Raw genomic sequence first — 57,671 nt, forward strand, 5'->3', positions numbered from 1 at the left:
GAGTTAAAAAGTTGAGATTCGCGTATATTAATTAAAAATTGAAAGGCAAAAATGGGTTGCTTAAACTAAATTCAATTAAGCAGCCTATAAAATAAAATTTTTTAAATCAAAATACTATATACACAAAAACATTAAATCGTTTTTTTTCGATATAAATAGCTGGTGTAATTTTAGCTAAATCTATACAATGTATCATGCTCACCGACACATCTATTTAGACTGATTCAGTACACTTCATACTTTCAGTGCTAGTGAATTTTATTTATCTCTTTTAAATCCAAATCAATCTAAAAAAGTTACGAGGATTCCATGTTGCTACAGTGGTTTGAAAAACGCGTCGATCCCTATCCATCGAAAGGTTTAAATGAACCATTACCAACTAAATTCTTCCCTTTTGTCTGGCAAGCTGCGACTGGGGTCAAACGTTATTTACTGATTTTAATTTTATTTACAGCAGCTACCGCAAGTTTTGAGGCTTTATTTTTCTCACAAATTGGTCATTTAGTGGATTGGCTCACCCAATCAAAACCAGAGAATTTTCTCCAAAACCATCGTGAAAATTTAATCATACTCACCAGTATATTATTCGCCAATATTTTCTTTGCGAGTATGCAATCAATCGTTCGTCATCAGATTTTATACAGTAGTTTCCCAATGCGTCTGCGTTGGAGATTCCACAATTTATTGCTTAGACAAGGCTTAGACTTCTTCCATAATGATTTTGCAGGGCGTTTGTCTGCCAAAGTGATGCAAACAGCACTTGCTGTACGTGAGTTTTGGGTAATACTTGGTGATATTGTTACCTATGTAATCATTTACTTTATTACAATCAGCGTCGTACTTGGTGCGGTATCCCCTATTCTTCTCATCCCACTATTACTCTGGTTTGCACTTTTTATTCTTGCTGCGTGGTACTTTATTCCTAAACTAGGGAAAATCTCGAAGGAGCAAGCAGATGCACGCGCCGTGATGACCGGACGTGTAACCGACGCCTATACCAACATTCAAACCGTAAAACTGTTCGCACATGCAGGTCGTGAAAGCCAGTATGCTAAAGAATCCATGCAAGATTTTATGCGCACGGTGTTTAAGCAGATGCGCTTAGGTACATCTTATGAAATTTGCATTAACTTACTTACTATTGTGCTTTTTGTAGGTGTTTTAGGTACAGCAGTTTATCTATGGCTACAAGGTCAAGCGGCGATTGGTGTGATTGCAGCAACCACAGCAATGATTTTAAAACTCAACAGTATGGCTGAGTTTATGATGTGGCAAACCTCTCAATTATTTGAAAATGTCGGTACAATTCAAGATGGTATGCAAACACTTGGTCGTCCGATTAATATTCAAGACAAAGAAGATGCTAAACCTCTGGTAGTTTCTCAAGGAAACATTCAATTTGATAATGTGACTTTTGCCTATAACAGCAAAAATGTCATTGATCACTTTAATTTAAACATTAAAGCAGGTGAAAAAATCGGGATTGTCGGGCGCTCAGGTGCAGGTAAATCCACGCTCATTCAATTGCTATTGCATTTCTACACCATCAATTCTGGAAAAATCAGCATTGACCAACAGAATATTGAAAATGTCACGCAAGACAGTTTAAGAAAAAGCATTGCCCTCGTGACTCAAGATACGTCTTTGTTGCATCGTACTGTGGCTGAAAATATCAAATACGGTCGTCCGGATGCCACTGATGACGAAATGTTAGAAGCTGTACGCAAAGCCAAAGCAGATGAGTTTATTCCTCAACTGTCTGACTTACGTGGTCGCACTGGCTTTGATGCTTATGTGGGCGAACGTGGTGTTAAACTCTCAGGTGGTCAACGTCAACGTATTGCCATTGCCCGTGTATTTTTAAAAGACGCACCAATTTTAATTTTAGACGAGGCAACCAGTGCACTCGATTCTGAAGTTGAAGCAGCAATTCAATCAAGCTTAGATGAGTTGATGGAAAACAAAACCGTCATTGCGATTGCTCACCGTCTATCAACCATTGCACAAATGGATCGCTTAATTGTGTTAGATCAAGGTCATATTGCTGAACAAGGTACACATGAGGAATTGATCGCACAGAATGGTATTTATGCACAATTATGGCAACGACAAACGGGGGGCTTTTTGGTTGAACCTGAACTTAAAAAAGCTGAATCCGATGAGGAAGATGAAGCACCTATAAAATAACTATCTGAATAACCAAAAAAAGCCATGCTCTATTTCGCATGGCTTTTTTATTGAGTGAAAATATATTGGATAAGAGCTTATAAAATCTATTTTTTATTCGCTTCTAATTTCACAGCTTGCATACCTTTATTTAACTTATTTAAGAAATGCACAAAAGTTACTTTATCATCAAAAGCAAAACCATCCATTGCTTGACGGTAGTACTCATATATTTTTAGCTCAAGTTGATCCCAAAAAATCCGTCCATCTTCTGTCATCATCACTTTCTTGGCACGGCGATCGACTTGATCTGCAAATCTGACGACATGCTGGTCACGTTCTAAACGCTTTAACACACCATCTAAGTTTTGACGACTTACACCTAAATATTCAGTGAGATCAGAAAACGACATTCCCTCACGAACTTGCTCTCTAGACAAAGCGCCCAATACCGCCCAATGCACAGGAGAAACACCAAGTTCTTTACTACTCATACGGTCAAGCGTATTACCCAATTGAAATAATCTAAAGGTTAAACGGTTATTGATGGCATATAAATTAGCATCATGCGTGCTAATCTGTTCATTTGACATTACACAAGATCCAAACTGTCTTTATCATTTATTGTTATTAGAGAAAAATATCCTTATAAGCAATTTCTCTAAAACATATCCAAAAGCTTAATGTTTTTAACATATTTATAGACTGAAAAACACCTTTACCCTGCTTTAAACACAAATTTCTATCAATTCAGATGTTTATGACACCCACAATCCAGTATGAAAATCAGCCATATAAATATTCCAATATATTTAAAAAGCACAATAAAGAATCTCTTCATTCGATATTTAAGCAAAAAACATGAAACTAAAATAACCATACTAATGACAATATATTTACATTAAATTAAAAACTATTACTCACCCAATCTAAATTTAGTTTTTAAATATTTCTTAAATTCGATGATAGTAACCAAATGAAAATTTCATACCTTAGTCGAATTGTTTAATTTTTAATTCATTTTTAAAAACACAAATTAATGATATTTATAGCTTTTATAATTATATATTTAAAATATATATCAATATATTGACATTATTTTATTTTTTTATATATTCGTAGAGTACATTTTACACGCAATCCACGATGACAAAAATATCGAATGACATGAAGTTATTCTCTAAAAAGTGTCAATAGCGTTATAAATTTATACCAATGGTTTGACATAATTAATAAGTATGGAGTACTTATGCAGTACATTGATGTACAGAAAACGGTTGATGAAGCCAAACTCAATAAATTTCATCTGAAAGTATTATTTTGGTGTTTTTTAATTATCGTCATTGATGGTTATGACATTGCTGTGGCTGGGGCTGCAATTCCTTCCATCATGGAACAAATGAACGTTACTGCATCTACTGCAGGCTTTATGGCAAGCTCTGCGCTGTTTGGTATGATGTTTGGTGCGATTTTCTTTGGGGGATTATCGGAAAAAATTGGTCGTCGTTGGACGATTTCAATCTGTGTATTCTTATTCAGTGTTTTCACTGCTGCAGCAGGTTTGTGCAAAGATCCAGTCAGCTTTAGCGTATTGCGCTTTATTGCAGGTCTAGGGATCGGTGGCGTGATGCCCAATATTGTCGCACACATGACAGAATATGCGCCGAAGAAAATTCGTAGCTTAATGACCACCATGATGTTCTCTGGCTATGCAGTTGGCGGTATTTTAGCGGCAGCTTTGGGTAAGCAATTTATTGTCGAATATGGCTGGCAAATTGTATTTTTTGCCGCGGGTGTTCCAGTATTTATCATTCCTTTCATTTTAAAATTTCTTCCTGAGTCCATGACGTATTTAGAGAAGAAAAAAGATATGGCTCAACTCAATGAGATTATTCAAAAAATTGAGCCGAGTTTAGTCATTAACAATTCTACGACGCTTAAATTCCCAGAAGCAGTGAAAGTTGAATCTGTTCCAGTTGCGCAACTGTTTAGTGATGGTCGTTTACTGAGTTCCGTGATGTTTTGGGTTGCCTTCTTCACCGGGTTATTCATGATTTATTCGCTCAGTACTTGGCTCACTAAACTCATGGCACTTTCAGGTTATAGCTTGGGTTCTGCACTGAGCTTTGTGATCGCACTGAACGTCGGCGCTGTGATAGGTTGTGCAGTTGGCGGTTGGTTGGCAGATCGCTTCCATATCAAATGGGTATTGGTCACAATGTACTTCTTAGGTGGCGTGTTCTTATACATGATGACCTTTGATAACTCTCAAACTGCCCTGTACTTTATTATTGCGGCTGTAGGTGCATGTTCTACGGGTGCTCAAATTGTCGCTTATGCCTATTGTGGACAATTCTATCCAAGCAATATTCGTTCGACTGGTATTGGTATGGCGGGTGGTATTGGTCGCTTAGGTGCAATTATGGCACCACTCATCATCGGCTATATCGTTGCGCTTAATTTACCTTTAGAACAAAACTTTATGGTCATTGCGGCAGCAGGTATCATTGGTGCTATTGGTTTAGCATTTATTAATCACGATAAAGCAGCTGCTTAGTTAAAAATTATTTAGAATCAATAAAAAAGCTCCTTTCTAGGAGCTTTTTTATTGTCGGTAAAATCAATTAATACCAATTCATTAACGATACACCGAGCCCCACATAGGTCGCACGGTGATTATAATCAATCAAGCTTTCACCATAACCATCAAACAATTGGAAATGACCACGTAAGTTGCCTTTAATTGGAAATGCCCAATCAAACTGAGCCGCACCATGCGAATCGTCACCGCCTTTTAAAGAATGACGTAGCATTAAAGAAAATTCATTTTCTTTCCAACGATAAAATGCAGTTAAATCACCACGTCCGATATAGTTTTTAATATCAGGGTTATTATCGTCTTTAAAATCTTCTTCAATGCGATACCAAGGGCGTAGCATCAAAGCAAAATTATCTTTCTCAAAACCTAGATTAAAAATCACACGGTTCCAACTACGTGATAATGGATCTGAACGACCATTGGATTGGTGATTCAAAGTCACACCAAATAAGCGACCATTTAAACCCAATACATTATAATTGGTATGGAACATTAAACTGGCTTCAGGCTCATAATTGGTTTCGCGGAATGGTCTTGATTCCTCACTATTGTATACCTGCCAACGAGAAGACTGTGTATAGCCTAACCATACATCACCATTACTTCCAAACAGATTCTCAGCAGCCTTAGTTTTCAAAGATATTTGGAATTTTGCTTCCATCGACTTTAAATTTTGCTGTTCTGTCTCTGTATTGTCTGGATTTGGACTATGTGGTAATTCATTCTTTTCACTCGTCCAAAATGCAGGAAGCAAATAAACAGGTTGATGTGCACGAATATTCCATGTACCCAATTTACTGTCTTGCGCCAACTCCCAACGTCGATCCAATAAAGAACTATTTGGATTAATTTTATCATCATGTACTGCGAAAAGAATTTCTGCTTTTTGGCTAATTTTTTCTTTTAATGTCGTCGGTTCAACTTTGGCGACTTCTATATCTTGTGCTGCACGTTGTTCTGATACAAGTACAGGTGTAGGTGCCGTCGTTGTTTTAAATAGCTTGTCATAACATGCTAAACGATCTGAACTCGACTCTAAAGCAACACATGCTTGCGTACTTGCAGGTGCAACTTGATTGCTATCTTCAGCTTGAGCTGTACCCACTAAACCAAAACTGAGCATCATCGAGATGCTCAGATTTAATGGTGTACGTTCAAAATTTTTGAACGTCATAAATTTCTCCGAAACGAAATTATTGAGAATTGACTTAATTCACTTTTTTTATTTCAAACCCTAATTGTTCCAAAGTTTCTTTTTTCGCTACTGGAGCAACCACAGCTCTTACAGGTTTCTGTTCAAGCAAATAGGTTTGTGTCACACGTTTAAGGTCATCGAGTGTAACGCTAAGTAAGCGCTCACGTAATTGCTTTCTAAACGCAGGTGTCCGTCCATGAAGCAATGAATAACAAGCAGTAATCGCCTCACCCGCTGGCGAACCAGGTTTATCCATACTTGAAACCAAACCTAAAATTGCTTCTTCAAGTTGATAAGCTTGTTGTTCTTTATTCAACAACCAATCCAGACTGGCTTCAAAGTCAGCGAAAGTTTCAGCTAAACGTGGATCGCGGTAACTATAGAAACGGAATGAACATGCATTACCATCGTAGCTTGCGCCACCACCATATGCACCACCTTTTTCACGAATCGCGCTATGTAAGAAACCATTACGCAAATAGCCTGCCAACACCATCAACGGTGCAGCATCAGGATGTGCAACATCCACCGCTTGGTAAGCAGATGCACAGAATTGTACATTGGCTTGGATCAACCATGCTTGATCTAGGTTACCGCTCTCAGGTTCAACTTCTGTTAAATAAACAGGAGACTGATCAACTGCTAATTTATCCCAAACGTTTTGTATTTCTTCAACTAAACGTTCTGAATGATGTTCCTCACAGACCAATAAGAATTGTTTCGGTGCAAGCATCAAGCCACGATGAATCGCTTTTAATTCATCAATCAAGGCATCATAAGCAGCTTCATCTTTCTCGATTTTGCTGACTAAATCACCTAACCAATTTAAAGCACCTAAACCTGTATTATCATAATCACGTTTCGCCAATGCACTCATATTACGAGAAGCAATTTGCATCGCATAGCTATGACCAGAACCTGATAAACGTGAAGCCCAACGCGTTTTACGTTGTTGCAATAACTCAACGATACGGTCTTTTTCATCGAAACGTAATTTTTCAAATGCCAATTTCAGCAATTGAATCGCATCAAATTTATTAGTCAGTGATTTGGTGGTTAAGGTTAACCATGCACTGATTTGACCTTTATCATCGGTTTTAGAGCGCATTGATGCACCCATGCCCAAGCCACCGCTCACCGCGGTTTGCAGTTGTTGGAAAGTTAAATAGTCGTATTCGCCTGCACCGACTTCACCCATTAGGATTGATAATAAATTGAAGTATGGAGATTGAACAATTTGCTGTGGAATTTGAATCAAAACTTGTTGATAGTAAATTCCATTGGTTCCTGCATGATATAAGTTCAACGGCATATCAATACCATTAGAAATCACTTCACGCAGTTGCCCTTGCACAATTGCAAGTTCAGCAGGAATATCTTCCAAGCCAACTTTTGGCAATAAGTTCAAATCATCAGGAGTTTCTTGACGAATTTTTAGGGCTTCAGTTTGTGCATTAATTTCAGCTTTATCTGCCTCTGTTAATGTTGCGCCAATCTTCGCCAAACGTGCTTTTTCGTCTTCGGCTTCTTTGGCAGACTTGGTCGCATCTGGTACCAATGTCATTTGTACACGATGTGGATTATCCAATAAATGCGTTTGAATCAAATTCGACAACCACATTGGATCTTTGAGCTCTTCTTTGACATTGGCAATCGCTGTGTCCACATCCCAAGTTTCAATTGGGTCATTATGATGAATTGCGCTACCCAAACCATTCAGAATCAAAGTTAAGCCGTAAGGTGTACCATCGCCGCCAATCTCGCGTTGATGTAATTCGATTTGATGTAAAATCGCATCCACCATGTCTTGGTCTACAGGTTTAGATGCCACATCTTTGAGAATATTGAGTACGCCATTTTTAAACGTTTCAGCATGTTCAGGGTTTGAACCTTGTACGCCACAATAGAAAGTCATTTCATAATTAGAATCATCTACGCCCATGATTGGACCTGTAGACTGCGCATAACCACATGTTTCTAAATAATGACGTAATGGTGAGGCTGAGTTTTCCAGCAAAATACCTTCAACCAAACGCATGCCTAAACGTAATTTGACATCACTCGTTTTTGGCAATAACCAAGAAAGAATATGATAAGTTTTATCTTTTAGATCTTCCGCATCGACTGCATAAGTTTCTTCAACTTCGATTGGTGCTGTTAAACGTTGCTCTTCTTTAGAATAAATGGTTTCGCCTTTGCCAAACTTAGACAGTGCTAATTTTTCAAACTGTTCTTGCAATTTATATGCAGGCTCATCACCAAAAGTCATAAAAATTGCATTACTTGGATGATAATGTGATTTATAGAAAGCCACTAACTCATCGTAAGTTAAGTCTGGAATATCTTTAGGGTCACCACCTGAATTGTAGTGATAAGTCGTTTTCGGGAATAAATGATGCGCCAACTGATGATAAAGCTGATCTGAAGGAGAGCTCATTGCCCCTTTCATTTCATTGAAAACTACACCTTTATAAACAGGTTCGCCATTTTCAAGCTCAATACGAATGCCTTCTTGGGCAAAATCCAAAGGATTTAAATTGGCTGCAAATGCTGCATCCATATAGACTTCTAGTAGATTTTGAAAATCTTTTTTGTTTTGGGTTGCAAATGGATAGGCTGTCCAATCTGCCGCAGTAAACGCATTCATAAATGTGTTTAACGAACGACGAATCATCAGAAAGAATGGGTCACGGACTGGGAATTTTTCTGAACCACATAGTGCTGTATGTTCAAGAATATGTGCCTCACCTTTGGAATCCATCGGCTGAGTACGGAATGCAACTAAAAAGACATTTTCGTCATGATCAGTTGCTAAATGGTAGTGCATTGCACCAGTCACTTTATGTTTATATTCAGACACTAAAATGTCTAAAGCTTCTACATGGTGTTGACGTACCAGCTGAAACGCAGGATGTACAGTTTGGGCTAAGGTTTCAGTGACATCTACAGTCATGCGATCTCCAAATATTCAATATTTATAACTATCCTCAATTATAACGCAAACTCAGATAAATGCGATTTATTCCTATCATTAATTCAGATCTAAACAGTTGGATTTAGCGATTAATAATGTAGAAAAATTGTTCAAATTTATGTGTTTGAGTCAAATCAAGCTTATCCAAGATCAATCGATTACTTTTCTTGATCAAATTTTGCTGTATGTTCACGAATACATGCTTTTAACTGTTCGACATCCATGTCTTCGATAGCATCTAAGGCATCATACAAAAACTGTGGATCATCATTCACTTTGCCTCTTAGTCGTAGCTCAATCCGAGCTTGAATGCCATATTCAGCAACTTCAAATAATTCATCTTCACTCAAACGCGCTAAAATTTCATCCTGATTTGTCATGTGTAGATTCTTTTATTATGAAAAGTTCATCTTTAGCATGCTCATGGCAATGATAAAACTCAATTTTGTAACTTGAATAACTGCTCAACAAAAATTTGGCAATAAAAAAAGTGATGGTCAAAATTAGTGACCATCACTATCAAACGAGGTTCTTACAGCATGTTAAAATTTAACTCATCTTACTTTCTAAACGTTTTTGCCCATTCATTCGATTGGCAATAAAAATACAGAGCAAAATTGCGACCATCAAAACGGCTGAAGCAGCAAATCGGCTCAATGCTAAACCACCATGATCAATCGGTTTGTCCAAGAAATCGCCTACCACCGCACCCAAAGGCCGTGTCAATACAAAAGCCGTCCAAAACAGTATTACTCTTGATGTTTTAGTAAATAAATACAGTCCAATTACGATCAACAACAGCACCACATACAGCATTATTCCACCCGTATAGCCCAACCCTGCTGTATCCGATGACCAATCTCCCAATGCTGTACCGAGTGTTTGTGAGAATGTAATGGTGATCCAATAAAAGAGCTCTGCACGAGGTTTCTGTATATGTGGAGAAATAGAACCTTCAACTTTATACCAACTATAAAGCGATAAGAGTACAAGACTCAGTAATAAAGTACTGCCTCCTAAGTAACCTATGCCCAAAGAACGATCGACAAAATCTGCCAGTGTTGTCCCCACGGTGGTACTTGCAATAATCGGAACCAATACAAATACGAATGATAGCTTTTGGCACGAATCTGAAAAAAGACAAAAGCAATAAATACAAAGGCAAAAATAAAAGTACTGAGTAGGTAGCCCAAATTCAGTGACATTGATACAGCATCACCGGCTGTTTCACCAAATGTCGTGGCAAATATTTTAGTGATCCAAAACAACAAAGTTACTTGAGGTACTTTAGACATCAATTCACTTAAATCTTCTTGCTTCATGGCTTAAGTCAGCTTTTATTTCAATGAAGCTATATTTAGTAATCAGACTTAAAATAATGTTAAACCGTGAACACATTCACAAATAATTCACAGATATTTTAGAAAAAGAATGCGAATGAAATCTCATCAAAATAAGAGCTACTTAGGCTATTTTACAAAGTGATTGGATAAACTGAAAAATTAGAATTTATATTTTGCTTCTTCCAAAACTGAAGCATGACTTCCGTTTCAGCAAATAAATTCATTGGTAGCTCATCTAAACTGAACCACTTCCAAGATTCAAAGATATGCGGTTCAGTGATTTTTAAATGCTGTTTTATATCATCCGAAGTTAATTGAACAAACAGCCCAGTTGTCATATTCACTCGATGATTCTCATGATTTAACATCACGACAAAAGGCTTTAACTGTGAATGATCAATCTTTAAATTGGTTTCTTCAAATAACTCTCTTGAAGCTGATTCCTCTAAACTTTCATGTGCTTCAATTTTTCCACCTGCGAAACACCATGTCGGTGTTTCACCTGTTTTGATGCGATGACCGAGTAGCACACGATTTTCACAATCAATCACCATCACACCTACGCCCACAATTGGCGTAGATATTTTCAATTCAGACATCCAAGAAAACCCTCTACGTTACGACACTAAACCAAGTATTTAAAATAGTTATAACTCGGGTGATGTTCTACAAAGACATAATTTTGTTTGGTATAAAACTGAACAGCGTGATTAATGTCTGTATGTAAACACAAAGCTGAAAATTGTGGCTTGGCTCTTTTCTCTAACTCTTGTAATAAACGCTTTGCCACTCCTTCACGGCGATATTCAGGTAAAACATAAAAACGACGTACACGTCCAATCTTACGTTGCGTACTTGGGTTTTGATTGGTTTCAGCATCTTCACTAAATTGAATATTTAAACCGCCACAACCGACTAGTTTATTGCCGACATAAGCAGTCAATAGAAATTCACCCTTACGGTCAAAACGATTCGTGCCCTGTTCATATTCATCAACCAAACGCTGAATCATTTCAAAGCCTTCTTTTTTTGAGGCAACCACTAAATCTTGAATATTCTCAGGTAACTGTTCTGCTTGTTGAATTAAAATTTCCATAATACCTAATCTATTTTCCCCAAAATTGTTCTACAACAAATGTAATTGAATTTTTTTCAACAAACTACTGTAAAGCAGAGCATTCGTGTAAACTTTGTGTTTTTAACATTGATGTGAATACAAACATGGCGACAGTTGACCTTTTTGCAATTGGTAATGCACTAATTGACCAAGAATTTAAAGTATCAGATGACTTTTTAGCTGAACAAAATTTGCAAAAAGGCACTATGCAACTGACTGATGGTGAAACTCAAGCGCAACTTTATAATAATTTACAAGCAAGTCAAAATTATAAAGGTCAGGCTTCTGGCGGTTCAGCAGCCAATACTGCGGTTGCATTTGGCGCACTCGGTGCTTCAGCTTTCTATGCATGCCGTGTTGGTAATGATGATTTAGGTAAAATCTATCTAGACGGTTTAAATGAAGCTGGCATTCAAACCTCTGCAAAATCAATCAGTGAAGGTGTGACTGGTACCTGTATGGTTCTTGTCAGTGAAGACTCAGAACGCACCATGCATACCTATCTCGGTATTACAGCTGAGTTGTCTGATGTGCAAATGGATTTTGAACCACTTAAAACTGCAAAATGGCTGTATATCGAAGGTTATTTGTCTACAAGTGATTCAGCACGTTTAGCAGTAAAACAAGCACGTCAAATCGCACGTGAACACAATGTGAAAATCGCATTAACTTTATCTGATCCTGCCATGGTGCAATATGCACGTCAGGGTTTAAATGAATTACTGGATGATGGCGTAGATCTAATTTTCTGTAATGAACAAGAAGCCATGATGTATACAGAAACTGATTCTGTAGAAGCTGCATTGGAAAAATTAAAACAACTGAGCAATGAAGTTGTCATTACTCTGAGTGAAAAAGGTGCTTTAGTTTCTAATCAAAACAACCATTTCCATGTTCAAGGTCGCAAAGTCGTTGCTATCGATGCCAACGGTGCGGGCGATGCTTTTGCAGGCGCTTTCTTATATGCCTTGAATAATGGTGAAAATTTACAAACTGCTGCCCAACTTGCTATTCTTATTTCAAGTGAAGTCGTTTCTCAATTTGGTCCTCGTTTAGATGTCACCGATTATGCCAATCTACTCGAAACTTTCAAAAAGGAATGTGCATAAATGTCTGAAAAAATTGCAATGACAGAAGAAATCGAAGAACGTAAAGCACGTGCCTTCGATACCATGACAGGTGATACGATTTTCATCACTCAACGTGATGGTGCATTCTATGCCTATCAAAATGTCTGCCCGCACTTGCAAACTGAACTTGAGTTTTTAGAAAATCAGTTTCTAGATCAAGATGGCGAATATATTCAATGCTCAACACACGGTGCATTGTTTGATGTTGAAACGGGTGAATGCATTTCTGGGCCATGCTTAGGCGACAAACTCGAAAAAGTAAACATTACCGTTCATTCTGATGGTGGTATTTACATCGAAGGCGAATAATATGCAAACTGCCATGCTGAATTTTTTCTTGGAAGCTGATTTGATGCCATTTCATTTCAGCGTACTGGCATTGATTTTGCTCAGCATGGCAGAAACTTTTGGCAACTACATTGGTTTACGACCAAGCTCATTTTTAAAACGAATCTCCCCAGAATGGTTGATCAACTCCCCTCTATTACAAGTAAAATTTTCCAAAGTCCTCATCTTTGTTTTTTTATTGCTTAATTTTAGTTTTGCAGGTTATTTTTTACAGCTGACTATCTTTGCGAGCAAACAAATGTTTGCCCCCTGGTACTATGTCGTCCTCCCCGCTTTTATTATTGGCATTTTTTTTACTGTGTTTATGATCCATTGTTTGGATCAAGTCATCAAACCCAAAATCACTGAAAATAAAGTTAATTTACTTGGACGTTTAGCAACCGTTTCTAGTGGTAACGCACGCCCTGGATTTTCTGCTCAAGCGCGTGTCCGTGATGAGTTTGGACAATTACACTATGTTCAGGTTGAACCTGAGTTTGGCGAACTAGAGTTCCAATCTCAAATTATTTTAATTCGATTTCGAAAATCACACTATATCGCAAAAAAAATCTCGATTTGCAATGATTTATTTAGTGCTGATCAATTCTAAACAGTTTATTTTGCATCACTGCAAGTTCCTAAACTTAAAAAATATCATAGGCTTATTTTGCTTAGGCTATTTATAATCAATCAACTTTTAAAAGTTTCTTATCTGCATTTCTCATCAATAAACCACAGCAATTATAAATTTAACTTCTATTATATTTAGTATGAATAAAGCCTATATTAAACCAACTATTTAACTTGGTTTATTTTGCAAAACAAATCACACTTAACAACTTAAAAATTAATTCAAACCAATTTAGTTGGTTTAAAAAAACTAAACAATACTATTTTAGTTGGTTTTATTTTTATTAATTCTAACTATTTTAATCAACTTTATAATGATAAATTTTTAGTATATTTTTCAACAAACAACCAATGTAAATAATTGTTTTTACAATACTTAATAATATATTTTTATTTTAATTGTTTTATCTATTTATTTTTTGTTGTGATTTGTTTAATAATATAGAAGTAATTAAATAATAGGCTTAAATCATGAGCTTAAAATCCCTCGATTTAAATCGTCGTCTTGTTAGAGAAATAGCAGTCATTTTAATAATTAAGATTGTTCTTTTAATGACAATCAAACATATCTGGTTTGATGCGCCGACGATTCCCAAAGATTTTGATAACCAAGTTGCTGAGCGTATTGCCGGCAGTCCTTCCCAAATCAAGGAGACACGTTGATGATTTCTGAAAGCGTGGTCGATCTTTCGCGGTTCCAATTTGCAATGACCGCGATGTATCACTTTATATTTGTACCTCTTACTCTCGGTATGGCTTTTCTTCTTGCCATTATGGAAACCACTTATGTGATTTCTGGTAAAGAAATTTATAAAGACATGACCAAGTTCTGGGGCAAGTTGTTTGGTATTAACTTTGCCTTAGGTGTAACCACTGGTTTAACCATGGAATTCCAGTTTGGTACAAACTGGGCGTACTACTCTCACTATGTTGGTGATATTTTCGGTGCGCCACTTGCCATTGAAGGATTAATGGCTTTCTTCCTTGAATCTACTTTTATTGGTTTATTCTTCTTTGGCTGGGATCGCCTTTCTAAAGTTCAACACTTAGGTGTCACTTGGCTCGTAGCACTTGGCTCGAACATGTCCGCTTTGTGGATTTTGGTTGCCAATGGTTGGATGCAAAACCCTGTCGGTGCTGAGTTCAACTATGAAACGATGCGTATGGAGTTGGTTGACTTCGGTGCGTTGATTTTCAACCCAGTTGCCCAGGTTAAATTCGTTCACACTGTTTCAGCGGGTTATGTGACTGGTGCAATCTTCGTATTGGCTATTTCTAGTTACTACATGCTGAAAAAACGTGACTTACCATTTGCACGTCGTTCATTCGCAATTGCTGCAATCTTCGGTTTAGCCTCTACATTATCTGTAATCTTGCTTGGTGATGAATCAGGTTATGAACTTGGTGATGTGCAAAAAACTAAATTGGCTGCAATCGAATCAGAGTGGGAAACTCACCCTGCGCCTGCACCATTCACAGTATTTGGTATTCCAAACCAAGAAGAACAGCGTACTGATTATGCGATCAAAATCCCGTATGCAATGGGTCTGATTGCAACACGTTCAACAGACAAAGAAGTAACTGGTCTTAAAGATTTAATGGTTCAACATGAGATCCGTATCCGTAATGGTATGGTGGCTTATAGTGAACTTGAAAAATTACGTGCTGGCGATCGCTCTCCTGAACTGATGGCTTCTTTCAAAGAAAACCAAAAAGATTTAGGTTATGGCTTACTTCTTAAAAAATATACTGAAAATGTAACTGATGCGTCTGAAGAACACATCAAAGCAGCGACTAAAGATACGATTCCTCACGTAGCGAGCTTGTTCTGGTCATTCCGTGCGATGGTTGCTTCTGGCTTCTTGATGTTACTTCTCTTCATCCTTGCAACTTATGCTGTGGCTAAACGTAATGCAGAATCAAAACCTTGGTTATTGAAGTTTGCACTATTCGCTTTACCGCTTCCGTGGATTGCTGCGCAAACAGGTTGGTATGTGGCTGAAGGTGGTCGTCAACCTTGGACGATCGGTGAGGTATTACCTACACACCTCTCTGCTTCTAGCTTAAGCACTGGCGATGTATGGGGTTCTATCATTGCATTGGCAGCGTTCTATACAGTGTTGTTAATTATCGAAATGTACTTAATGATCAAATTCTCACGTCTTGGTCCAAGTTCTTTACATACTGGTAAATATCACTTCGAGAAACTTGAAGCAGCTCAAAATGCACAAAATTCTCAAGTTGAAGGAGCTCAATCATGATCGAATATGAACTGCTCAAAATTATTTGGTGGGTATTGGTCGGTGTTCTACTGATCGGCTTTGCCCTCACAGATGGCTTCGATATGGGCTCTATGGCGATCATGCCATTTGTAGGTAAAACGGATGATGAACGTCGTGCGGCAATCAATACGATTGCCCCACACTGGGACGGTAACCAAGTTTGGTTTATTACAGCAGGTGGTGCGTTATTTGCTGCTTGGCCAATGGTGTATGCAACAGCATTCTCAGGAATGTACTGGGCACTGTTACTGGTCTTGTTTGCCCTGTTCCTCAGACCTGTAGGCTTTGACTACCGTTCTAAACTTGAGAATACCAAATGGCGTAATTCTTGGGATTGGGGTCTATGTGTAGGTGGCGCTGTTCCTGCACTGGTATTTGGTGTTGCATTCGGTAATATGTTCCTTGGCGTACCATTTACTTTAGATGAGACTGTCCGTTCACATTACACTGGTAGCTTCTTTGCCCTATTGAATCCATTTGCTTTAGTCTGTGGTATCGTGAGTTTATCTATGCTTTGCGCACACGGCGGTGCATGGTTAATGTTACGTACTGATGGTGACTTGCGTGCTCGCTCTGCGAAAGCAACACAAATCATGGGTATCGTATTCCTTGTCTGCTTCCTCGGTGCTGGTGCATGGTTATACTTCGGCGGTATTGAAGGTTATACATTAGTACAACCATTTGATACCAATGCCGCTGCGAATCCATTGGCAAAAGAAGTGTTAACTACGGGCAACCATGGTTGGATGAATAACTATTCTGCTTATCCAATTACAATGCTTGCTCCAATTGTTGCTATTCTCGGTGCGTTGATCGTAATTGCTGGTGCAGGTAAAGCAAAAGCTGGTATTGCATTTACAGGAACTACGTTGATGGTGACTGGTGCGATCCTGACTGCTGGTTTTGCATTATTCCCATTCCTTATGCCTTCAAGCCTCAACCCTGTTGCAAGCTTGACTATGTGGGATGCTGTATCTAGTCAAAAAACACTTTCTGTAATGACTGTTGCTGCGTGTATCTTCGTTCCACTAATCTTGTGCTACACCACTTGGTGTTACTACAAAATGTGGGGCGTTATCACTAATAAACACGTACAAGACAACTCACACAGCCTATACTAAGGCTGTGTCATAGGAATATTGGAGAATAAGCTATGTGGTATTTCGCTTGGATTCTTGGGATTTTGATGGCATGTTTTGCAGGTGTTTTAAGTGCACTTTACATCGAACATCATCAAGATTTGGATGAGGAATAAAAAATGACAGAAATCGCAATGACAACAGAAGAAAAGAAGCCTTATAAATTTGCAATGGCCATTTCGTTTTTGATGGCATTGCCACTTGCAGGTGTATTATTGCTTCACCCTGGCGCTATGCTCGATGCCAACGGTCACTATAATCATAGTGCCTTAATGATGGTTATGATCGGCATTTCAGGTGGGTTTATACACGGTGTAGGATTTCTGCCAAAGTTTTGGGTTTGGAAATGGTTATTCAGCCCTTATGTGGCATGGCCACTCATGTTGTGGGGCTACTACACATGGTTCTTGACCTGATTTAAAGCTTGTAAAAAACCCTGAAATTTCAGGGTTTTTTATGATTAACTTACCGATAAATCAATTCTATCCACAATCCAACTGATATTTTTTCCATCTAAATAACCATAGTCACTTAGTAAAATTTCATCAAATATTTTAAAATCACCAACGGTTACCACTCCATTTTCTAATAAGCCGATCATTTCATAAGAGAATGACTGATCAATTTTTCTAAATTGTGGTTGTAAGTTAGATTCAGCAATTTGATATTCATTAAAAATTTGAAATTCCAACTCTACCTCATAGACTTCAAGTGGTTTAAAAATATAGTTATATTCACTACAAAAAATATTTAAAATCAAACCATTTACTTCAACAAAAAGTGATTCTTCAACATTTTTTTCGTTATAAAGAAATTTGACCCGATATTCCATAGCTTTAAAACTCAACATTTACTTTCTTCTATGATTAAGTAAATAGAAATCATAAATTCGTGAATTGACATAACTTAGTTTGTTTTCTTAGTCGAAAATTAATTTAAATTATATCCTTTATATTTCAATGATTTAAAGAGTTAACATTAGTGTATTTATTCATAAATCAGAATATATGATTTAAAACCTTCCTCATCTCCACTAAATGCAAATCCACTATAGGCTCCCCCACATCTGCATCTATTGGATATTCATCAATGACACCTGATTGTACATAACCACGGCGCTCATAATACGCAATCAGTTCATGCCGTACACTCAACACCCACATGACAAAATCATTTAAATTTGGCAATTTTAAATCAATAACATATTTTTCAGCAAAATCTAATACTTGCTTCCCTATTCCCTGATTTTGATATTCAGGTGCAATACAAAAAGTCCCCACTTCAACATTATCCTGATCAAAAGCCAGTCCAATACATGCCACCAACTTCCCATCTAACTCAGCTACAAATAACTTAAAATTTTTCTGAAATAAAGACTGTTCCAATTGCTGATAATTAATTCGATCACCAGAAACAATATCTGCTTCACTCGTCCAACTATTGCCATCTTTGTGTCGATATGCTGAATTAACCAATTCGACGAGTTTCGGAATATCAGATATTTGCGCGATTCTAAATTCAAGTTTTTGATTCATCAGATTTTCGTTTTGAAATTTTAACCATGAATAACATAAATTTATCCGCAAATAAAATCATCAGGACACATTCATACGACACAATTTTTAAAAATCTAGGTTTTCAAGACTAGGTGGAAAATATTTAGCTTGCTTATTCCACACTTCACTATGTATATGAATATTTGGTGAATATGCAATTTATTTCACATAAAATATCAATAGTGTTTCAAAATTAATAAAATATCGTTCTATAAATAATGCTGTTTGTCATTTATTTTTTCAATATCTTAGTAAACAGAACGAACTAACTTAAGGATGTAAAACATGAACAAGTCTATTTTAGAAGTATTAACACCTGAAAACTCACAGATCATTTTCATTGATCATCAACCACAAATGGCGTTTGGTGTGCAGTCGATTGACCGTCAAACATTGAAAAATAATACTGTGGGTTTAGCGAAAGCAGCAAAAGTTTTTAATATTCCAACCACAATTACGACGGTAGAAACAGACAGCTTCTCAGGACATACCTATCCTGAACTGTTAGATGTTTTTCCAGATCTACCACTCTTAGAGCGTACCTCAATGAACTCTTGGGACGACCAAAAAGTCCGTGATTCATTGGCGAAGAATAACCGTAAAAAAATTATTGTTTCAGGTCTTTGGACTGAAGTGTGTAACCTAACTTTTGCTTTAAGCGCACTACATGACACAGATTATGAAATCTACATGGTTGCAGATGCCTCAGGTGGTACAACCAAAGAAGCGCATGATTATGCAATGCAACGTATGATTCAAGCTGGTGTGATTCCTGTAACTTGGCAGCAAGTTTTACTTGAATGGCAACGTGACTGGGCAAAACGCGATACTTATGATCAAGTGATGGATATTGTCCGCGAATATTCAGGTGCATACGGAATGGGCGTAGACTATGCATATACCATGGTTCATAAAGCACCTGAACGTACTACTTCAAAACATGAAATTATCGCCCCTGTTGCAGCAAAATAAATAGTTTAGCAAAAGCGAATATATAGATGAAAAAAACCGCAATACGATAAATCGTATTGCGGTTTTTATCTAACAAGTGCCTTAAATACCGCCTTGCTTCGTATTAATAACTTACTGCTCAGCGAGCCAAGACATAAACTTTTGACGTTCAGCTTTAGAGGCTTTCTGCCAAATTTGAATCAATTGCTGATCTGCTGAATTTGAACTTGTAACAACATTATTTGTTTTAACAACAGAACTCACAACTGGCGCTGAAACTGCAACAGCAGAAGGTGTCGCATAGACTGCCGCTGGCTGATTTGTTGGCGTTTTTTTACTTGAAGTTAAGTCAATTACCTTACCGAACACGCCAGATCCTAACCAAGGTTTAGCTTCTGTATTCACCCCAGTTTGTTGCACCACTAAACGATTATTATTGTCGTAAATTGCAATCGTTGGTTGTTCAGCATATTTCTTGGCATCTTCAAAGCGTTTTGGAACATTGACTAGAGCGAGTTTATACGCCTGTCCATCTTTCAAATCTGGCGCTGTAATTGTGACGACGCCTGATTTGATAATATCGTGTTCACCACTCAAATGTTCAAAATACTGCTGATAGCGAACACTTACTGCGACTTGTCCTGCATCTACTTTATATTCATTTTTCTTACGTAAAAGACCCGAATTTACTTCCTGATCATTGACCGCTAAAACCACAATTTCTTCTGGCGCAGATATCGTCGCTGCTGCAAAAACTGAACCACTTAACATTAAACCCAAAGCAGCAATTCCGTATTTCAATGCCATGTTGTTTTACTCTTATTTCAAAAATATTAAAAATTTATTGCACTATGCAATGTAGTGATGACAGTTTTATGACAATGCGTTGAGATTTTATTTGAATCAGAAAAATGAGGGAATTTACTCAACCATTTTACATTTATTTGCAAAATCACTGTGTTATTCGTCATCTTGTTATTTTTACCCATTACAAAGCATTTTTTGATTGATTATAAATAGCTCGCAGCATTTGTTTGCGCTTTCAAATAAACGAAAATAATATAAGGTCGTCATCGCAATGAAAACAAAACATAGCTCAACTCTCAAGTCACTATTAGTCGCATGTACGCTTGGTATGTCATCTATATCAGCAATCAGCATTTCAATACCATCGTATGCAGCTAGCAGTAATGTCACACAAGTCAATGCAGCACAATTAGCAAAGATTACCCTCAACTTAAAGACTAATTTGGCACAGCGTAATCTGAACAGTGCTGAAAAGAACCTTTATCAACAATTATATAATATTGCCAATAATCAAACTGCGCTTTATGACCCTACGATTCGTTCTGTTCCACAACAGTATGAAAATATCCGTACCAAGATCCATCAGCAGTTTGCTACAGTCAGACAATTAGCAATCATTACCTACGGTCAACAATCACCACAAAAAGTTTTACTCGCAACCAATGCCTTTATTTTGATGTACTACGATGCCCTCAGTCGCAATAATCCGAAATTCTTTTGGGCAAATCTTGGGGTTTTTGTGGCGAATGATGTTCGCTCAAACTATGCACTGACCTATTCATTATCCAATGCACTTGATCCGCTCAATGTGACAGATGGTAAAAATATCGTGATTGCTGGTATGAGTATTCCAACCTTACAAGCAACAATCAGCCAAGCAAATAATGAGCTAATTCAAGGGCAATCAAGCGTCATGGCAGATATTGGTGGATTAAGTGTTATGCATCAACACTATGATTCAACACGTTTAGCACAAGAGCTCAGTGCATATGGGGCAAACCTAAGCCAAGCCTTTCAACTCCAAAAAATTGCCGATGATGAAGCCTTACGTTCAGGTGTCAATTCCGCTAAGTTTAAAAAATTAGCCACTGATGCTGCGATTAGTTTTGGTATTCATGAACAAGAAAAAATCTTACAACCGATGTGGGATAAACCTTTGATGCGTGATTTTTCCAAAATTAATGATTTTATGCTTACGCTGAGTTTAGAAAATTTAGGTTTACGTGGCGATATCTTCATTGGCGTAAATAAATTTAAACTCATCTTCACACCTTATCTGATTATACGTGCACCGATCAGTGCAACCAATCTTGCAAATTTACAAGACCGTATCGCGATTGCACGTAATGGATTTATCGTATTGAATGAATGGAAACAAAACATACTCTACGCACCATGGATTCCAGTCTACCAATCTCAAATTGGCAAAGGTGATGGCTTATACCAGCCCGTAGGTGCGAGATAATCTAAATCAATCTAGATTGATCAACGTTACATTCGTTTCAAACTGACTACATTTTGCGCACAGTTCTTGCTTGTTTAAATGTGTGTATAACGCACAATAAAAAGACTCAATCACAAATGAGGTGCAACATGATTTTTAAAGACCATATTGTTCGTAGTGAAAATATCAAGACGATGCAAATGCTCCATGATGCAAAATTAGATCACCAAGTCATTGCCATGTTTATGACCTGTGAAGGTATTCCACTCGAAGCTGATGAAGTGAGTGCTATTTTGAAGCAGTTTGATGTACTCGGACAGCACAAAGCATCCCGTAAAAAGGCCAAAGCCTTACTCCAAGCCAAAATGAACCATTTTGAAGATGATGAGTTGCCTTGCCCTGCAAGCTATTAATTTTAAATTGAATACTTACCGAATCAATAACGAGCGATCAAAATGGTCGCTCGTTTTATTTAAATCACTAAATCGTCCAGTCCCCATGAAGATGTGTATAATCAAAACATCCTCTATTTTGTAAATGACTATGCTCCAAATTCTGCAAAAACAGCTTGATGAAAGTACCTTCTGTCCACTGTGTCAGGCGAGTATGTATTTTGTTGAAGCTGAAGAATTTGAAAAAGAAGTGAGTTTTCACCAATGTAGTCATTGTCAGCATCAAGTTTTTGTCAATCAACAACGTAATTGCCACTGTGAAACTTGTCAAAATAAACGCCGTAAACTGATCAAAGAAACGCGTCTACAAGAAACGCGTAAACTGGCAAAAAAAGATGATTTTGAATTGGGTTTAGACCAACTCAGTTTTCTACATAAATTATTTTTATTGAGTATTTTGGACAATCAAGTTCATGAAAATACCAACCATAAAGAATTTATAGATTGGGAAATCATTAAATACCACCCGATTACACCTAACTACTATTTTCAAAGCCAATTGCTTAATCAATTGATCAAAGACAATGTTTTAGTGGCGAAAGAATTTAGTGACAATGCACATCAGTATTATATCAACGTGCGTTTAGATGGTTATTCTGAGCCCAGTTTATTTAGCATTACCACACAGCTTCGTCATTGGTTCTATGAAAACTTAACTCAAGGTGTGCCATTTAAAACCTCAGAAGAAGTAAAAAATACTTTGTATGTGGTGCTGTATCAGGAAATTGTACAATTTGCACAGTATTACTGCCGAACTTGGGGCATTCAAATTTCTGGCAATAAAAATTTCCAAACCTTTTGTTATCGTTTGATGGATTCACTTGCAGTTGGGCAAATCTTCTATCTGATCCAAACAGCACTTGAATATCTGTATCAGAAAAAAGCCTTACAGGTCCGTAATGAAAACTTTATCAATACCAATATTTTAAAGAAAACGGTTCAGCAATATCGTGAACGTGCTATTGCTGAAAAATGGGAAACCTCTACGCTCCCTCGCCCGCCCAATATTCCATTCAGTAAAATGAGTGAAATATTGTTCTATCGCTTTTTAGGTTACGATGAAAGTATCTTCTTCCAACCTGTTTGGAAGTCTTGGAAAAAGATTGAAGCGCGTTTGAATTTTTATTCTCAAAAGCGTTGTATGTATTGTGGTTCAAGTGAATTAACCGTTGAGTATGACGCACAGAATTATGTAACCTTGTTGTGTCGTAGTTGTAAACATCAAGATCACTATTTTACTCAGTAAGGTGCTGTTATGAATCATCCTGAAACGCTTTCGCTCAATGATGCAGATCAGCTGAATAATCAAACTGATGTAATTTTACAAAAAGTGGTTGATGCTTGGACGGAGCTTCAAACTCAACAGCCTTTGGTACATTGCATTACCAACAGTGTTGCTGCCAATTATGCTGCCAATGTGTTACTTGCAGCGGGTGCATCACCAGCGATGATTGATAATCCGTTTGAAGCGGAAAGTTTTGCTTCAATCGCTGCTGCTTTAAGTATTAACCTAGGTACGCCTACAACTGAACAAATGCAAGCCATGCAAATTTCTGCACAAACGGCTTCTACTAAAAATACACCTTGGGTACTTGATCCTGTGGGTTATGGCGCATTTTTAAAATGGCGAAGTGAAATGGTTGATCAGTTGATTTTACTCAATCCGACTGTCATTCGTGGCAATGCGTCTGAAATAAGTACACTAGCAGGCAATCAAGTTGAATCTAAAGGTGTAGATAGCACTGTTTCAAGTAATGAAGTTTATTTGCAGGCTTTGCCACTACTTGCTCATAGTGAATGTGTGGCTATTTCAGGTGAATCTGACTTTATATTGTCTAAAGAGCTCAATGCCGTGATTCAGGTGAATGGCGGTAGCTTTCTGCAACCCAAAGTCACAGCAACAGGTTGTGCGCTCGGTGCTTTAATCGCAGCTTATTGTGCTGTTGCGAATCCAACGATTGCTACGATTGCAGCACATATTCATTTTGCGATTGCCGGAAAATTGGCTTTTGAAAAAGCGCAAACTGTTGGTAGTTTTAATGTGGCTTTTTTGGATGAAATTTATACATTGAATGCGGATAAAATTTGGGAATATGTGGATATAGAAGTATTAACTCTTTGATTTTATATTTCTTAAAAAAAATTGAAAGATTAAGTCGATATTGCATCGACTTAATAATAGATATACGAGTAACATAAAAATATCTTTTACTTCTCGATAACATTAGATACGCGATAACGTCATCCGCAACGTGTTTGAGGCAGGACTACTTTTAATCAGATATGTTTTTGCGATGAAATTAATATTTTGACGGAAGTGGACGAGTTTTGCGGATGACAATGGTTTTGCCTACTTTTGCCGAAACAAAAGTAGGGCCAGCCGCAGGCAAATCCCTAAATTAAAACTTTTGATTTAAGACTCCACCGAGGTGAATTAAAAAATTTTAAAGTGGACATTTTTCTTTCAAATATTTAACAACAAACTTTATATAACAATTATTTCAATAACAAAAAAATATCCGTCATTAACTCATGCTCATCCACTTCTGAAATAAAGTTTAAATACTGAAAATACATTGGAAAATTACCAAGTTCATAAGATTGTTCTGTAAACCATTTTCGGAGTAATAAAACAGAATCATTTAAACGATCATGACTGCCAATATGACGAATCACGGCGTATTTCCCAGCGGGTAATTCTGAATTTTTCACACCAAATTGATTTTCAGGTACTTCTTTTACAACATTCCCAGCAATATCGAAAATAAAATCAGCATCAGGTGTCAGCTGAGGGTCTGAATGCGGAATTCCATACATTTTTGCATCCTGTTGCACCGCTAATCCTTCAGATTTACGCCATTCGATAAACTTTGCTGCACTTTCAAGAATAAGCAAAGGCGATCCTTGATGACGTAAATAAGCAATTTTTTCACATGGTTTTTCAATAATACTCACATTCATAATGTTCTCAATTTTAGGTAATACAAAATTAAATTGTTGATGCCAAATAAACCAATTCGGTTTTACTCTAAAGCAACTTGGCGTCTGACCGAAACAACGTTTGAATGATCTTGAAAAGCTTTCATGACTATCAAATCCAGCTAAATAGGCAATGTCGACAATTTTCAACTGATGCTCAAAAGCCAAATGATAGGATGCTCTTTTTAAACGGCTGAGTTGAATAAACTTAATCAGTGTAATACCTGTATATGCAGAAAAGACTCGATGAAAATGAAACTTGGATAAATGTGCGATTTCACACAGAAGATCCACATTCAAATGATCATCTAAATGTTCTTGAATATAGGCACATACTTTCTTAATTTTATCTTCAGTACTCATCCCTTATCACTCGTTGTTCGATCTCTTTATTTTGCTTTTCCTATCGCAGAGATACTTGATTGAAATTGCTCTATTGCAATCTGTTTTAATTTTAAACATTATTTTTATTTTGACTAATTCAAGTCATTCAAAAAAAATAAATGACCTGAATTCTACACCCTTAAAAAACGATTATTTTTTAAGGAGTACTTTCTTATAAATTTCCTTTGGCATTTCTGCAAATTCAACACAAAGTTGAACTTCTAAACCATTCGCAGAATAGCCATTAAAAGCTTGTAAATATTGAACTAAATTTTCAGTCATTAAATCTTTTTGTGCTTCAGTACGTCCACTCAAACCTTGTAAACGCACAAAGATAAATGCGTGTTCATTATTTTCAAAACCAATTAAATAATCTGAAACTTCCTGAATACGCGTTTTTATATCATGCGGTTCAGCAACTAAACCTGTATCAAACAACGCATGATTTAAACCCAACATTAATTCTTTCTTGTTTAAATCCTGAATATTGTCAGAATAATCAATAAACATTTGTGGCATACAATCACCGAATTCCTTTTTAAACTTGGCTTGAATACATTATTCAATAAATAACAATGCTAAACGAACTTGATCATAACCCATTTTCGGACTAGTCAAATCAACGATTGGACGTAACTTAATCGCTCCATCATCATTGAAATGACTTGGGTCTTGGCGTTTCATCAATTTCTTATAAATCACACGGACTTTTTCAACGACTTCTTCACCAGGATTAGCAACTGAAATATCCAAACCTTGCTCACGATGTAAACGAGCCAAATGATTGATAATCGTTGCAGGCGTTAAACCACGCTCCACTGCAATATCTTGAATTTCATAACCACTTTCAAACAGCTCACGAGTTTCATCCAAAGTTGCCGATGCATAATTGGTTTTACCACCACTGCGCGCAAGTTTCTTCTCATTACGCTCAATTTCTGTCGGATTCAACGTGCCACCACAGTGACGAATAAAGGCATTGTGTTGTGTTGTTAAATCAGCATCGAGGTAATGTTCAACCGCTTCATCTGACAATTCCTGAAAGCGACGATCCGCTTTGATCGCTAAACTATCTAACTCCAAAGCTTGATCATTAAAACCAAGTAGACGTAAACCATTGATTGACTTTAAACGTGATAAAGCCACATAACCTTGCCCCTTTTCAAAAGTATGACTCAAGTTAATTTCAGCAGCTTCCAAAGTCATACCTTGGGATTTGTGAATGGTGATCGCCCAAGCCAAACGCAATGGAACTTGCTGCAAACTGGCGATAGTTTTACCACCTTCATTATCCACTGACCACGTTTCAGGTGCGACTAAAAGTGTTGTACCATCCGTCATTATGACTTTAGGCAACATGCCCATTTCATCATCTTCTTCAAAACCAATGACTTCACCCAAACTTCCGTTGATATAGCCCATATCAAAGTTGTTCTTCACAAACATCACTTTGGCATGTTTCTTCAACGTTAATTCTTCAGGTGCGCGAACAGATGATTTCAATGTTTCAATCAACTTTTCATTACCATCGGTCACCGCAACAAATTGATGATCAGTACCTTCAATCGCATTGAGATGTTGAAAATTGATGCTGTCTACATCCATATTATGGGTATATAAACGTGTAAAGGTTTCACCAATATCTTGATTTCGCGTATTTTGTAAAGCTTGAATATGTTGTTGCTGAATGCTTTGCGAACGAATAGCATTTAGAATATCGTTCAGCGCAGAATCATCCTGACGGTGTTGTTCTGTTAAATAGCAAACACGAAATTTGGCTTCGACCCAAGCATCTGACATAAAACAAAATTTATCACGATTCTTTTCACCATTTCGTCCTACAGGTGGTAACTGAAAGAAGTCACCCGCAGCGATGACTTGGATGCCACCAAAAGCTTCATCAGATTCTTTAAAATATTTTAAAACTTGATTGACCAAATTCAGTTGTTTGGCGTGCAACATGGATATTTCATCAATAATCAACACTTGGGCATTTTCCAAATGCTCTTTTAAATATTTACGCTCTTTCATCCGTTTTAGATCATCATCGGAAAGCGTATCTTTAATCCCAATCCCTGCCCATGTGTGAATGGTCATGCCATTCATATGCGTCGCAGCAATCCCAGTTGAAGCGGTAATCGCCACAGGCACTTTACGTACTTTTAAATAATTGATGTATTGATTTAGCGTATATGTTTTACCTGCACCTGCCGAGCCAGTCAAAAAGACATTTTCACCCGCTTTCATGAGTTTGAGTGCAGTTTCTTGTTTCATAACAGCCTTGAATTACCAGTTGGGAATGTGACGGCTATAGCCTAACGATTTTTGGCAGAAAAGTTAAGCCAAATGAACAAAGCTGATTGAATTAAGTCATCATGAAATTACAATCTTTGGAAAATAGAATTATAAATTCCCCAATTCCTCATTGGGTTGAATACTACTTTTCCACTTTAAATGTTGATTCACATCTTGAATAAATGCCATCGCCTTAACATGAAATTGCTGTTCTGGAATTTGATTATTCGGCAAACGTAATTGATCAAACTCCAAGCGACCTAATTTATAAAAACAACCTAAAGTCATTTCCTGTGTAGGATCATCGATATGGGTCATATGAAAAGCCACATATTCTCGTTCTGCGATTCGTTGACTATAAGACATTGCCAAACAATGCTTAAACACCACAGACTCTTGGATAATGCGCTTTAAACTATTGAGTTCTTCATAACACCAATCTTCAAAATAAATCTTTTGCATCGGTGCAACACGATCCCACGACTCTGCGGGGATTTTTTCTTTTAATTTAGATAAGGTATCAACAAAGTGATTATGCGCATGCCAATGTCTGGCTTGCTGATATAGACTCGCCCAAGTCACGTTTCGGTGAATTTCATCATGCTGATTAAACAAATGCACAACATAATCAGAAACATAACTATCAAAAATACTATGATTCGATCGTTGATCATGACTGATATGTTTGAATGTTTTTCTAAAGTCTTCAACCTTGATATTGTGCTTTTGCAGATCAATAAAAAATTGTGGATATTGCTGTAAATGCAGATCCATATATTGCACTAAATCTGCTGGCAAAACAGTCACAATGTTTTGTAGAAAGTGCATATATGCCTGTAACACACGATTAATTTTAATGAATAATTTTTTATACTGCTGAGGTTGATCACCCAACATCAAAGCTGAAAAATCTAACCATTCTTCAATATATAAAAAAGAATGTGAAATCATTTTCCGATTTGAATTAGGGCTTAAATTATTATTTAAAAATGAATAGCGTGTATTTTTAACATCATTTTGCCATTCATTTGTAATTGCATATTCATAACATTTAATTAAAAACAATCGTGCAGCGACGTTTTTAAAATATTTAAGCACGGCGAGTAATACAACCGAATTAATTTTTGAAGTATCAATAAAGCTCAGAGCAGTGACAGTAATTCTAACATTGACATCTTCTAGGTGCTTTGCCACCCAATCATTGAGCAATGCATCTTGCTTAAATAACCAATTCACACTACGTTTGAGTGTAAAAATGGGTAAACGAATAGCATCATCCAATTCCCAATATTCGTCCTGATTATTTAAAAAATGTTGCTTATTCAGCAAATCCTGATATTGCCAAAAACCACGTTTCATACGCCCCGCGTATGCAATTAAATGTGGTTGCTCTTGAGCATGCGTTGACAATAGTTTGATACTTTCAAAATCACGAATAACATCCTGTAGTTGTACTGAGTTTGGATAGAGCAATTGAAAAATTCTAAATAAATGTTGTGGAATACATTGCTCGAAACAAAATAAGAATTGATAAAACTTCTGTACCAATTCATTTACAGGGAGAAACTCTTGTCCCAGTACAGAATTAATCAATACCAAATGTTTGATATTAATTTCGGCACTTAACGGAATCGCCTTGCCGTATTTTGCAAAATCTGACACATAAGGATGATCAAAATATTCATATTTTATCAAGAGTTGATCGATTTTATCGGCTTCATCCTCTTGAATATTATAAAGATACTGCTCTACTCTATTCTCACCATCAACCCACTCAAACACCTGTTCAATCAAAGTTTGGCGAATAATTTGCGCTTTTGTTTTTAAATCTGTGGGATGAATTTCATGATATTTATGCAGATAAAAATAAACATCTTCAATGACGTATTTAATCAAACGATCAATATTCAGTGGTTTTACAATCGTTGTATGTAAATGTTGCACTTGCGATTCAAAAATCACACCAACTTCTTTATCGATATGAATTTTTAGGAAATCATTTGCCACACTAAAACTATGGTTTTGAACATCAAATTGAAAAAAATTATCGACAGTTACACTGACCAAGTAATCTAGCTGATCAAGATAAATTTTTTGTAAAGTTTCAGAAATTGGAAGCAATTCTTGGGCAGCAAACTGGTGTCTATTGGGCAGTTGATTTTGCACTGTCTGCACCATAAGCTCCTCAAACAGATTTTATCGTTATTGAATATTTTATTTTAAGCGAAGTGTTATTAATTACCAATGAATTTAATCGCTGTTTTGCAAAACTTTGTTTAAAGTTGTTTTTACTTGTAAACACAGAAAATTCATCGAAAAATCAACATAAAAAAGCCAATACACTTAATATGCATTGGCTAAAATTTTACGTATTTTTATGAATTTAAGTATGTAATGGTTTAATTCCCATACGATCTTCAACCAAGTCATAACACCATTGGAAAATAAAGGTATAAACGAGAATACAACTGGTCATTCCCAAGTCTAATAAAATCGCTTGTAAAATCGTCATATCCATCGCATACGCCACCATTGGAATGGTCGCTAACATCAAACCACCTTCAAAACCAATGGCATGCAGGATACGTACACGGATCGTACGTTGTAATTTTTTACGTTGTTCATATTTTTCAAAAAAATGATTGAAAATCATATTCCAAACCACTGAAGTTACCGCCATGGCAATACCCAAAGTGCCTGTAACTTCCATTGGAACTTCAAAAATAAAACTTAATGCAATCGCTATGATCACCAATAGGATGATCTCATAGCTCAACGCATGAACAATCCTTCTTTTGGAAATCACCATTTTTAAAACACTCTTAATTAATTCGACAAATGCATCATACTTTTATAAAATTGATCAATCGAGTTAGATTCTTTCAATATTTTTGAAAGATTGTTTTAAATGTGCTTCTGCAAATACAGATTTGAGCGATGAAAATCATGAACATTAACCAAGAACAACTCACTATATTTAAAACCGTGATAGAAACAGGTTCATTTTCTGCGGCTGCACGACAACTCGGTAAAGTTCCTTCCGCAGTCAGCATGTCCATCGCCAATTTAGAAATTGATTTAAACTTAAAACTCTTTAATCGTGTAGGACGTGAACCTGTCCCTACACCACAAGCACAGCGCTTATATGAAAAAACAGAACAACTTTTAATTGAAATGAATCAATGGAAGCAACAAGCCATTGCGCTCAGTGAAGGCTTGGAGTCAAATTTGAATATTGTGGTGGTTTCAGAGCTATTACACACCGATTGGACAGAATACATCGCAATCCTTGCCGAACATTTTCCAAGCTTACAAATCAATATCTTCTCAGCGCCACAAGAAGATGCTTTGAAAGTGTTAATGAATCAAACTGCGCAATTGGCACTTATGTTTGAACGTGAAATTCTCGAAAGCCGTGAACAGTTTGTTGAATTTAAAAAAGAAGTCCTTGTACCTGTCGCTGCAATCAAGCATCCCTTATCTGTTCATTCACAAGTGACATTTGAACAAATTTTACAAGCACGTCAAATTGTCGTTGCCAGCCGTGACCGAACCATTAAGCCCGAACTGCTCTATTCTAAAAATTATTGGCGGACTGATAACCACCACTCTGCTTGTTCACTCATTCAGAAAGAACTTGGCTGGGGTGTACTTCCCTTACAGATGTTCAATGAAAATCCTCAACTTAAACATAATTTGAAAATTTTAGACCTGCTCGATTTCACACCAAAATTTGAGTATTACGTCGATTTAGTCTGGAGTCGCGAAAGTAATTTAGGTTCAGCTGCTCGTTTTTTGATTAATCACATCAGAAATCAACGAATTCATACAAAATAATGTGTGTTTCAGCACATTTTACTCTTTTGCTGAAATGGCATTGTGTTATAAATAAAATCACAAATATTTTAACTAAGAAATAACCGGCAATGACACAATCTGCATTAGATCAATTAAAACGCTTAACCACTATTGTTGCTGATACAGGTGATTTAACCGCAATTCAACAATTCCGTCCTTTGGATGCAACAACAAATCCATCTTTAATTACTGCTGCAGCACAACAGCCTGAAAGCCGTACGTTAATTGAAGACGCTTATAGCCAAGCTAAACAAGAAGGTTATCAAACCGATGCGCTTGTAGAACGTACTATTGACATTCTTACTGTTAAGTTAGGCGTAGAAATATTAAATTTGATTGAAGGTCGTGTTTCAACCGAAGTCGATGCGGCACTGTCTTACAATACCGAAGAAACCATTGCTAAAGCCAAAGAGCTTTTAGCCTTATATAAAAATTATGGTATCAATCAAGATCGTATCTTAATTAAAATCGCCTCTACTTGGGAAGGGATTCAAGCCGCAAAAGCACTTGAAGCTGAAGGTATTCATTGTAATTTGACCTTGCTATTCGGTCTGCACCAAGCCAATGCGTGTGCAGATGCAAAAGTCACTTTAATTTCACCATTTGTGGGTCGTATTTTAGATTGGTATAAAAAAGCTGAGAATGTAGACAGCTATGCAATCGACAAAGATCCTGGTGTACTTTCGGTAAAACAAATTTATCATTACTACAAGCAACATGACATCAAAACTGAAGTGATGGGTGCAAGCTTCCGTAGCGTAGATCAAGTCCTCGGTTTAGCGGGTTGTGACTTATTAACAGTTGCACCAAATTTACTTGAAAAATTAGGTGAAGATCAACGTGTTGTTGAATCTCAATTGAGTGCTAATCATGCGCATGCACACCAAGAACATCCACATCAAAAAATCTCTGAAGCTGAATTTAAACAGCAATTAGAAGCCGATTTAATGGCATTCCAATTACTACAAAGTGGTATTGATGGATTTATTAAAGCACGTGAACAACTTGCGCTATTATTGCGTCAGTCGTTTGGTTTAGAAGCAGATTTTGTTGATTAAGCAATAGAGCAGATTGCTCAAAACTTTGAACAATCATTAAATAATGCACCACAATTGCTCACAAAAATGAAGCCGAGTTTGTTATTATAATAGCTCGGCTTTTTGTTTCGCTTTCTTAAACAGTGAGAATCTCGTGTTTGGTATTACTGACATAGTGACATATATCTTAGGGACTATTTTTATTGTCATTTTGCCAGGTCCAAACTCGCTTTATGTGATGTCTATCGCCTCACGTTTTGGCATCAAAACAGGCTATATCGGTGCTTTAGGCGTTTTTACAGGCGATCTAATTCTCATCCTGTGTACCGTATTAGGTGCAGCATCACTGCTACATGCTTTCCCATGGCTATTTGTGGTTCTTAAAATTGTTGGTGCAAGTTACTTATCGTATTTAGGCATACGTTTACTGATTGCGAGTTTCAAAACATGGTTTAGCAAACCACAAAACATTCAAGCCAACAGTGATACATCTACTACAGAGCAATTCCATCCATTTCGTACTGCTCTGACCATTAGCTTGCTCAATCCAAAAGCGATCTTATTTTACCTTTCTTTCTTCGTTCAATTTGTAGATCCAGACTACCCTTACCCTGCCTTAAGCTTCGCAGCACTTTCAGTAATCTTGCAAATTATTAGTATGAGCTATTTGACTATATTGATTTTTTCAGGGGTTAAACTCGCTTCATTCTTTAATGCACGTTACCGAGTAGCGGCCAGTTGTGTTGCCGCAGTTGGACTTTTATTTTGTGGCTTTGGTTTAAAACTTGCCTTGTCTACGATGTAACTACATCTATTTTTTGAAAAAATAGGCTATACGACTTCGCTCACAACCTTAAAAATATATCAGCATCTTATTCTCTCTGCCTGAGAATTTGTTTAATTATTTTTATAATCATTCACTGATTTAATATTAAATTCCGATCAAATCTATATGCACCAAACTGATTCAGGTATGATACTTGCATTTTCAACCGAACAGTAAATTACATAGCAAAGGATTATGCAAAAGTTTCTCCAAGATTTTTCGATACCCGCAGTATTTGCAGGCTTTATCACCTTTCTTATTGGCATCAGTGTTTCCGCAGTGCTTGTGATCCAGGCAGCGCAACTGCTCGGTGCAAACCCTGAACAAATTACCTCTTGGTTTTGGGCACTTGGTTTAGGCATTGGACTATCAGGTCTGTTGCTCTCTTGGAAATTTAAATATCCTGTAGCGACCTCATGGTCGACTGCGGCACTTGCGCTGATCATTGCAACAGCAAGTGGATATACATTATACGAAGCAATTGGTGCTTTTCTTATCTGTGGCTTACTCACTGCAATACTTGGCTTTTTAGGTATCTTTGAAAAAATCCTTGCCTACATTCCGCAAAGTTTAACCAGTGCCATGCTTGCAGGTGTCCTACTTAAATTTGGTATTGCCCTGTTTGCCAGTATGCAAAATGATTGGGGTTTTATTTTAAGCTTATTGGCTGTTTATATTATCACCAAGCGCCTTTGGGCACGTTATTGCATTGTCATTACTGTGATTGCTGGAATATTAATTTGTCCATTATTTATGGAATTTCATGTTCCAACATTGCATTGGGGGCTTGCACATCCTGTATGGATGAAACCTGAATTTACATGGTCTGCAATCCTTGGTTTAGCATTGCCTTTATTTGTCATTAACATGGCATCACAATACTTACCAGGTATCGCCATGATCAAAAGCTATGGTTATCAACCGCACGTTAATCATTTGATTGGTTGGACTGGAACAGCACAAACCTTACTTGCGCCATTCGGTTGCTATACTGTGAATATTGCTGCAATTAGTGCAGCCGTTAGTCTAGATGATCAAGTCCATCCTGATCCGAGTAAACGCTATATCGCAGGCATGAGCTGTGGTTTTTTCTATATTTTAATGGGCTTATTTGCAGCCACACTTACTAGCTTACTCATGTCTTTCCCACATTTATTCATTGTTGCCTTAGCTGGGATTGCATTGTTTGGAACAATTAGTCATAACATCGCAATTGCATTTCATGAAGTGAAAGACCGTGAAGCTGCTTTATTGACCTTCTTATTCTGCGCTTCTGGCGTACAATTTTTTGGAATCGGTTCTGCTTTCTGGGGATTGCTGTTTGGATTTGTTGTCTCAATTATTTTAAATTTCAGAGCAAAGAAGTGACCTATTAAACACGAAGATAAGTCATGAGAAATATACCGTTCAATTGCACTTATCTTCTTCTTTATTTGTATATAAATAAATGAAGAAACTACTGAAAATCTATAGAAACATATTAAATACGTAGTAAAGGAATCAGAAGCACTAAATTTTAGACAAAAAAAAGCTTACCCTAGGATGGGTAAGCTTGAAAACTTAAAACAACATAAATAGAAACTACAGCTATAGAATCTGTCTATTATAATAATCGTTGATTAACATATAAACAAATACTAAAAAACGATAATTTAATACTTTAAAACTATTAATAATGAAATATTTATCTACAAAAACAACAAAATAGTGACAAATTCATCAGAATTAAAATACAAAAAACAAATTAATACTGAATTACACCCAAATATCTAGACTTTAGTCTTAAGCTAAATCTCAGGATAAATACCGGTGCCCTCTGGCCACGGTGTTAACAACTCAAAACCAGTTTCAGTGACAGCAACCATATGCTCCCATTGCGCAGATAAAGATTTATCAGTAGTCACGACAGTCCAACCATCTTTTAACTCTTTAACGCTGGCTTTCCCTGCATTCACCATAGGTTCGATAGTAAACACCATGCCTTTTTTCAGGACTAAACCCTGCCCCGCTTGACCATAATGCAACACATTAGGTTGCTCATGATAGACCTTACCAATCCCATGACCACAGTATTCACGTACGATTGTATAACCTTCACGCTGTGCCACTTTTTGAATCGCATGTCCAATATCACCCAATGTCGCCCCAGGTTTTACAGTATGAATCCCTGCAACCATTGCTTCATAGGTAGTTTCAACCAGCCTTTTCGCTTCAGGTTTGATTTGACCAACATAGTACATACGACTGGTATCACCAAAATAACCATCTTTGATAATCGCAACATCGATATTGATAATATCACCATCATTTATAATAATTTTATTCGACGGAATACCATGACAAACCACTTCATTTGGAGAAATACATGTGGTTTTGGTATAACCATAATAACCAACATTCGCAGGAATGACTTTAAGTGTATTTACAATAAAATCATTACAAATATCATCTAAATATTCTGTCGTCACACCTGGCTTCACATATTCACCGATCATTTCTAAAACCTGAGCCGCTAAACGCCCTGACACTCTTAATTTCTCAATGTCTTGTTCAGTTTTAATGGTGACTGTTGAAGCTTTCATAATATCTGTCCGCAAATGTGAATCGGTATTATATGCCTTTTTAAAATTTTTAGGACTTTTTCTTATTCACTTATCGAAATCTAAAGGGTTTCTCTTTTACAAAACATTAAAACATGTGGGTTTTACGAAAACTATTTATCAGCATCTAAATTTTTTACTGAGCTATAGAATTATCAATCATTGAAAATTAATAGGTATATCACCTACATAAATTTAACAAATAAGCCTAATTGGTTAAAATTTATAAAATCTAGGAATGCTATCTATAAAATAAAATACAAAATACTCCCTATTTCAACTAAAATTACTTTTTTGTGTGTTTAACCTTTCTCTTTTTATGACTAATCTCCGTACAAAGGATATTATTGCTTTAGGGTTCATGACCTTTGCCTTATTTGTAGGCGCTGGCAATATTATCTTTCCACCCATTGTTGCTCAACAAGCTGGTGAAAATGTATGGCTTGCAGCAATCGGCTTCTTAATCACTGCTGTTGGTCTTCCAGTACTCACCATTATGGCACTTTCTAAAACTGAAGGTTCCATTGCAATTTTAAGTTCACCCCTCGGTAAAGTTGCAAGTTTAATCCTCACCATCGTATGTTACCTTTCAGTCGGACCGCTCTTTGCGACACCGCGTACAGCGACTGTTTCTTATGAAATTGGTTTCTCATCATACTTTGGTAATGGCGGAACATCACTTTTTATCTATAGTGTTATTTATTTTGCATTTGTGACGCTAGTTTCACTCTATCCAAATAAATTATTGGACAGTGTTGGTCATATTCTCGCACCTTTAAAAATCATTGCATTGGCAATTTTAGGGATCGCGGCATTTATTATTCCAACAGGTTCAATTTCACCTGCTGTGAAAAACTATGTCTCAAGCCCTGTATCTGAAGGCTTTGTCAGTGGTTATTTAACCATGGACACTTTAGGCGCATTGGTTTTCGGTATTGTCATCATTCATGCGATTCATTCTCGTGGTGTGACTGATAAAAAACTTGTGACCAAATATGCTGTGATTGCTAGTCTGATTTCAGGTGTTTTACTCAGCCTCGTCTATATCAGCCTATTTAAACTCGGATTAGGTAGCCACGATGCTGCACCGAATGCTGAGAATGGTGCTGTAATTTTACATGCTTATGTACAACATGCTTTCGGTGACTTAGGTTCTTTATTTCTTACCGTTTTGATCTCACTTGCATGTATGGTCACTGCAATCGGACTAACATGTGCATGTGCTGAATACTTCTCAGAGTTGACTAAAATCCCATATAAAATTTTAGTGGTGATCTTGGTTTTATTCTCATTAGTAATTTCAAACTTAGGATTAACAAAGCTTATTGCTTTCTCAGTACCTGTTTTAAGCGCAATTTACCCACCTGCAATCGTGGTGATTATTCTCAGTTTCTTCTGGAAGAAGTTTAACAATCCATCTGTTGTGATTGCACCTGTGACTGCGGTTGCCTTCCTATTTGGTATTATTGAAGGAATCAAAGTAACAAGTTTTAATGATAGCTTGCCTTTATTTATTCAAAATTTACCTTTAAATGAACAAAATTTGGCATGGTTCATTCCATCAATAATCGTTCTAATCATTTGTGTCGTAATTGATAAAGTTAAAAAATAACCATTTTTAACCATCGTCCTTAAAATTTGATTTTACCCAAATCTCATTTTGACTGTGATCAATAATTGTCATGTTTACCCAACAGGCTGTTATTGTTTACGACACAATTAATTTACAACAAAGCTGTCATGCCATCTATTGGCTACACTTTTGCTCGATGATTTACCCGTTTGATATCAGCCTTTCATTTGTCCATACGCCGAATGCACAACCTAAGTCTCGTTTACTATCTGATTTAACCAAATTTTCAGTTTTTCTTGAAAATATGACATGAATTAATATTCATTTCCCCATCAAAGTTTCCCAAACAGCATCATTAGTAAAAATAAATTGACCAAAAAACAAGCAAACGATCAAAATTTAAATTTTTTATTAAAAGCAGTATTAAGCAAATTCTATCTGGCAATAAATTTGCATATTTTTCATAAACTTTAGTCGAAAAAACTTTTCATTGGCTTTAAGTTATTGTATTTTATTATGATAAATACATCACACTAAATTCAAATAAAAGTAATATTTCACCAAAAAATTAATAGTATTTCTATTTTTTATAAAAATAATTATCATTTGTCATAAATATGTCATAATTATTTAACAATATAGAAGTATTTAGGCTTGAAATATTCATAGGATATGGTACAACTATTACTCAAATCTGACTAAAACAATTAGGTTTTGTCGAGCAGACAGGAGGGATGGAGATGTTATCATTACATTTCAACAAGCAAGTCTTCATTAATTCGTTGAAGGCAAATACAAAGTTGGTCACATATCTGAGCACAACAATTGCGCTATTAGTGACATTATTAATTCATGGGTTGATTCAAGGCAATTTAAAGCCAGAATTCTTTGCGTATGCCCTCGTGGTATCTGCAGCCTTCTATGTCTGGGATGTTGTTGATCATAAATCTCGCAAACTTGCGAAAATAACAGAATAAAAGATGGGTGCTAAGCATCCATCTTTAAAGAAAAATAAGAATTCATTTAGAACTAAGTATATAAAGCTTAATCAAAATAACCCCATATACATTCCAAGCAATAGACCAGCCGTTGCACCAATTTCACCGATCACCAATAAAATCATTGCGATTCGTAAAATAATTTTGGGTAATTGTATTTTTCCCAATTGATGCGGTTGCTTGAATTGATTACTTGTATCCTTCAACCAACCATGCAATACATAACTCGCGATTGAAAAACTAAAGAAAATTAAGTTCGTGATGATAAAAAATAAGTTTACTTTCTCAGACCAACTTGAAAAATATGCCATTACAGCAAGAATCAAAGTGGCTGGTGCATAAAGCAGACTACTTCTATGTGCAATATCAACATAATAATGTGCCCGTGCCGATTCTGATCGACTGATTTGAACGTATTTCCATACCCCTGTGAGCATCCCCACAAATAAATATATACCACTGAATAGCAATGCTAATTTAACTGCGAGTGTTAAGCTCATTAAATCCATTTCATTGATCCTTTTCTAAATAGAAACCTATCTCTTTGCCTCTTTGACTTATAAGTCACTTTTTAATCAAGTTTCTTTTTGGAACTCGTGTAAAGTAAACTTGTAAACATAACGATAGAATCATGATGAGTACTTTTGAGAATGTAACGATTACTTGCACTGATGGCTATAGCTTAAGTGGTCGTTTTTATCAGTCAAAACAATCAATTGAACAACTGCCTATTTTAATTTGCCCCGCTACAGGGATTACCCAAGGTTTTTACCATAACTTTAGTGAATGGTTATCCGAACAAGGTTTCAACGTAATGGTGTTCGATTTCCGTGGAATTGGTCAGTCACTGCATGGTCCTCTTCGAGAATCGAATGCCAGTATCCAAGACTGGGGGCAATTAGACATTCCTGCAGCAATTGATTTGCTTTTAAATAAGACACAACAAGAAAAAGTCACACTTCTTGGTCATAGTGCTGGTGGACAGTTACTTGGTATTGTTCCGAACTATGACAAAGTTGCACAAGTGATTTCCATTTCAGGCTCTACTGGGCATGTTAAAGGGCTAAAAGGTCGTACTAAACGTATGGCACCAGTGATGTTTAACCTCATCTTCCCTGTATCCAGTTTAATTAAAGGCTATGGCGCGACGAATTTTTTAGGCATGGGGGAAAACTTACCTAAAAATGTTGCAAAACAATGGGCACAATTCTGTAGCAAACCTGGCTATGTAATCAATGCCATTGGTAAAACCATTTTTGATGATTATCATAGTGAAATTCAATGTCCAATTACTGTGTATTGGTCATCTGATGATGAGATTGCAACTGAAGCCAATGTCAAAGATTTGCTTCGCCTTTACCCAAATGCACAAACCGATATGATTGAGCTAAGTCCTCAAGAACATGGTCATAAAGCCATCGGTCATATGCTGATGTTTAAAAAGTCTCATCAAAATTTATGGTCTAAAATCACACAAACAATTCAATAATTTTAAAGTTTACTTTTAGCATTTAAATAAGTAATCCTATTTAAATGCTCTTTTTATTCAAAAAAATGCCTCTATTCATAGAGGCATTTTTAATGATACTGTTAAAGTTCAACTAGATCGTAGATTAACTCAAATATTCGGGTCGAGTAATTTTCACCGTTTTAATGCGGTTTCCATCCATTTCAAGCACTTCAAACCAAATTCCGACTTGCTCAATTTGTGTACCCACTTTAACTTCACCTTGAGTTTTATCCAAAATTAATCCTGCTACACTGAAGTATTCTGAATCATCTTGAATTAAATCTAACATACCAAGTTCAAGTTCCAACTGATACAAATCCAGCATACCCGAAGCTTTCCATGTCAGCTCATCCAATTTCACCAAGTCTAATTGTTCATCAGCATCTGGGAATTCCCCAGCAATTGCTTCAAACACATCATGTGGCGAAATCAAACCCTGAATATTACCAAACTCATTGCTTACTAGAACCAAAGAACCTTTTGAATTCCGCAAGGTCTGAATCGCATCAATTACTTTCATCTTTTCAAAAATGAAAATTGGACGATTACGCTTCAATAAAGTCTGTAAAAGCTCTGGCTCATCTAGTGCATCAATCAACTCTTTTGCACGAATGATAGTTACAACCTTGTCTAACTGACCACGACAAACAGGAAACAAACTATGAGGTACTGCCAAAATCTGTTGACGAATACTTTCAGGATCATCATCCAAATTGACCCATGAAATCTGACTTCTAGGGGTCATGATCGAAGCAACTGAACGTTCAGCAAGCGTTAAAACACCGCCAATCATATAGCGCTCTTCATCAGCAAAAGCTTCTTGTGCTGCAATCGACTGAGAATCGGCGGTTTCTATTTTTCCACCCATCAATCTTAAAATAGAATCCGCTGTACGATGACGTAATGGAATTTTCGACTCATGTTTTGCTGCATTACGCTGACCAAACTGATTGAATGCCTCAATTGCAATCGCAACACCAATACCAGAATAGATATAGCCTTTAGGGATATGAAACTGAAAACCTTCTGCAATTAAGCTGATACCGATTAACAATAAGAAGCTTAAGCACAAAATCACAACAGTTGGGTGTCGGTTTACAAATGCGGTTAACGGCTTTGATGCAATCAGCATGACCACCATCGCCACAATCATTGCAACCATCATCACATAGATGTTGTCTACCATACCAATCGCAGTAATGACCGAATCTAAAGAGAAAACTGCATCGAGAATGACGATTTGCGCTACAACAGCGGTAAAACCTGCATACACCACATTACTAGTGACCTTGACTTCAGGCTTACCTTCCATCTTTTCATGTAGTTCTGTTACAGCCTTATAGACCAAGAACAGACCACCGAATAAGAGAATGAGATCTCGCCCTGAAAAAGTCCAGTCAAATATACTGATTAGCGGTTTTGTAAGTGTGACTAACCAAGAAATAGCGAACAATAAGCCTAAACGCATTACCAAAGCTAAAGATAAGCCAATAACACGTGCTTTATCACGTTGTTCTGGAGGAAGTTTATCTGCAAGAATAGCAATGAAAACTAGGTTATCGATACCCAGTACAATTTCTAAAACAATTAAGGTTAAAAGACCAACCCAAATTCCAGGGTCTAATAAAAATTCCATTATTAGATCTCCTGCTTATTATTATAAAAATATAAACGAGAAAAATGAAAACTAAACCTACACGGCGACGGGTCCATGAATAATGATACCTTTTCAACTAAATTAATTTAATTATGCACAATATTGTCCTTTTGTAATTATTTTTTCTAAAAAAATTACATTTTTTTCATATTTTTGCTTTAAAGTATTGAAACGAATATTTGAATCAATTTAATCTACACTGAAAGCTTAACCATTCAACTTACACAAATTCAATAAACTTTAATAAAATTTCTACATTTAATTAGTTTAGGAAAAATACACCAATAGTTTAAATAAACTTACTACATCTTGTGAAATCAAAAACATAAACAACATGAGGCAACTTTTTTTTTGAATATAACATTTATCACTTTTTAACAAAAAATAGTGTGTCTTTAAAAAATTAGCTTTCAACAGCGTGGATCTATAATATACACATTAAAAGCTTGTTTACTCGATCTTTTTAATCATATAACATATAGACAATACAGGACTAACAAACAAGAACTTATTTACCCCATAGTTCTTGAGCATACAACCGTTCGAACAACTTTTGGATGTTTAAAGCGACCTATTGCCTTTCATATCAAGTGGCAAATTTTACGCTTTGTTTAGCCATACTTATCGAAACTTTTGGCTTTGTATAATTTTTAATAATTGAACTCAGCTAATTTCATGGAAAATTATACCCCATCGATTTTCCTTGGTTATTTTCATTAAGTGATACATCACATATTGATTCATGTAATAAAAATAAAATATTATTAGAATTAATATTTGGCCATAATTACAAAAATTCAGGGACTCCCGAATGACTAAGAAATATTCAAAATTTTTACCGAACGCTGAAAATTTTAATATCGAAGAATTTCCTTATTATTGGATTACACAAGTTCATGCACAATATGTTCTAAACCTTGATCATGTACTGAAAAAATATGGTGTAGATAATTCTCGTCGTCGCCTATTGGTATCTTTAGAAGCTAAACCCAATGCGAGTGTATCCGAACTTTCTGATATGATTGTTTCAAAAATGTCGACGACAACTAAAATTGTTTATCGCTTAAAAGAAGAAGGTTTTGTTGATACCTATTCTTGTGAAAATGACGCACGTATCACACGTGTACATTTAACAGAAAAAGGTGTCCAAATGACTCAAAAAATTAATGACTTAATGGGTGTTATACTTGAACAATCGTTTGAAGGGCTAACACCACTTCAAATCGAGAAAATGATGGAAAGCCTAAAAATCATTTTCAAAAACTTATCTCATTAATTATAGTTTCACATTGATTTGATTGAAATTTTGATTTCAATCAAACATATCCATCTGTGGGGAGTTTTTATCGTGACGTTGTTTCGGGCAATATAGAGATTCAAACTCATCCACAGGAAAACCTTCAATAAAGCTTGAAATATCAACCTGCTTTAAGCTTAACCATTCATCTAAACGATGATGTGGTATGACAACAACTGATCGCTTATCAGTTCGCGGTTCATGAAATTCTTTCATCATCTCATGCTGATGAGCATCCATAGAAATCATCGTTGCCGAACGAACAATCTCGCCATCTTTTAAACGCGTAACTTCATATAGAGCTGCAATATAGAAAGCCTGACCATCTTTACGTCGAACCGCCCAACGTTGTGGTTTACCATTGATATATTTAGACTCATAAAACTCAAACACAGGGATCACGCCAAATTGGCACTTAGTAAAAGCTTCTGCAAAACTTCGCTTTTCTAAAAGCGTCTCATTTCTAGCATTATATGTATGTTTTGCAATTTCCATATCTTCAGACCATTTCGGTACTAAACCAAAATTGACTGAACGCCATTCAAGCCCTTTTTGAGACTTAAATAGCAAAGGAGTTTGAAAACTGGGAAAAATTTCATCGTCATATTCAAAGACAATATTTGGCAAGCCTAGTTGTAGCGCTTGTTGATGTGTAATTGCTTTGAAATTGGCACACATGATTTAATACCATCGTTATAAAATTTTGTGTTTAAAAAAAGCAAGTCGAAACTTGCTTTGTTTTTGCTATTGAATCTATTTTAAAAATTAGATTAACCAAAAATTTTCTTTACTTTAGCACTTAAACCATGGAAAAACTTATGTTTTGCATTGGCTTTTTCACTAGTCAAAAAGTTAATTTGAATCGACTGGCGTTGCCCTTCATAAGGAATATAACCATGCCAACCATTATCTGTCACTTTGAATGCAACCAGTGAACCTGGTCCCGCATTGATTTCAGCGACATAATTATTGATGTCTTGATTATCATTCAAAATACGTAAACGACCTGTTTCAGCATCCCATGATTCATTTAAATAAATCAAAATAGTGAGTAATTTACTTTTTGAGTCACTGTGAATACGACCATCTTTTTGACGTGAAAAACCACGCAAAGTGATCATCATCGGATGTTCCATGACATTTACACCAAACTTATCGGTTAAGATTTGGCGAAACTCAGGTGTATCTACAGATTTCAATAAACGATCGAAATTAGGCTTAATTTCAACATCTTCCAAGTTGTAACTTCCCCCTTGGGTCAGCTTAGGAAAATCTGCGACGACGGCTTGTACTTCACTTTCTACGATTGAATTTTCTACAATAAAATATGGATATGGTGTATTACTAACTACCGAATTCTTTAATGCATCTAACTTAATTACCGATGACATTTTAATTCAACTAAATTATTAACTTTTTTGATTCTAACAAAGAATTCTCACCTATTGAGTATTAGCTCCGTTACTCGTTTACACTATTCCAACGTTTACTGAGTTTTATTGCAGTTTCAATCATCGCCAGTGACCAATCCTGATGATTAAAGTATTTGAACGTCATTACTTGTAAATCTTGTGGAGTTTTTACTTGCATCAATGCATTCGCCAATAAGTACTGTTCCTCAAATAAAGTTTCTCTATTGTTAGACAACTCATCTTGCGTGGGTAATGAACGGTTTTCCACATGTAATAGCTTATTAGGTTGCTCAAGTGCTTCTACAGAAAATTGATCACGAATATACATTAACTGATCATAGTCAGAGATAAATTGTTGTTGCGCTTGAATAGTTTTCAAACTTTCTGGCAATTGCTCAAAAATAATATATTGGCAATATTCAAAACGTGGTAGCCAATCTTGTAATACCTTAAATAATGCTTTGGGAATTGCACCATCATGCGTATCACGGCGAACCTGTTTATCAGCTACGTCACTATAACTAAAACTCCCCCCAGAAATATGAATCTCTCGAATATATTCAATAGGATAAAGTGCGATTAAAGCATCGATCTCAAGATTAAAATTGAATGCTTGACAATAAAGGTTATGCAAATCCAAAACGATAAAAGTATTAAATTTTTGGCACAATCCTGTAACAAACTTTGCTTGCTCAACAACTTGCTGATAACTCAAAGACAAAGCCAAAATTTCAAAGCCTAAAGGTATTTTTGAAGCAGATTGAAGAGCCACCACCTGTTGTTCAAAGTCTTGAACATCGACCAAGTGATAATCTAAAGGTAATGGAAATCCTGAGTTCTGTTTAAGTTGTGATTTATAACCAATATGTTCTGAAACGTGTACATATTTAAGCTGTTGTTGTTCCTGTTCCCACAATGCTAACCACTCATCATGTAATTCATTCATCTGTGCAATAAATGCCGAATAATGCACACCATGTGCAAGCAAACGCCCTGCTTCGCTATAATCTTTGAGCAATAAATTAAACCACTCAGGTCTATTCTCATAATGGCAATGATCGAATGACCACTCCAAAACCTCAACTTTCTCTTGTTCAAATAATGATAAACATGTGTTCAAAAAACTCAATTGGGGAAAAATAGACAAACCGAGTAACGGTTTCATTACTTATTTACCCCATACCACACGCAGGACAATCTTTTGGATCAAAAGGATGCTCTACTTGTGACTTTTGCTCATTCGCTTCCAAAATTTTTGTCTGTGTTTGTTGCTTTGGAGGTGGTGCATATTTACTTTGACTGCTCTGCTGCGGTTCAGTTGAACTGCATGCGATCGCAGACAAGCTCAATATCGACATCGTCGAAATTTTGATTAAGCTTAAGTTTTTAACTTTCATATTTAAATTCTTATTTTCTTAAATTAACCATAATTATAAATGAAATTTTGCCATTACACTGTTTAATCATAAAATCCCAACAAAAAAACCAGCTATCGAAATAACTGGTTTTTTAAATATTATTCAGTTGAATAAATCATTCTAAAGAATGAAGTTAGTCACCTGTATAACCTTTTAATTTTAAACGATAAGCGTGTAGCAATGGCTCAGTATAACCTGATGGCTGTTCACCACCTTTAAATACTAAGTCATACGCTGCTTGGTAAGCATAGCCATCAAAACCTGGCGCCATAGCTGTATATTCTGGATCATTCGCATTTTGCTCATCCACAATTTTCGCCATGCGTTGCATCACTTCTTCAACTTGCTCTTTAGTCACAATACCGTGACGTAACCAGTTCGCAACGTGTTGTGAAGAAATACGTAAAGTTGCACGGTCTTCCATCAAACCAACGTTGTTGATGTCTGGAACTTTAGAACAACCTACGCCCAAGTCAACCCAACGAACCACATAACCCAAGATACCTTGTAAGTTATTTTCAAGTTCTTTGGTTTTCTCTTCCGCAGTCCAATTCGTATCTGTTGCCAAAGGAGGAGTTAATAAGTCATCTAATGGCAATGCATCAGTTTTTAACAACTCAAGCTGACGTGCAGATACGTTGCATTGGTGGTAATGAATCGCGTGAATTACAGCACCTGACGGAGATGGAACCCATGCACAGCTTGCGCCTGCTTCTGGATGTTCAATCTTGGTTTTGTACATGTCTAACAGCATGTCTGGTTTAGGCCACATACCTTTACCAATTTGTGCTTTACCACGTAAACCAGACTGTAAACCAACCATCACGTTACGGTTTTCGTACGCTGGGAACCAAATTTGAGCTTTTACTTCGCCTTTACGAACGAATGGACCAGCTTCCATAAATGTATGAATTTCATCACCTGTACGATCCATGAAACCTGTATTGATGAAGATCGTACGATCTTTCGCTTGTGCGATACAGTTTTTCAAGTTCACAGAAGTACGACGCTCTTCATCCATGATCCCGATTTTTAAAGTTTTTGCAGGTAAGCCTAATGCTTTTTCTGAACGTTCAAACAATTCAACTGCAAATGCAACTTCTTCAGGACCATGCATTTTTGGCTTCACGATGTACATAGAACCTTTACGTGAGTTCTTGTTCTCGTTTTCGCCTTTAATGTCTGCAAATGTAAGCAACGGAGTGATCAACGCATCCATGATGCCTTCGTAGATTTCAGCACCATCTACAAGGATCGCAGGGTTTGTCATCAAGTGACCTACGTTACGAAGCAACATCAATGAACGACCGTGAAGTTTCGTTTCACCACCGATCAGGTTTTTGTGTGTACGGTCTTTATTCAGTGTACGAGTAATGGTTTTACCATTTTTCTCGATAGACTCTTCAAGCGTACCTTTCATTAAGCCTAACCAGTTACGGTAGCCTTCAACTTTTTCTTCTGCATCAACAGCAGCGATCGAGTCTTCCAAATCTTGAATCGTGGTTACAGCAGCTTCAAGCACAAGGTCTTTTACACCAGCTGCATCAGCTTTACCGATTGGGCTTGTAGCATCAACTTCGATGATTACGTGTAAACCATTATTTAAAAGTACGATTTCTACTGGAGCAGCTTCGTCGCCATTAAAGCCAACAAACTGAGCTTCTTTAGCAAGTGTCGTTGTTGAACCATCTTTTAGGCTAACAACTAATTTTTTGCCTTCAACAGCATATTTAGTTGCATCAGCATGCGAACCATTTGCCAATGGGAAAGTTTCATTTAAGAAATTCTTAGCAAATGCGATTACTTTGTCGCCACGAACTGGGTTATAGCCCTTACCTTTTTCCGCGCCACCATCTTCAGGGATGACGTCAAAACCGTAAAGTGCATCGTATAAAGAACCCCAACGCGCGTTCGCAGCGTTTAAGCAGTAACGTGCATTACGCACAGGTACTACCAACTGCGCACCAGCCAATAATGCGATCTCTTCATCTACATTTTCTGTGCTGATTTGGAAATCTTCTACTTCTGGTAATAAGTAGCCAATTTCGGTAAGGAAAGCTTTATAAGCTTCGAGTTCAAATTTGTTGTTGCGGTGCCATTCATCAATTTTAGCCTGAAGGTCGTCACGCTTTGCAAGAAGCGCTTTGTTCTTAGGGCTAAGATCAACAACGACTTGCTCAAAGTTTTTCCAGTAAGTTTCACTGTCTAAACCAGAACCTGGTAGTGCTTCATTTTCGATGAAATCGTAAAGTTCTTTAGCAATCGCTAACTTGCCTTTTTGAATACGTGCAGTCATTGTCTTTCCTGATATTGCTACTTTTTATAACAAGAGTTTCTAGTATACCGATTTAAACCATGCTGAATAGTATTATCACATTCCTAAATAGTGATCATTTTCATTAAAATAAATATACACATTATCTTAAAAAATAATGATCAAAAATGCGACAATATCATCAACTTGGACAGCTTTTTACAGTGTATAAAAATTTCAAAATGCCGAAATTAGACTAAAGTGCCGAATTCGTATTTTTATCCTATCTATTTTTAATACACCTTATTTCCTTGAACAAAGATTAAGCCATGAATATGAGCAAATGTCGATAAAACAACGTAACTATTCTGTTTAAATATTTGTTTTTCTAATGTCCATAAATTTGAGTGTAGCTGTACCCCATTTAGATCACAAATGAATCTCGTCATACAAGGCTTTACAGCATATCTATTGCTTGAAAATCACCATTGAGAAATTGATACATTAAAACTATTCTTTCAATATTACAGCCTTTCTTGCTCTTTTATTTTCATACATTTTCAAATCTGCGAACTCAATTAACTGATTCAATTCTATGGCATTTTCTGGGAACAGTGCCAAACCAACACTCGCGCCCATATTCAGCTTAATATTTTCAAAAACAAAAGGTAATCCACATGCCTCAACAATTCTATTCATCGCATTTTTAGCAAGCTCTTGATCTGCAACAGAAGTTAAAATCACAGCAAACTCATCACCCCCTAAACGAGCCACTAAATCTTCTTTACGTGTCGAACCATCAATTCGTTTGGCAATTTCTTTTAAAGCTTCATCCCCTAGACGGTGTCCATAATGATCATTAATCGGCTTTAAACCATCCATATCAATCATCAAAATACCCAGATTTTTTCCAGAACGTTTGGCTTTTTCTACGCCTTGTCTTAAACAATCAAGGAATAATGCTCGATTTGCCAATCCTGTTAAATGATCTTGTGTTGCTAATTTATACAGTTCTTGCGCACCAAATTTAGTTGCATGATACATTGCGGCAGCGATCAGTTCAGACATCAAGCCCAATAAATGAATATCACTTTCTTTAAATGCATTGACTTGTTCAGAATAAATTTTCAAAACACCAATCGGTTCATCCAAATGAATCAGTGGCACGACTGCCATAGAACGCAACCCAACTCGGCGACAAGCCTCACGGTCAACGCGCTCATCATTTTCACTGTCTTTGCAATACAAGGTTTTATTTTGAGCAATACATAAGCCCGAAAGGCTGCTATGCATTTTTAAACGTAAGCCTAAAAACTCATTCGCACCATTCGAAACAGCGCGATAGACCATATCACCATCTTCAGCCAGTTCAACAATTGCCCCTTTAGCTTGGGTAATCAATTGCACTTGTTCAGCGACCAAAGTCATGACTGCGTTAATGTCTAAGCCCAATTTTGCAATCGCGGTTTGCGTTTGAATGACAGACAACAATTGCTTAGAAGTCGGTTGTTTCGTTTTAGGCATAGGTCATCCTAGACGAGTTTTAGAGAAATGTTTCAAGAATTTTAATACTACAATCAAATCGTTGTATGGAAGTAAATACTATACAAAAGCCCCTACCCACACAATTTCCATCAATTTATAGCGGTATATTTGTATATTAAAATGCTTTACATTTAAAGTATATGACGCTGCATATAGAAGCCTAAAACTCAATTTAAATGTGTAGATTTAGACCCTTTTTGTTTATATCGAACATATTGAGTCCGAAATAGACAAAATACGATCAACTGATCATCTTCAATATGTGAATGGATAAAAATTCATGGGATGATGTTCTTCTACCCATGAATATAAAATCAATTTGTTAATGAATTAATAGTATCGATTGCGCTGTTGTGAAAACTTCGCCAACTGCTTTAAAAAGCCTTCGAAGTAACTTTTTTCTTTTTCATCAGTACGATAACCTGCATATAAAGTACGGCGTAAACCATTTTCCGCCACACAATCTAAACGTTTAGAAGTTACCCAACCCTTTTGTTCGTACTCATTTACCACCCAATCTGGAAGTGCAGCTATACCACGTCCACTTGCTACAAGCTGAATAAGCATCTGAGTTAAATCCGTTGTACGAATTTGTTTAGGCAAAATATTCGCAGGAATAAAGAGCTTCGCCATAATATCCAAACGATGCTTATCGACAGGATAAGTAATCAAAGTTTCTTCCGCCAATGCTTGTACAGTAATCTTTTCAACACGTACCAATGGATGAGTATTGGACAAAACTAAACGTGATTCGTATTCAAAGATTGGGAAATATTCAATCCCTTTTAATGCGATTGGATCCGCAGTAATAAGCAAATCGAATTCAGCATTTTGTAAAAGCTCATGCGGATTTGCCTCAAAACCTGAAGCAAAATCAAGATCAACATCTGGGTATTGTTGACGATATTGATTCAACAAAGGCATCAGCCAATCGAAACAACTGTGACACTCTGAAGAGAAAATAATTCGTCCAGTTTGCCCATGCACAATACGGGTAATATCGGTTTGTGCAATTTGTATTTGCGGCAAAACATCGTCCGCAAGTTTCAACAATCGTTGTCCCACATTGGAAAATGTCACAGGGCGACTACGACGATTCACCACTTCTACACCATACCAATGATCTAACTCTTTGAGTTGATGAGAAATTGCAGATGGTGTTAGACATAGATCATTTGCAGCAGCAACCAATGAACCATGCTCACGCAATGCAGTTAATGTTTTTAAATGACGAATCTCAAGCATGAGCGAGGTCCTAGTAAAGCAACGCTTTACCCGAGCGCAAGGCGAGAAGCTATGCTTCGAGCAAAGAGGTCCAGCAAAGCAACGCTTTGCCTGAGCGCAAGACGAGAAGCTATACTTCGAGTGGCGAGGCTTAAGCAAAACATAAATTAAAAAAATTACATAAAGGATTTAAACAACAATCCTTTCATTAAAAGCAACGCTTTGCCTGAGCGCAAGACGAGAAGCTATGCTTCGAGTGGCGAGGCTTAAGCAAAACATAAATTAAAAAATTACATAAAGGATTTAAACAACAATCCTTTCATTAAAAGCAACGCTTTACCCGAGCACAAGACGAGAAGCTATGCTTTGAGGGCGAGGCTCAAACAAAATATAAAATGAATAAAATTCATTATATCAAAACATGAGTGAATTTCATTATAGTTGAATATTAATATGCTAAATTAAAAAATAAATGAATTTAATTCACCATAACGATCACAACTTGTTAACATCTGATATCTAGACAGCATAAAGCCTCTATCGAATAGAGGCTTTACTGATAAAGCTAAAATGATGAACTAGACACAAAGAATTGATGGTCTAGTGAAATTCAATCTTCACACATCAAAAAAACTTAATAATCGTTTGGATTACCACTGCATTGATGATGTCAATGAAGAATGCACCACATAAAGGAATGATTAAAAAGGCTTTATGTGATGGACCATAAGTATTGGTCACAGCCTGAATATTCGCAATTGCTGTTGGCGTTGCGCCCATTCCGAAACCGCAATGTCCAGCTGCCAAAACTGCTGCATCATAATTACTTCCCATCACTTTAAAAGTCACGATACTGGTATACAGTGCCAAGGTCACCATTTGAAGCAATAGAATAATCACCAATGGTCCTGCCAAATCAGCTAATAACCAAAGCTGTAGAGATAACAACGCCATTGCCAAATAGAGGGACAATGCAGCATTTCCAAAAACATCGATTGCTCGATCAAAGATTTTCACTTTTACAACGTGTTCTAAGAAGTTTCTAAGTAATACACCACATGCCAATGCCCAAACAAATGTTGGTAATTCAAACCACTGCCCTTTACTGACTGTTGTCATCCAATTGGCAATAAAGATACACAGTGAAAACATCCCTAACGTTGTAATGGCATTACTTGAGGTGATCAAACGTGTTTTATGTGGATATTCAAATGCCGCACTTCCTTCTGCCGCAGGTGTATCATCATGATCTACATCACCAATCTCAGTCGCAAGCTTATGTCTTTTAATTAGAAATTTAGCAACTGGACCACCAATCACACCACCAATAATCAAACCAAAGGTCGCACTCGCCATGCCTAAGACGACAGCACCATGAATACCATGCTCATTTTCAAGGATAGTACCCCAAGCACCTGCGGTTCCATGCCCGCCCGTCAAAGTAATAGAACCAACAATGAGACCGATTAAGGGATCTAGTCCCAGCACTTTTGCTAAACTCATACCTACAGCATTTTGTACCAAGACAAAACCTGCCACACAAAATAGGAAAATCACCAAAGACTTTCCACCTTCTTTGAGTTTGATAAAGCTTGCACTCAAACCAATTGAAGTGAAGAACATTAACATCAGTGCTTTTTGAATATCAGCATTAAAAGTCGCACTAATATTCAGAAATTTATATGCTAAATAGGAGCAAAGTGCAGCGATCAAACCGCCTACAACAGGCTCAGGAATATTATAATTGCGTAAAAAGGGAATATTTTGAACTAAAAAGCGCCCGATAAATAAAACAAAAACAGCAATTACAATTGTACCGAATGCATCTATTTCAAATGTCATGATTTATCCATTTATTCGAATTTATGCATATATTTAATTCAAAATTGAATAATTTTTCAGCTAGATAAGTGTAATTTTATCAGATTTATTCAGTACCACTTGAATACAACAATTCCATAAAATAAATAAAATCAACTTATAAAACCTGATTGAAAACTGTATTCATTTAGCCTATTTCTATCTGAAATTTATGTTTTTTATAATGAATTAATTGCTTATACATCACTTCATCATAGATTCAAAATTCACATTCTCCCAATTGCGGATCATACTTTGCAAACTCACCTGTATCAGTAAAATCAGAGGCTGTCATTGAGATTTCAAAACTGTCTTCTTGATTAAAACTTGCGGAAAAATAAATCGCATATCGTGTTAGATATGCCACCACAGAACTTTCATCATCAGACTTTTTAAAATGCAATGCATCATCATCGGTGCGTATAACCTCATAATCATAGTTCAGTAAACTTGCTTTTAAAACGTCAAATTGATCCTGCGAAAATGCTGTAAAATTTTCCACATGCTCAAAAAATTCTTCATCATTCGAGTTTTCATAGTTGTGCATCGTCTGGATATGAAATAACTGTATATCGTAACTCATCTTATTTTCCTTTTAGCCTTATCATAATGATTTAATTACGATCATTCTGGCAATTTATGCCCACAGTGCGGACAAAAACAATACTTATTCTTTTCCCTTTCCAAAGCGTCTTCTTTACGTTCTCGAATCAACTGCAAAACAATATCTTGAGTCTGTTCAGTGGATAAACCGACCTCTTTACGAATGTTTTCTATTTTTTCTTCATCATCAATAATGTCAATTTCACAACTTTCTAATAAATCTCTAAATTTTAATTCAAGCTGTTGTTTTCTAAGTTCAAGCTCATTGGCTAAACCATTAGCCAAAATACCTGCGGGTAATGCGGCCAGACCGACACCTAATATCGTAATTAAAGCACCTAAAAAGCGCCCTAAAGGTGTAATTGGCGTGACATCTCCATAACCGACAGTCGTCAATGTCACCACTGCCCACCACATCGAGGCAGGAATTGAACTAAATATCTCAGGTTGTACTCGACTTTCTACCACATATATTCCTGCAGCAGCCATCACAATCATGATCAGTAAAATAAAAATGACCGCTTGAAATGAACCTTTTTCGCGTTCAATGACCCGCAGAAGAATTTGTAATGAGACAAAATAGCGGGTTAATTTTAATAGACGTAATAATCTTAAGATTCGTAGGAACCGTAAATCGATATGAACAAAGAAATTGATATATGCAGGTAAAATTGCCAATAAATCAATGATTGCTGCGCCACTGATCACATATTTCCAACGTTGTTTCCATTCAGTTTCAAAAGGATCTTTTTCAACGACACTCCAAAAGCGCAAGATATATTCCAGAGTAAAAACCACAATTGAAATATTTTCAAAGGCATCAAAATAAATTTTATATACCTTATAAACGTCATTGATCGACTCTAAAAGTACTGCAATCACATTGCCAATAATGAGAAAAATTAATAAGAAATTGATCGAACGGCTAAATTGAGTTTCGTAATCATCATTATGTAAATTGTTATAAACAAACTTTCTAAGGCTGTACCAAGCGCTAATTCTCATGTCTTGTACTTATATTGGAGTGTAGTTCATGTTAATACGCAAGAATCCAACTTGACAATTTTTAGTGAAATTATTTTAAGCATATTCTCATTAAATGAGCGCAAGTTGCTTAATAACTCATCAATTATAAATTAAATTTTATTTATGTATAAATTTTTATTATAGTAAGCCCCTTACATTTTCTCTATCGCTGAACTACTCAGCGACTATCACATAAATGGATCATTTATGTCTGCACAAAATTCGAGCCAACTCAAACATGGTTTGAGTAACCGCCATATACAATTGATTGCATTGGGTGGCTCTATCGGAACTGGGCTATTTTTAGGTATTTCACAAACCATTAAACTTGCTGGCCCATCAGTTATTTTAGGCTATGCCATTGCAGGTTTAATTGCATTTTTTATGATGCGTCAACTCGGTGAAATGGTGGTTGAAGAACCTGTCAGTGGCTCTTTTAGTTATTTTGCTTATAAATACTGGAATCCGTTTGCAGGCTTTATGTCAGGTTGGAACTATTGGGTACTCAACGTTTTGGTCTGTATGGCTGAACTCAGTGCAATCGGCTTATATGTACAATACTGGTGGCCAGAAATTCCGACTTGGGTGTCCGCACTTGGCTTTTTTATTTTGATCAATGTGATTAATTTACTCCACGTCAAAGTTTTTGGTGAAATGGAGTTCTTATTTTCGATCATCAAAATTGCTGCAATCATTGGCATGATTGGCTTTGGCGCATGGTTATTGGCAAGTGGTCATGCAGGTGAAACTGCATCGCTTTCAAATTTATGGGCTTTGGGTGGATTTTTCCCAAATGGCTTGACGGGTTTGATCATGGCAATGGCGATCATCATGTTCTCTTTTGGAGGAATTGAATTGGTCGGCATCGCTGCAGCAGAAACCAAAGATCCAACTCAAACTATTCCCAAAGCAGTGAACCAGATTGTTTATCGTGTTTTGTTGTTCTATGTACTCACCATTGTGGTCTTATTATCATTATATCCTTGGAACCAAATTGCAGAAGGTGGTAGCCCTTTTGTATTGATTTTTGATTCACTGGGTAGTCAAGGCGTTGCCACCATTTTAAACTTTGTGGTATTGACTGCGGCGATTTCGGTTTATAACGGCACCAGTTATGGTACTAGTCGTATGTTGCTTGGGCTTGCGGAACAAGGCAATGCTCCCAAATTCTTACGCAAGATTAATCAACGTGGTATTCCTTATGCAGCGATTTTAACTTCTGCTTTGGTGACTTTGATTTGTGTGGTTTTGAATTACGTATTTCCTGAAAAAGCGTTTAAATTATTGATGAGTTTGGTTGTATCTGCGATCGTAATCAATTGGATGATGTTGGCACTGACGCATTTAAAATTTAAACAACGGATGCAAGACGTAAAGAAAGTGACGTTATTTCCTGCGATTGCTTATCCAACCACCAATTATATTTGTGTTATTTTTATGTTGTGCATTTTAATGGTGATGTGGATGACACCTGATATGCGAATCGCAGTGATTTTAATCCCTTTTTGGTTGCTGTGTTTAACTTTTGCTTATTGGTTAAAATCAAAACAGGTGAATCAAAATACTTAATTTCATGTTTAAGTTTGCTGTAAATCTTCAGTAAAAAGTTTGATGAATAAAGTTTGAGTTCTAAAATAGGTATACAGTGTGTATCGTTAAAGGCACCCTTCCCTTAAAGATACACACTGCAAAATCAAAGCCAGTCTCCCAAATGTCTTTGATTTAATATGTTTATTTTAGCGTGTCTCTGACTAGAATGTTTCCCGTATTTCACCTAATTCTTGATTCTTTTCGGAATGATTTTTCTTTTTTAGAATCATTCACGAAAATATTTTCTGTGGTATAGCTCATGAATGATAGTCAGTACACTTTAGATCGCATTGATCGAAAAATTTTATCGGCACTTCGTCAGGATGGTCGTTTAACGGTCGCTCAACTTGCAGAGATTGTTGGGCTGTCGTCTTCACCATGTTGGACACGTGTGAAGCGCCTTGAGTCGATGAATGTCATTGAAGGCTATACAGCAAATATTAATGCCAAAGCCATTGGGATCAATGAGTTATTCTTTATTGAAATCACGCTTGAACGGCATGATGACGAAATTTTAGAACAATTTAGTGATGCATTGAGTCAGATGCCTGAAGTAGTCGAGGCGCATTTGGTGACAGGTGATTATGATTATTTAGTCAAAGTCGCCGTGAAGAATGCTGAACATTATGAACGTTTTCTGCGTAAAAATTTATATTCAATGAAAGGCATACGTCATACTCGTTCGATTTTTGCTTTGCGCCCTTTAAAGCTTGAGAATAAATCCGATTTGATGATGATTGAATGATTTATATTTTTGCTGAAATGTTGATGTAATTATGTTTTAATACACTCAGTATGAGATGAGCCTTATATGAGTATCACGCGAGTGATACGACTAGCCCCTGAAATATGGGGCTTTTTAATGGCTAAAATTTGCTTTTACAATTCAATATTTCGCTTTAACAAGCAAAATTATTCGATGTCAAAAACCCATTTTTTAGCGTCTAAATCACTGGTCGTTTCGCAGACATAGTAATCATGATCCCAAGCATCCTGATTGAAAATTTCTTTTTTGAAATAAGTGATTTGTTTGCCATTTTCAATACAGACAAAGCTGTCACCTTGGTCTTTGACTTGTGTTCCGTTGAGGAAGCCCCCTATACAGAGGAATCGGGATTGTGAAGGCATGTAGAAGCTCAACTATCAGCACTTAGTTTAAGCGTATTACTTTATCATAATGTTGCGGATTCAACCTGATCATCAATACACCCACTACAATCACCATAGAGAAATGCCAAACCCAACCCATCACATACGTACCCGTTAAACTATGGAAAACTGCAAGCAACCAAGGTGCCATCGCAGCCAGAATAAAACCACCACCTTGCATTAAAGCAGATAATTGACCTGCATGTGTAGGGTCAGGCAAATGATCTAAAACCACTACCATCAACAATGCAAAGCAACCACCTAAACCTGCACCAACTGTCACTGCCCATAAATACGGCATCCATTCAGGTCGCAATGCCAAACCAGCAAAACCAACCAATTGTAAAACCAAAGTCAAAGCAAGCCAGCTACGACGGTCTTTGTTGTCACGAGATAAATAAGGCAAAAGTAATGCTGCCACAGCTTGGCTTAAGGTAAGCACTGCCATTAAATGCCCACTGGCT

54 protein-coding genes and 1 pseudogene (1 of these 55 running past the window's edge) are annotated in these 57,671 nt (G+C 36.6%); 25 read left to right on the forward strand and 30 right to left on the reverse strand.

Annotated features, from left to right (window positions below; all coding sequences use genetic code 11):
* The first annotated feature begins 312 nt into the window (after positions 1-312).
* The gene (locus tag EXE10_RS04105; protein WP_165382982.1) at positions 313-2,187 is read left to right on the forward strand and encodes an ABC transporter ATP-binding protein; all 1,875 of its coding nucleotides are present in this window, start codon (positions 313-315) and stop codon (positions 2,185-2,187) included.
* Between the two features lie 86 nt (positions 2,188-2,273).
* Here EXE10_RS04105 and EXE10_RS04110 read toward each other — a convergent pair whose 3' ends face one another.
* Positions 2,274-2,759: a MarR family winged helix-turn-helix transcriptional regulator gene (locus EXE10_RS04110; RefSeq protein WP_130112454.1), complete on the reverse strand. Its 486-nt coding sequence runs from the start codon at positions 2,757-2,759 to the stop codon at positions 2,274-2,276.
* 656 nt (positions 2,760-3,415) lie between these two features.
* Between EXE10_RS04110 and EXE10_RS04115 the strand changes: the two genes are divergently transcribed.
* Complete coding sequence (locus EXE10_RS04115; RefSeq protein WP_130112455.1) at positions 3,416-4,723, forward strand: MFS transporter; 1,308 nt, start codon at positions 3,416-3,418, stop codon at positions 4,721-4,723.
* A gap of 67 nt (positions 4,724-4,790) precedes the next feature.
* On the opposite strand, the gene EXE10_RS04120 is transcribed toward EXE10_RS04115, so the two are convergent.
* From EXE10_RS04120 to EXE10_RS04145, 6 genes and pseudogenes are all read right to left on the reverse strand, one after another.
* Positions 4,791-5,939 carry a phospholipase A gene (locus EXE10_RS04120; RefSeq protein WP_130112456.1) on the reverse strand — a complete coding sequence of 383 codons (1,149 nt, stop codon included), beginning with the start codon at positions 5,937-5,939 and terminating at the stop codon, positions 4,791-4,793.
* A gap of 34 nt (positions 5,940-5,973) precedes the next feature.
* Entirely contained in the window at positions 5,974-8,913 is a 2,940-nt protein-coding gene (locus EXE10_RS04125; RefSeq protein WP_130112457.1) for an insulinase family protein, read from the reverse strand.
* 179 nt (positions 8,914-9,092) lie between these two features.
* Positions 9,093-9,314, reverse strand: coding sequence for a hypothetical protein (locus EXE10_RS04130; protein WP_130112458.1), 222 nt, complete (start codon positions 9,312-9,314; stop codon positions 9,093-9,095).
* A 169-nt stretch (positions 9,315-9,483) separates the two neighbouring features.
* A pseudogene (locus tag EXE10_RS04135) lies at positions 9,484-10,256 on the reverse strand (hypothetical protein).
* A 152-nt stretch (positions 10,257-10,408) separates the two neighbouring features.
* Positions 10,409-10,876 (reverse strand): nucleotide triphosphate diphosphatase NUDT15, encoded by a 468-nt coding sequence (locus tag EXE10_RS04140; RefSeq protein ID WP_130112459.1) that lies wholly within the window; start codon positions 10,874-10,876, stop codon positions 10,409-10,411.
* A 26-nt stretch (positions 10,877-10,902) separates the two neighbouring features.
* Positions 10,903-11,373, reverse strand: coding sequence for a GNAT family N-acetyltransferase (locus tag EXE10_RS04145; RefSeq protein WP_087551768.1), 471 nt, complete (start codon positions 11,371-11,373; stop codon positions 10,903-10,905).
* 125 nt (positions 11,374-11,498) lie between these two features.
* Between EXE10_RS04145 and EXE10_RS04150 the strand changes: the two genes are divergently transcribed.
* The 8 genes from EXE10_RS04150 (at position 11,499) to EXE10_RS04185 (ending at position 17,318) form a co-directional block, all read left to right on the forward strand.
* The gene (locus EXE10_RS04150) at positions 11,499-12,503 is read left to right on the forward strand and encodes an adenosine kinase (protein WP_130112460.1); all 1,005 of its coding nucleotides are present in this window, start codon (positions 11,499-11,501) and stop codon (positions 12,501-12,503) included.
* Between the two features lie 18 nt (positions 12,504-12,521).
* Complete coding sequence (locus EXE10_RS04155; protein ID WP_165382298.1) at positions 12,522-12,833, forward strand: Rieske (2Fe-2S) protein; 312 nt, start codon at positions 12,522-12,524, stop codon at positions 12,831-12,833.
* 13 nt (positions 12,834-12,846) lie between these two features.
* Complete coding sequence (locus tag EXE10_RS04160; protein ID WP_087551841.1) at positions 12,847-13,461, forward strand: OB-fold-containig protein; 615 nt, start codon at positions 12,847-12,849, stop codon at positions 13,459-13,461.
* Between the two features lie 491 nt (positions 13,462-13,952).
* Positions 13,953-14,144 (forward strand): cytochrome oxidase putative small subunit CydP, encoded by a 192-nt coding sequence (cydP, locus tag EXE10_RS04165; RefSeq protein ID WP_068974587.1) that lies wholly within the window; start codon positions 13,953-13,955, stop codon positions 14,142-14,144.
* Positions 14,144-15,742, forward strand: a complete 1,599-nt coding sequence (locus tag EXE10_RS04170) for a cytochrome ubiquinol oxidase subunit I (RefSeq protein WP_130112461.1) — start codon at positions 14,144-14,146, stop codon at positions 15,740-15,742. Before cydP ends, EXE10_RS04170 begins: the two co-directional genes overlap by 1 nt.
* Entirely contained in the window at positions 15,739-16,884 is a 1,146-nt protein-coding gene (gene cydB / locus EXE10_RS04175) for a cytochrome d ubiquinol oxidase subunit II (protein WP_068974585.1), read from the forward strand. Before EXE10_RS04170 ends, cydB begins: the two co-directional genes overlap by 4 nt.
* Before the next feature lie 32 nt (positions 16,885-16,916).
* Positions 16,917-17,018: a cytochrome bd-I oxidase subunit CydX gene (cydX, locus tag EXE10_RS04180; RefSeq protein ID WP_002120988.1), complete on the forward strand. Its 102-nt coding sequence runs from the start codon at positions 16,917-16,919 to the stop codon at positions 17,016-17,018.
* A 3-nt stretch (positions 17,019-17,021) separates the two neighbouring features.
* On the forward strand, positions 17,022-17,318 hold the full coding sequence (locus EXE10_RS04185; RefSeq protein WP_068974584.1) for a cyd operon YbgE family protein: 297 nt from the start codon (positions 17,022-17,024) through the stop codon (positions 17,316-17,318).
* A gap of 44 nt (positions 17,319-17,362) precedes the next feature.
* Here the strand turns inward: EXE10_RS04185 and EXE10_RS04190 are convergent, their stop codons facing one another.
* Positions 17,363-17,752 carry a hypothetical protein gene (locus EXE10_RS04190; RefSeq protein ID WP_087551764.1) on the reverse strand — a complete coding sequence of 130 codons (390 nt, stop codon included), beginning with the start codon at positions 17,750-17,752 and terminating at the stop codon, positions 17,363-17,365.
* Between the two features lie 148 nt (positions 17,753-17,900).
* Positions 17,901-18,437 carry a GNAT family N-acetyltransferase gene (locus EXE10_RS04195; protein WP_087551763.1) on the reverse strand — a complete coding sequence of 179 codons (537 nt, stop codon included), beginning with the start codon at positions 18,435-18,437 and terminating at the stop codon, positions 17,901-17,903.
* A gap of 306 nt (positions 18,438-18,743) precedes the next feature.
* On the opposite strand from EXE10_RS04195, the gene EXE10_RS04200 reads away from it, so the two are divergent.
* On the forward strand, positions 18,744-19,430 hold the full coding sequence (locus tag EXE10_RS04200) for a hydrolase (protein ID WP_130112462.1): 687 nt from the start codon (positions 18,744-18,746) through the stop codon (positions 19,428-19,430).
* 111 nt (positions 19,431-19,541) lie between these two features.
* Here the strand turns inward: EXE10_RS04200 and EXE10_RS04205 are convergent, their stop codons facing one another.
* Complete coding sequence (locus tag EXE10_RS04205; RefSeq protein WP_130112463.1) at positions 19,542-20,216, reverse strand: DUF2057 domain-containing protein; 675 nt, start codon at positions 20,214-20,216, stop codon at positions 19,542-19,544.
* 271 nt (positions 20,217-20,487) lie between these two features.
* On the opposite strand from EXE10_RS04205, the gene EXE10_RS04210 reads away from it, so the two are divergent.
* The 4 genes from EXE10_RS04210 to thiM all read left to right on the forward strand — a co-directional run bounded on the left by EXE10_RS04210 (position 20,488) and on the right by thiM (position 24,234).
* On the forward strand, positions 20,488-21,681 hold the full coding sequence (locus EXE10_RS04210) for a hypothetical protein (RefSeq protein WP_087551760.1): 1,194 nt from the start codon (positions 20,488-20,490) through the stop codon (positions 21,679-21,681).
* Between the two features lie 128 nt (positions 21,682-21,809).
* Positions 21,810-22,073 carry a hypothetical protein gene (locus EXE10_RS04215; RefSeq protein WP_087551759.1) on the forward strand — a complete coding sequence of 88 codons (264 nt, stop codon included), beginning with the start codon at positions 21,810-21,812 and terminating at the stop codon, positions 22,071-22,073.
* A 130-nt stretch (positions 22,074-22,203) separates the two neighbouring features.
* Positions 22,204-23,358 carry a hypothetical protein gene (locus tag EXE10_RS04220; protein WP_068974577.1) on the forward strand — a complete coding sequence of 385 codons (1,155 nt, stop codon included), beginning with the start codon at positions 22,204-22,206 and terminating at the stop codon, positions 23,356-23,358.
* Between the two features lie 9 nt (positions 23,359-23,367).
* Positions 23,368-24,234 (forward strand): hydroxyethylthiazole kinase, encoded by an 867-nt coding sequence (gene thiM, locus EXE10_RS04225; RefSeq protein ID WP_130112464.1) that lies wholly within the window; start codon positions 23,368-23,370, stop codon positions 24,232-24,234.
* 374 nt (positions 24,235-24,608) lie between these two features.
* Here the strand turns inward: thiM and EXE10_RS04235 are convergent, their stop codons facing one another.
* From EXE10_RS04235 to aceI, 5 genes are all read right to left on the reverse strand, one after another.
* Positions 24,609-25,454, reverse strand: coding sequence for an AraC family transcriptional regulator (locus EXE10_RS04235; protein ID WP_130112465.1), 846 nt, complete (start codon positions 25,452-25,454; stop codon positions 24,609-24,611).
* 171 nt (positions 25,455-25,625) lie between these two features.
* On the reverse strand, positions 25,626-25,994 hold the full coding sequence (locus EXE10_RS04240; protein ID WP_130112466.1) for a 5-carboxymethyl-2-hydroxymuconate Delta-isomerase: 369 nt from the start codon (positions 25,992-25,994) through the stop codon (positions 25,626-25,628).
* A gap of 39 nt (positions 25,995-26,033) precedes the next feature.
* Positions 26,034-27,749, reverse strand: coding sequence for an AAA family ATPase (locus EXE10_RS04245; RefSeq protein WP_130112467.1), 1,716 nt, complete (start codon positions 27,747-27,749; stop codon positions 26,034-26,036).
* A 129-nt stretch (positions 27,750-27,878) separates the two neighbouring features.
* Positions 27,879-29,948 (reverse strand): hypothetical protein, encoded by a 2,070-nt coding sequence (locus EXE10_RS04250; protein WP_130112468.1) that lies wholly within the window; start codon positions 29,946-29,948, stop codon positions 27,879-27,881.
* Positions 29,949-30,153: 205 nt separating this feature from the next.
* Positions 30,154-30,579: a chlorhexidine efflux PACE transporter AceI gene (gene aceI / locus EXE10_RS04255; RefSeq protein WP_130112469.1), complete on the reverse strand. Its 426-nt coding sequence runs from the start codon at positions 30,577-30,579 to the stop codon at positions 30,154-30,156.
* Between the two features lie 137 nt (positions 30,580-30,716).
* Here aceI and EXE10_RS04260 point away from each other — a divergent pair, with 137 nt between their 5' ends.
* The 4 genes from EXE10_RS04260 (at position 30,717) to EXE10_RS04275 (ending at position 34,859) form a co-directional block, all read left to right on the forward strand.
* Positions 30,717-31,607, forward strand: coding sequence for a LysR family transcriptional regulator (locus EXE10_RS04260; RefSeq protein ID WP_130112470.1), 891 nt, complete (start codon positions 30,717-30,719; stop codon positions 31,605-31,607).
* 89 nt (positions 31,608-31,696) lie between these two features.
* Complete coding sequence (gene tal, locus EXE10_RS04265; RefSeq protein ID WP_130112471.1) at positions 31,697-32,686, forward strand: transaldolase; 990 nt, start codon at positions 31,697-31,699, stop codon at positions 32,684-32,686.
* Positions 32,687-32,819: 133 nt separating this feature from the next.
* Entirely contained in the window at positions 32,820-33,470 is a 651-nt protein-coding gene (gene leuE / locus EXE10_RS04270) for a leucine efflux protein LeuE (RefSeq protein WP_130112472.1), read from the forward strand.
* Between the two features lie 216 nt (positions 33,471-33,686).
* Positions 33,687-34,859: a benzoate/H(+) symporter BenE family transporter gene (locus EXE10_RS04275; protein WP_130112473.1), complete on the forward strand. Its 1,173-nt coding sequence runs from the start codon at positions 33,687-33,689 to the stop codon at positions 34,857-34,859.
* A 419-nt stretch (positions 34,860-35,278) separates the two neighbouring features.
* On the opposite strand, the gene map is transcribed toward EXE10_RS04275, so the two are convergent.
* A complete protein-coding gene (gene map / locus EXE10_RS04280; protein WP_068974567.1) occupies positions 35,279-36,073 on the reverse strand; it encodes a type I methionyl aminopeptidase in 795 nt (264 codons plus the stop codon).
* A 337-nt stretch (positions 36,074-36,410) separates the two neighbouring features.
* Between map and brnQ the strand changes: the two genes are divergently transcribed.
* Both brnQ and EXE10_RS04290 read left to right on the forward strand, forming a co-directional pair.
* Positions 36,411-37,703 (forward strand): branched-chain amino acid transport system II carrier protein, encoded by a 1,293-nt coding sequence (gene brnQ / locus EXE10_RS04285; protein ID WP_068974566.1) that lies wholly within the window; start codon positions 36,411-36,413, stop codon positions 37,701-37,703.
* Between the two features lie 701 nt (positions 37,704-38,404).
* Positions 38,405-38,641, forward strand: coding sequence for a hypothetical protein (locus tag EXE10_RS04290; protein WP_068974565.1), 237 nt, complete (start codon positions 38,405-38,407; stop codon positions 38,639-38,641).
* Between the two features lie 71 nt (positions 38,642-38,712).
* Here the strand turns inward: EXE10_RS04290 and EXE10_RS04295 are convergent, their stop codons facing one another.
* Positions 38,713-39,171: a hypothetical protein gene (locus EXE10_RS04295; RefSeq protein WP_130112474.1), complete on the reverse strand. Its 459-nt coding sequence runs from the start codon at positions 39,169-39,171 to the stop codon at positions 38,713-38,715.
* A 125-nt stretch (positions 39,172-39,296) separates the two neighbouring features.
* Between EXE10_RS04295 and EXE10_RS04300 the strand changes: the two genes are divergently transcribed.
* Positions 39,297-40,151: an alpha/beta fold hydrolase gene (locus EXE10_RS04300; protein WP_130112524.1), complete on the forward strand. Its 855-nt coding sequence runs from the start codon at positions 39,297-39,299 to the stop codon at positions 40,149-40,151.
* A 124-nt stretch (positions 40,152-40,275) separates the two neighbouring features.
* Here the strand turns inward: EXE10_RS04300 and EXE10_RS04305 are convergent, their stop codons facing one another.
* Complete coding sequence (locus EXE10_RS04305; RefSeq protein ID WP_130112475.1) at positions 40,276-41,808, reverse strand: TerC family protein; 1,533 nt, start codon at positions 41,806-41,808, stop codon at positions 40,276-40,278.
* Positions 41,809-42,640: 832 nt separating this feature from the next.
* Here EXE10_RS04305 and EXE10_RS04310 point away from each other — a divergent pair.
* Positions 42,641-43,105, forward strand: a complete 465-nt coding sequence (locus tag EXE10_RS04310) for a MarR family winged helix-turn-helix transcriptional regulator (protein WP_068974561.1) — start codon at positions 42,641-42,643, stop codon at positions 43,103-43,105.
* A 36-nt stretch (positions 43,106-43,141) separates the two neighbouring features.
* Here EXE10_RS04310 and EXE10_RS04315 read toward each other — a convergent pair whose 3' ends face one another.
* The 10 genes from EXE10_RS04315 to EXE10_RS04360 form a co-directional block, all read right to left on the reverse strand.
* Positions 43,142-43,804 (reverse strand): SOS response-associated peptidase, encoded by a 663-nt coding sequence (locus tag EXE10_RS04315; protein ID WP_130112476.1) that lies wholly within the window; start codon positions 43,802-43,804, stop codon positions 43,142-43,144.
* Positions 43,805-43,896: 92 nt separating this feature from the next.
* A complete protein-coding gene (locus tag EXE10_RS04320) occupies positions 43,897-44,517 on the reverse strand; it encodes a 2OG-Fe(II) oxygenase (RefSeq protein ID WP_130112477.1) in 621 nt (206 codons plus the stop codon).
* Positions 44,518-44,587: 70 nt separating this feature from the next.
* Positions 44,588-45,703 (reverse strand): DUF692 family multinuclear iron-containing protein, encoded by a 1,116-nt coding sequence (locus tag EXE10_RS04325; RefSeq protein WP_130112478.1) that lies wholly within the window; start codon positions 45,701-45,703, stop codon positions 44,588-44,590.
* A 7-nt stretch (positions 45,704-45,710) separates the two neighbouring features.
* Complete coding sequence (locus EXE10_RS04330) at positions 45,711-45,935, reverse strand: hypothetical protein (protein ID WP_130112479.1); 225 nt, start codon at positions 45,933-45,935, stop codon at positions 45,711-45,713.
* Between the two features lie 154 nt (positions 45,936-46,089).
* A complete protein-coding gene (locus EXE10_RS04335; protein WP_087551742.1) occupies positions 46,090-48,252 on the reverse strand; it encodes a malate synthase G in 2,163 nt (720 codons plus the stop codon).
* A gap of 468 nt (positions 48,253-48,720) precedes the next feature.
* Positions 48,721-49,734: a sensor domain-containing diguanylate cyclase gene (locus EXE10_RS04340; RefSeq protein WP_130112480.1), complete on the reverse strand. Its 1,014-nt coding sequence runs from the start codon at positions 49,732-49,734 to the stop codon at positions 48,721-48,723.
* A 351-nt stretch (positions 49,735-50,085) separates the two neighbouring features.
* Positions 50,086-51,000, reverse strand: a complete 915-nt coding sequence (locus EXE10_RS04345) for a LysR family transcriptional regulator (protein ID WP_068974555.1) — start codon at positions 50,998-51,000, stop codon at positions 50,086-50,088.
* A gap of 603 nt (positions 51,001-51,603) precedes the next feature.
* Positions 51,604-52,821: a sodium/glutamate symporter gene (gene gltS / locus EXE10_RS04350; RefSeq protein ID WP_130112481.1), complete on the reverse strand. Its 1,218-nt coding sequence runs from the start codon at positions 52,819-52,821 to the stop codon at positions 51,604-51,606.
* A gap of 238 nt (positions 52,822-53,059) precedes the next feature.
* Positions 53,060-53,422 carry a hypothetical protein gene (locus tag EXE10_RS04355; protein ID WP_130112482.1) on the reverse strand — a complete coding sequence of 121 codons (363 nt, stop codon included), beginning with the start codon at positions 53,420-53,422 and terminating at the stop codon, positions 53,060-53,062.
* Positions 53,423-53,463: 41 nt separating this feature from the next.
* Positions 53,464-54,447 (reverse strand): ion transporter, encoded by a 984-nt coding sequence (locus EXE10_RS04360; RefSeq protein WP_130112483.1) that lies wholly within the window; start codon positions 54,445-54,447, stop codon positions 53,464-53,466.
* Positions 54,448-54,675: 228 nt separating this feature from the next.
* Here EXE10_RS04360 and EXE10_RS04365 point away from each other — a divergent pair, with 228 nt between their 5' ends.
* Positions 54,676-56,037 carry an amino acid permease gene (locus EXE10_RS04365; protein WP_130112484.1) on the forward strand — a complete coding sequence of 454 codons (1,362 nt, stop codon included), beginning with the start codon at positions 54,676-54,678 and terminating at the stop codon, positions 56,035-56,037.
* A 280-nt stretch (positions 56,038-56,317) separates the two neighbouring features.
* Positions 56,318-56,803: an Lrp/AsnC family transcriptional regulator gene (locus EXE10_RS04370; RefSeq protein WP_068974550.1), complete on the forward strand. Its 486-nt coding sequence runs from the start codon at positions 56,318-56,320 to the stop codon at positions 56,801-56,803.
* Positions 56,804-56,970: 167 nt separating this feature from the next.
* On the opposite strand, the gene EXE10_RS04375 is transcribed toward EXE10_RS04370, so the two are convergent.
* Both EXE10_RS04375 and EXE10_RS04380 read right to left on the reverse strand, forming a co-directional pair.
* Entirely contained in the window at positions 56,971-57,186 is a 216-nt protein-coding gene (locus EXE10_RS04375) for a hypothetical protein (protein ID WP_068974547.1), read from the reverse strand.
* Positions 57,187-57,208: 22 nt separating this feature from the next.
* Positions 57,209-57,671, reverse strand: the end of a protein-coding gene (locus EXE10_RS04380) for a cyanate transporter (RefSeq protein WP_130112485.1). Its footprint extends 716 nt past the window's final position; only the last 463 of its 1,179 coding nucleotides appear in the window; the start codon falls outside the window, past its right edge; the stop codon is at positions 57,209-57,211.

This window comes from Acinetobacter sp. WCHAc060033, from assembly GCF_004209125.1.
Taxonomy (GTDB): domain Bacteria; phylum Pseudomonadota; class Gammaproteobacteria; order Pseudomonadales; family Moraxellaceae; genus Acinetobacter; species Acinetobacter wuhouensis.

Bases quoted from the DNA above. Each gene is read 5' to 3' on its own strand.
- EXE10_RS04110 (WP_130112454.1), bottom strand. From the start codon at position 2,759: ATGTCAAATGAACAGATTAGCACGCATGATGCTAATTTATATGCCATC.
- EXE10_RS04115 (WP_130112455.1), top strand. From the start codon at position 3,416: ATGCAGTACATTGATGTACAGAAAACGGTTGATGAAGCCAAACTCAAT.
- EXE10_RS04120 (WP_130112456.1), bottom strand. From the start codon at position 5,939: ATGACGTTCAAAAATTTTGAACGTACACCATTAAATCTGAGCATCTCG.
- EXE10_RS04125 (WP_130112457.1), bottom strand. From the start codon at position 8,913: ATGACTGTAGATGTCACTGAAACCTTAGCCCAAACTGTACATCCTGCG.
- EXE10_RS04130 (WP_130112458.1), bottom strand. From the start codon at position 9,314: ATGACAAATCAGGATGAAATTTTAGCGCGTTTGAGTGAAGATGAATTA.
- EXE10_RS04140 (WP_130112459.1), bottom strand. From the start codon at position 10,876: ATGTCTGAATTGAAAATATCTACGCCAATTGTGGGCGTAGGTGTGATG.
- EXE10_RS04145 (WP_087551768.1), bottom strand. From the start codon at position 11,373: ATGGAAATTTTAATTCAACAAGCAGAACAGTTACCTGAGAATATTCAA.
- EXE10_RS04150 (WP_130112460.1), top strand. From the start codon at position 11,499: ATGGCGACAGTTGACCTTTTTGCAATTGGTAATGCACTAATTGACCAA.
- EXE10_RS04155 (WP_165382298.1), top strand. From the start codon at position 12,522: ATGACAGAAGAAATCGAAGAACGTAAAGCACGTGCCTTCGATACCATG.
- EXE10_RS04160 (WP_087551841.1), top strand. From the start codon at position 12,847: ATGCTGAATTTTTTCTTGGAAGCTGATTTGATGCCATTTCATTTCAGC.
- cydP (WP_068974587.1), top strand. From the start codon at position 13,953: ATGAGCTTAAAATCCCTCGATTTAAATCGTCGTCTTGTTAGAGAAATA.
- EXE10_RS04170 (WP_130112461.1), top strand. From the start codon at position 14,144: ATGATTTCTGAAAGCGTGGTCGATCTTTCGCGGTTCCAATTTGCAATG.
- cydB (WP_068974585.1), top strand. From the start codon at position 15,739: ATGATCGAATATGAACTGCTCAAAATTATTTGGTGGGTATTGGTCGGT.
- cydX (WP_002120988.1), top strand. From the start codon at position 16,917: ATGTGGTATTTCGCTTGGATTCTTGGGATTTTGATGGCATGTTTTGCA.
- EXE10_RS04185 (WP_068974584.1), top strand. From the start codon at position 17,022: ATGACAGAAATCGCAATGACAACAGAAGAAAAGAAGCCTTATAAATTT.
- EXE10_RS04190 (WP_087551764.1), bottom strand. From the start codon at position 17,752: ATGTTGAGTTTTAAAGCTATGGAATATCGGGTCAAATTTCTTTATAAC.
- EXE10_RS04195 (WP_087551763.1), bottom strand. From the start codon at position 18,437: ATGAATCAAAAACTTGAATTTAGAATCGCGCAAATATCTGATATTCCG.
- EXE10_RS04200 (WP_130112462.1), top strand. From the start codon at position 18,744: ATGAACAAGTCTATTTTAGAAGTATTAACACCTGAAAACTCACAGATC.
- EXE10_RS04205 (WP_130112463.1), bottom strand. From the start codon at position 20,216: ATGGCATTGAAATACGGAATTGCTGCTTTGGGTTTAATGTTAAGTGGT.
- EXE10_RS04210 (WP_087551760.1), top strand. From the start codon at position 20,488: ATGAAAACAAAACATAGCTCAACTCTCAAGTCACTATTAGTCGCATGT.
- EXE10_RS04215 (WP_087551759.1), top strand. From the start codon at position 21,810: ATGATTTTTAAAGACCATATTGTTCGTAGTGAAAATATCAAGACGATG.
- EXE10_RS04220 (WP_068974577.1), top strand. From the start codon at position 22,204: ATGCTCCAAATTCTGCAAAAACAGCTTGATGAAAGTACCTTCTGTCCA.
- thiM (WP_130112464.1), top strand. From the start codon at position 23,368: ATGAATCATCCTGAAACGCTTTCGCTCAATGATGCAGATCAGCTGAAT.
- EXE10_RS04235 (WP_130112465.1), bottom strand. From the start codon at position 25,454: ATGAGTACTGAAGATAAAATTAAGAAAGTATGTGCCTATATTCAAGAA.
- EXE10_RS04240 (WP_130112466.1), bottom strand. From the start codon at position 25,994: ATGCCACAAATGTTTATTGATTATTCTGACAATATTCAGGATTTAAAC.
- EXE10_RS04245 (WP_130112467.1), bottom strand. From the start codon at position 27,749: ATGAAACAAGAAACTGCACTCAAACTCATGAAAGCGGGTGAAAATGTC.
- EXE10_RS04250 (WP_130112468.1), bottom strand. From the start codon at position 29,948: ATGGTGCAGACAGTGCAAAATCAACTGCCCAATAGACACCAGTTTGCT.
- aceI (WP_130112469.1), bottom strand. From the start codon at position 30,579: ATGGTGATTTCCAAAAGAAGGATTGTTCATGCGTTGAGCTATGAGATC.
- EXE10_RS04260 (WP_130112470.1), top strand. From the start codon at position 30,717: ATGAACATTAACCAAGAACAACTCACTATATTTAAAACCGTGATAGAA.
- tal (WP_130112471.1), top strand. From the start codon at position 31,697: ATGACACAATCTGCATTAGATCAATTAAAACGCTTAACCACTATTGTT.
- EXE10_RS04275 (WP_130112473.1), top strand. From the start codon at position 33,687: ATGCAAAAGTTTCTCCAAGATTTTTCGATACCCGCAGTATTTGCAGGC.
- map (WP_068974567.1), bottom strand. From the start codon at position 36,073: ATGAAAGCTTCAACAGTCACCATTAAAACTGAACAAGACATTGAGAAA.
- brnQ (WP_068974566.1), top strand. From the start codon at position 36,411: ATGACTAATCTCCGTACAAAGGATATTATTGCTTTAGGGTTCATGACC.
- EXE10_RS04290 (WP_068974565.1), top strand. From the start codon at position 38,405: ATGTTATCATTACATTTCAACAAGCAAGTCTTCATTAATTCGTTGAAG.
- EXE10_RS04295 (WP_130112474.1), bottom strand. From the start codon at position 39,171: ATGGATTTAATGAGCTTAACACTCGCAGTTAAATTAGCATTGCTATTC.
- EXE10_RS04300 (WP_130112524.1), top strand. From the start codon at position 39,297: ATGAGTACTTTTGAGAATGTAACGATTACTTGCACTGATGGCTATAGC.
- EXE10_RS04305 (WP_130112475.1), bottom strand. From the start codon at position 41,808: ATGGAATTTTTATTAGACCCTGGAATTTGGGTTGGTCTTTTAACCTTA.
- EXE10_RS04310 (WP_068974561.1), top strand. From the start codon at position 42,641: ATGACTAAGAAATATTCAAAATTTTTACCGAACGCTGAAAATTTTAAT.
- EXE10_RS04315 (WP_130112476.1), bottom strand. From the start codon at position 43,804: ATGTGTGCCAATTTCAAAGCAATTACACATCAACAAGCGCTACAACTA.
- EXE10_RS04320 (WP_130112477.1), bottom strand. From the start codon at position 44,517: ATGTCATCGGTAATTAAGTTAGATGCATTAAAGAATTCGGTAGTTAGT.
- EXE10_RS04325 (WP_130112478.1), bottom strand. From the start codon at position 45,703: ATGAAACCGTTACTCGGTTTGTCTATTTTTCCCCAATTGAGTTTTTTG.
- EXE10_RS04330 (WP_130112479.1), bottom strand. From the start codon at position 45,935: ATGAAAGTTAAAAACTTAAGCTTAATCAAAATTTCGACGATGTCGATA.
- EXE10_RS04335 (WP_087551742.1), bottom strand. From the start codon at position 48,252: ATGACTGCACGTATTCAAAAAGGCAAGTTAGCGATTGCTAAAGAACTT.
- EXE10_RS04340 (WP_130112480.1), bottom strand. From the start codon at position 49,734: ATGCCTAAAACGAAACAACCGACTTCTAAGCAATTGTTGTCTGTCATT.
- EXE10_RS04345 (WP_068974555.1), bottom strand. From the start codon at position 51,000: ATGCTTGAGATTCGTCATTTAAAAACATTAACTGCATTGCGTGAGCAT.
- gltS (WP_130112481.1), bottom strand. From the start codon at position 52,821: ATGACATTTGAAATAGATGCATTCGGTACAATTGTAATTGCTGTTTTT.
- EXE10_RS04355 (WP_130112482.1), bottom strand. From the start codon at position 53,422: ATGAGTTACGATATACAGTTATTTCATATCCAGACGATGCACAACTAT.
- EXE10_RS04360 (WP_130112483.1), bottom strand. From the start codon at position 54,447: ATGAGAATTAGCGCTTGGTACAGCCTTAGAAAGTTTGTTTATAACAAT.
- EXE10_RS04365 (WP_130112484.1), top strand. From the start codon at position 54,676: ATGTCTGCACAAAATTCGAGCCAACTCAAACATGGTTTGAGTAACCGC.
- EXE10_RS04370 (WP_068974550.1), top strand. From the start codon at position 56,318: ATGAATGATAGTCAGTACACTTTAGATCGCATTGATCGAAAAATTTTA.
- EXE10_RS04375 (WP_068974547.1), bottom strand. From the start codon at position 57,186: ATGCCTTCACAATCCCGATTCCTCTGTATAGGGGGCTTCCTCAACGGA.